The 57,671-nt window shown below is 74.8% G+C and carries 45 protein-coding genes (2 of these 45 only partly in view); 19 read left to right on the top strand and 26 right to left on the bottom strand.

The window, feature by feature from the left end; all coding sequences use genetic code 11:
* Nucleotides 1-917, bottom strand: partial view of an amidase domain-containing protein gene (locus tag ACZ514_RS03365; RefSeq protein ID WP_468162668.1) — the 5' portion only. The gene continues 229 nt to the left of window position 1, outside the view; the window shows 917 of its 1,146 coding nt (coding positions 1-917); its start codon is at nt 915-917; the stop codon falls past the left edge of the window.
* A gap of 268 nt (nt 918-1,185) precedes the next feature.
* Between ACZ514_RS03365 and ACZ514_RS03360 the strand changes: the two genes are divergently transcribed.
* Nucleotides 1,186-3,309, top strand: a complete 2,124-nt coding sequence (locus tag ACZ514_RS03360) for a transglycosylase domain-containing protein (protein WP_469123978.1) — start codon at nt 1,186-1,188, stop codon at nt 3,307-3,309.
* A 52-nt stretch (nt 3,310-3,361) separates the two neighbouring features.
* Here ACZ514_RS03360 and ACZ514_RS03355 read toward each other — a convergent pair whose 3' ends face one another.
* Nucleotides 3,362-4,681 carry a polysaccharide deacetylase family protein gene (locus ACZ514_RS03355; protein ID WP_469123977.1) on the bottom strand — a complete coding sequence of 440 codons (1,320 nt, stop codon included), beginning with the start codon at nt 4,679-4,681 and terminating at the stop codon, nt 3,362-3,364.
* Between the two features lie 273 nt (nt 4,682-4,954).
* On the opposite strand from ACZ514_RS03355, the gene ACZ514_RS03350 reads away from it, so the two are divergent.
* The gene (locus ACZ514_RS03350; RefSeq protein ID WP_469123976.1) at nt 4,955-5,464 is read left to right on the top strand and encodes a hypothetical protein; all 510 of its coding nucleotides are present in this window, start codon (nt 4,955-4,957) and stop codon (nt 5,462-5,464) included.
* Nucleotides 5,465-5,528: 64 nt separating this feature from the next.
* On the opposite strand, the gene ACZ514_RS03345 is transcribed toward ACZ514_RS03350, so the two are convergent.
* The 5 genes from ACZ514_RS03345 to ACZ514_RS03325 all read right to left on the bottom strand — a co-directional run bounded on the left by ACZ514_RS03345 (nt 5,529) and on the right by ACZ514_RS03325 (nt 13,599).
* Complete coding sequence (locus ACZ514_RS03345; RefSeq protein WP_468162676.1) at nt 5,529-7,007, bottom strand: ABC transporter substrate-binding protein; 1,479 nt, start codon at nt 7,005-7,007, stop codon at nt 5,529-5,531.
* Nucleotides 7,008-7,011: 4 nt separating this feature from the next.
* The gene (locus tag ACZ514_RS03340; RefSeq protein ID WP_469123975.1) at nt 7,012-9,012 is read right to left on the bottom strand and encodes a hypothetical protein; all 2,001 of its coding nucleotides are present in this window, start codon (nt 9,010-9,012) and stop codon (nt 7,012-7,014) included.
* 123 nt (nt 9,013-9,135) lie between these two features.
* Nucleotides 9,136-9,696 (bottom strand): SDR family NAD(P)-dependent oxidoreductase, encoded by a 561-nt coding sequence (locus ACZ514_RS03335; RefSeq protein ID WP_469123974.1) that lies wholly within the window; start codon nt 9,694-9,696, stop codon nt 9,136-9,138.
* A gap of 57 nt (nt 9,697-9,753) precedes the next feature.
* The gene (locus tag ACZ514_RS03330; protein ID WP_469123973.1) at nt 9,754-10,776 is read right to left on the bottom strand and encodes a DNA topoisomerase IB; all 1,023 of its coding nucleotides are present in this window, start codon (nt 10,774-10,776) and stop codon (nt 9,754-9,756) included.
* A gap of 1,554 nt (nt 10,777-12,330) precedes the next feature.
* Nucleotides 12,331-13,599: an MFS transporter gene (locus tag ACZ514_RS03325; RefSeq protein ID WP_469124190.1), complete on the bottom strand. Its 1,269-nt coding sequence runs from the start codon at nt 13,597-13,599 to the stop codon at nt 12,331-12,333.
* Nucleotides 13,600-14,334: 735 nt separating this feature from the next.
* Between ACZ514_RS03325 and ACZ514_RS03320 the strand changes: the two genes are divergently transcribed.
* The 11 genes from ACZ514_RS03320 to ACZ514_RS03270 all read left to right on the top strand — a co-directional run bounded on the left by ACZ514_RS03320 (nt 14,335) and on the right by ACZ514_RS03270 (nt 26,218).
* A complete protein-coding gene (locus tag ACZ514_RS03320) occupies nt 14,335-15,078 on the top strand; it encodes an SDR family oxidoreductase (RefSeq protein ID WP_468162686.1) in 744 nt (247 codons plus the stop codon).
* A 183-nt stretch (nt 15,079-15,261) separates the two neighbouring features.
* Entirely contained in the window at nt 15,262-16,224 is a 963-nt protein-coding gene (locus tag ACZ514_RS03315) for an NAD-dependent epimerase/dehydratase family protein (protein WP_468694860.1), read from the top strand.
* A gap of 99 nt (nt 16,225-16,323) precedes the next feature.
* Entirely contained in the window at nt 16,324-17,979 is a 1,656-nt protein-coding gene (locus tag ACZ514_RS03310) for a carbamoyltransferase family protein (protein WP_469123972.1), read from the top strand.
* Nucleotides 17,980-17,984: 5 nt separating this feature from the next.
* The gene (locus tag ACZ514_RS03305; RefSeq protein WP_468163325.1) at nt 17,985-19,076 is read left to right on the top strand and encodes a glycosyltransferase; all 1,092 of its coding nucleotides are present in this window, start codon (nt 17,985-17,987) and stop codon (nt 19,074-19,076) included.
* A complete protein-coding gene (locus ACZ514_RS03300) occupies nt 19,073-19,765 on the top strand; it encodes a D-glycero-alpha-D-manno-heptose-1,7-bisphosphate 7-phosphatase (protein ID WP_469123971.1) in 693 nt (230 codons plus the stop codon). The genes ACZ514_RS03305 and ACZ514_RS03300 overlap by 4 nt, the downstream gene beginning before the upstream one ends.
* Nucleotides 19,762-20,853, top strand: coding sequence for a glycosyltransferase family 9 protein (locus ACZ514_RS03295; protein WP_469123970.1), 1,092 nt, complete (start codon nt 19,762-19,764; stop codon nt 20,851-20,853). The genes ACZ514_RS03300 and ACZ514_RS03295 overlap by 4 nt, the downstream gene beginning before the upstream one ends.
* Nucleotides 20,850-21,812: a glycosyltransferase gene (locus ACZ514_RS03290; protein ID WP_468162697.1), complete on the top strand. Its 963-nt coding sequence runs from the start codon at nt 20,850-20,852 to the stop codon at nt 21,810-21,812. The genes ACZ514_RS03295 and ACZ514_RS03290 overlap by 4 nt, the downstream gene beginning before the upstream one ends.
* Nucleotides 21,809-23,059 carry a glycosyltransferase gene (locus tag ACZ514_RS03285; protein ID WP_468162699.1) on the top strand — a complete coding sequence of 417 codons (1,251 nt, stop codon included), beginning with the start codon at nt 21,809-21,811 and terminating at the stop codon, nt 23,057-23,059. Before ACZ514_RS03290 ends, ACZ514_RS03285 begins: the two co-directional genes overlap by 4 nt.
* A gap of 92 nt (nt 23,060-23,151) precedes the next feature.
* Nucleotides 23,152-23,805, top strand: a complete 654-nt coding sequence (locus tag ACZ514_RS03280; RefSeq protein ID WP_468162701.1) for a D-sedoheptulose-7-phosphate isomerase — start codon at nt 23,152-23,154, stop codon at nt 23,803-23,805.
* Nucleotides 23,802-25,214, top strand: coding sequence for a PfkB family carbohydrate kinase (locus tag ACZ514_RS03275; RefSeq protein WP_469123969.1), 1,413 nt, complete (start codon nt 23,802-23,804; stop codon nt 25,212-25,214). Before ACZ514_RS03280 ends, ACZ514_RS03275 begins: the two co-directional genes overlap by 4 nt.
* Nucleotides 25,214-26,218, top strand: coding sequence for a glycosyltransferase family 9 protein (locus ACZ514_RS03270; RefSeq protein WP_468694867.1), 1,005 nt, complete (start codon nt 25,214-25,216; stop codon nt 26,216-26,218). Before ACZ514_RS03275 ends, ACZ514_RS03270 begins: the two co-directional genes overlap by 1 nt.
* Nucleotides 26,219-26,245: 27 nt before the next feature.
* Here the strand turns inward: ACZ514_RS03270 and ACZ514_RS03265 are convergent, their stop codons facing one another.
* The 5 genes from ACZ514_RS03265 to ACZ514_RS03245 all read right to left on the bottom strand — a co-directional run bounded on the left by ACZ514_RS03265 (nt 26,246) and on the right by ACZ514_RS03245 (nt 35,007).
* Nucleotides 26,246-29,158, bottom strand: coding sequence for an NHLP bacteriocin export ABC transporter permease/ATPase subunit (locus ACZ514_RS03265; RefSeq protein WP_469123968.1), 2,913 nt, complete (start codon nt 29,156-29,158; stop codon nt 26,246-26,248).
* A 1-nt stretch (nt 29,159) separates the two neighbouring features.
* Nucleotides 29,160-31,412: an NHLP family bacteriocin export ABC transporter peptidase/permease/ATPase subunit gene (locus ACZ514_RS03260; RefSeq protein ID WP_469124189.1), complete on the bottom strand. Its 2,253-nt coding sequence runs from the start codon at nt 31,410-31,412 to the stop codon at nt 29,160-29,162.
* Entirely contained in the window at nt 31,397-32,203 is an 807-nt protein-coding gene (locus ACZ514_RS03255) for a biotin/lipoyl-containing protein (RefSeq protein ID WP_468162709.1), read from the bottom strand. Before ACZ514_RS03255 ends, ACZ514_RS03260 begins: the two co-directional genes overlap by 16 nt.
* Nucleotides 32,204-32,324: 121 nt before the next feature.
* Nucleotides 32,325-32,564, bottom strand: coding sequence for a hypothetical protein (locus ACZ514_RS03250; protein WP_468162711.1), 240 nt, complete (start codon nt 32,562-32,564; stop codon nt 32,325-32,327).
* Nucleotides 32,565-32,985: 421 nt separating this feature from the next.
* Nucleotides 32,986-35,007, bottom strand: a complete 2,022-nt coding sequence (locus tag ACZ514_RS03245) for a heavy metal translocating P-type ATPase (RefSeq protein ID WP_469123967.1) — start codon at nt 35,005-35,007, stop codon at nt 32,986-32,988.
* 96 nt (nt 35,008-35,103) lie between these two features.
* Here ACZ514_RS03245 and ACZ514_RS03240 point away from each other — a divergent pair, with 96 nt between their 5' ends.
* Nucleotides 35,104-35,499 (top strand): ArsR/SmtB family transcription factor, encoded by a 396-nt coding sequence (locus ACZ514_RS03240; RefSeq protein WP_467884759.1) that lies wholly within the window; start codon nt 35,104-35,106, stop codon nt 35,497-35,499.
* On the opposite strand, the gene ACZ514_RS03235 is transcribed toward ACZ514_RS03240, so the two are convergent.
* Genes ACZ514_RS03235 through ACZ514_RS03220 form a run of 4 tightly spaced genes read right to left on the bottom strand, consistent with a single transcriptional unit; the run spans nt 35,476 to nt 40,404 of the window.
* Nucleotides 35,476-36,990, bottom strand: a complete 1,515-nt coding sequence (locus ACZ514_RS03235) for an ABC transporter ATP-binding protein (RefSeq protein WP_469123966.1) — start codon at nt 36,988-36,990, stop codon at nt 35,476-35,478. The genes ACZ514_RS03240 and ACZ514_RS03235 overlap by 24 nt on opposite strands.
* Entirely contained in the window at nt 36,987-37,835 is an 849-nt protein-coding gene (locus ACZ514_RS03230) for an ABC transporter permease (protein ID WP_468162717.1), read from the bottom strand. The genes ACZ514_RS03235 and ACZ514_RS03230 overlap by 4 nt, the downstream gene beginning before the upstream one ends.
* Entirely contained in the window at nt 37,832-38,833 is a 1,002-nt protein-coding gene (locus ACZ514_RS03225) for an ABC transporter permease (protein ID WP_468162719.1), read from the bottom strand. The genes ACZ514_RS03230 and ACZ514_RS03225 overlap by 4 nt, the downstream gene beginning before the upstream one ends.
* 23 nt (nt 38,834-38,856) lie before the next feature.
* Nucleotides 38,857-40,404: an ABC transporter substrate-binding protein gene (locus ACZ514_RS03220; RefSeq protein WP_468162721.1), complete on the bottom strand. Its 1,548-nt coding sequence runs from the start codon at nt 40,402-40,404 to the stop codon at nt 38,857-38,859.
* Nucleotides 40,405-40,729: 325 nt separating this feature from the next.
* Here ACZ514_RS03220 and ACZ514_RS03215 point away from each other — a divergent pair, with 325 nt between their 5' ends.
* The 5 genes from ACZ514_RS03215 to ACZ514_RS03195 are packed head-to-tail and all read left to right on the top strand — an operon-like array spanning nt 40,730 to nt 46,646.
* Complete coding sequence (locus ACZ514_RS03215) at nt 40,730-41,725, top strand: TauD/TfdA family dioxygenase (RefSeq protein ID WP_469123965.1); 996 nt, start codon at nt 40,730-40,732, stop codon at nt 41,723-41,725.
* Between the two features lie 31 nt (nt 41,726-41,756).
* Nucleotides 41,757-42,782 (top strand): ornithine cyclodeaminase family protein, encoded by a 1,026-nt coding sequence (locus ACZ514_RS03210; protein ID WP_468162725.1) that lies wholly within the window; start codon nt 41,757-41,759, stop codon nt 42,780-42,782.
* On the top strand, nt 42,773-44,149 hold the full coding sequence (locus ACZ514_RS03205) for a type III PLP-dependent enzyme domain-containing protein (RefSeq protein ID WP_469123964.1): 1,377 nt from the start codon (nt 42,773-42,775) through the stop codon (nt 44,147-44,149). The genes ACZ514_RS03210 and ACZ514_RS03205 overlap by 10 nt, the downstream gene beginning before the upstream one ends.
* A gap of 40 nt (nt 44,150-44,189) precedes the next feature.
* Complete coding sequence (locus ACZ514_RS03200; protein WP_468162729.1) at nt 44,190-45,218, top strand: cysteine synthase family protein; 1,029 nt, start codon at nt 44,190-44,192, stop codon at nt 45,216-45,218.
* 9 nt (nt 45,219-45,227) lie between these two features.
* A complete protein-coding gene (locus ACZ514_RS03195) occupies nt 45,228-46,646 on the top strand; it encodes an MATE family efflux transporter (protein WP_469123963.1) in 1,419 nt (472 codons plus the stop codon).
* 16 nt (nt 46,647-46,662) lie between these two features.
* Here the strand turns inward: ACZ514_RS03195 and ACZ514_RS03190 are convergent, their stop codons facing one another.
* The 10 genes in view from ACZ514_RS03190 to ACZ514_RS03145 are tightly spaced (at most 35 nt apart) and all read right to left on the bottom strand, a layout consistent with a single transcriptional unit that may run on beyond the window.
* A complete protein-coding gene (locus ACZ514_RS03190) occupies nt 46,663-48,081 on the bottom strand; it encodes an ABC transporter ATP-binding protein (protein WP_469123962.1) in 1,419 nt (472 codons plus the stop codon).
* Nucleotides 48,078-48,893 carry an ABC transporter permease subunit gene (locus tag ACZ514_RS03185; protein ID WP_469123961.1) on the bottom strand — a complete coding sequence of 272 codons (816 nt, stop codon included), beginning with the start codon at nt 48,891-48,893 and terminating at the stop codon, nt 48,078-48,080. The genes ACZ514_RS03190 and ACZ514_RS03185 overlap by 4 nt, the downstream gene beginning before the upstream one ends.
* Complete coding sequence (locus ACZ514_RS03180) at nt 48,890-49,846, bottom strand: ABC transporter permease (RefSeq protein ID WP_469124188.1); 957 nt, start codon at nt 49,844-49,846, stop codon at nt 48,890-48,892. Before ACZ514_RS03180 ends, ACZ514_RS03185 begins: the two co-directional genes overlap by 4 nt.
* Nucleotides 49,834-51,408, bottom strand: coding sequence for an ABC transporter substrate-binding protein (locus ACZ514_RS03175; RefSeq protein ID WP_469123960.1), 1,575 nt, complete (start codon nt 51,406-51,408; stop codon nt 49,834-49,836). The genes ACZ514_RS03180 and ACZ514_RS03175 overlap by 13 nt, the downstream gene beginning before the upstream one ends.
* Nucleotides 51,405-52,238 (bottom strand): class I SAM-dependent DNA methyltransferase, encoded by an 834-nt coding sequence (locus ACZ514_RS03170; protein WP_468162738.1) that lies wholly within the window; start codon nt 52,236-52,238, stop codon nt 51,405-51,407. Before ACZ514_RS03170 ends, ACZ514_RS03175 begins: the two co-directional genes overlap by 4 nt.
* The gene (locus ACZ514_RS03165; RefSeq protein ID WP_469123959.1) at nt 52,235-53,554 is read right to left on the bottom strand and encodes an MFS transporter; all 1,320 of its coding nucleotides are present in this window, start codon (nt 53,552-53,554) and stop codon (nt 52,235-52,237) included. The genes ACZ514_RS03170 and ACZ514_RS03165 overlap by 4 nt, the downstream gene beginning before the upstream one ends.
* The gene (locus ACZ514_RS03160) at nt 53,551-54,615 is read right to left on the bottom strand and encodes a dipeptide epimerase (protein WP_468162740.1); all 1,065 of its coding nucleotides are present in this window, start codon (nt 54,613-54,615) and stop codon (nt 53,551-53,553) included. Before ACZ514_RS03160 ends, ACZ514_RS03165 begins: the two co-directional genes overlap by 4 nt.
* The gene (locus ACZ514_RS03155; RefSeq protein WP_469123958.1) at nt 54,612-55,739 is read right to left on the bottom strand and encodes a PLP-dependent cysteine synthase family protein; all 1,128 of its coding nucleotides are present in this window, start codon (nt 55,737-55,739) and stop codon (nt 54,612-54,614) included. The genes ACZ514_RS03160 and ACZ514_RS03155 overlap by 4 nt, the downstream gene beginning before the upstream one ends.
* On the bottom strand, nt 55,736-56,590 hold the full coding sequence (locus ACZ514_RS03150; protein ID WP_469124187.1) for a hypothetical protein: 855 nt from the start codon (nt 56,588-56,590) through the stop codon (nt 55,736-55,738). The genes ACZ514_RS03155 and ACZ514_RS03150 overlap by 4 nt, the downstream gene beginning before the upstream one ends.
* A gap of 35 nt (nt 56,591-56,625) precedes the next feature.
* Nucleotides 56,626-57,671, bottom strand: the 3' portion of a protein-coding gene (locus tag ACZ514_RS03145; RefSeq protein ID WP_469123957.1) for an ATP-grasp domain-containing protein. It continues 229 nt past the right edge of the window; only the last 1,046 of its 1,275 coding nucleotides appear in the window; its start codon lies off the right edge, out of view; its stop codon occupies nt 56,626-56,628.

Here is a 57,671-nt window from a genome sequence, read left to right as displayed (position 1 = left end):
GACAGCGTGAACCAGGCCCACTCGTTCACCCCGACCCAGGAGACGGACTGGCGGGTGCCGTCGTACCACCAGTTGCGGTAGTCCGAGGAGGAGCCCGGAACGGGCTTCCAGCCACCGGCCTTCAGCGACTGGCTGATGAAGTTGGTGCAGTCGCCGCCGGCGCCGCTGAACTTCCGGTACGCCGGGTTGTAGTTGCTCCAGTACTTCTCCGCGTACTTCGCCATGGCGCTGTAGTCGTAAGCGCCACCCGTCGTCTTCTTCGGGTTCGGCGTGGCCGGGTACTTCGTGGACGCGGGCGTGCCGTCCGGGTACTGGTTGCCGTCGTCGGTGACGACCGCGACCTTGGCCGCCACGGGCTCGTTGACCGCCACGGGAGCGTTCTGGCTGTCCTGGGACTTGATCGAGGTCAGCTCCCAGGAGCCGCCCTTCTTGCCCGTCAGGGTCAGCTCGTAGCGCGTCTTGAAGTCGGTGGTGTCCGGTTCGTCCCCACGCACCTTCTTGTAGGTGAGCGTGGTCTGCTCGGTGACCTGCACGGTCGCCTTGCCGCCGGTGAGGGTGGCGCGGTCCACCACGACGCTGGTGTCGGCGGCCGTGTAGGCCTCGCCGAGCTCCGCGAGGCGGGTCTTGCGGGACTTCAGCGACGCGATGTTCGCGTGCTCGTCCTTCTTCAGCCTGTCCGACAGCCGGGCCTTCTTCTTGGAGGAAGGCGCGGCGTCACGGTGCCGCACGTGACCGTCGACCAGGGCCTGCGTGCGCTGCGAGAGCACGTCGTCGGCAATGCGGGCGAAAGCGTCCGCGGTGGCGCGGTCGGCTTCCTCCGTCGTGCCCGCGCTCGCGGAGTAGGCGAACAGGCTGCCGGACGCCATGGCCACGGTCAGGGCGCCGATGGCGGCCAGCCTGAACCTCTTAGGTATCACTGTGCATCCCCTTGTCACCCGGTCCGCACGGACCGGGCGACGGAATCTTCGCACAACTGGGCGACGCCGTGGCCGTGTTCCGTTTCGTCCCGTCTCGACCGGCAATGATCACGCCAGACGCCGGCCGGCATGCTTCCGCTTCGCGGCGGGACGGCGCCCCGGCGGACCGTCCGCCTTCACCCCACCTCCCCGCCGGCTTCACAGGAGGTGCATCTAGGGTGTAGGCGGAAGCACAGTACGGGGGGCATTCGGAGTGGGCGGGCAGGACATGTCCTCAAGAGGGCGATCACGGGGCAGACGGGCGGCCCCGAAGGACGGCGCGGCGGCCGCTTCGGGCCGCCGCAGGAAGTCCGGGAGCCGCCGGGCGCGGCCCGGCTCCGGCCCGGGCGGCCGCCTCCCGGCGGCGCTCGCGCCGGTCCTCGCCGCGGCGCGCCCCGGACTGCGCCGCCTGCGGCCGGCGTACCCGCGGCCGGGGCGCGGCGACTGGCGCCGGTGGGTCCCCTCGGGTCGCCAGTGGGCCGGCGCCCTCCTGTACCTGCTGGTCGGCATGGCGGGTTTCGTCGGGATCGCCTACGCAACAACGGACATACCCGACGACCTCAACTCTTTCGCCACGCAACAGGACAATGTCTACTACTGGTCCGACGGCTCCACCATGGCCCGCACGGGCTGGGTCCAGCGGCAGGAGATGCCGCTGGCGAAGGTGCCCGAGAAGGTCCAGGGAGCCGTCCTCGCGGCCGAGAACGCCAGCTTCTACTCCGACCCCGGCGTCTCCCCGTCCGGCGTGCTGCGCGCGATGCGCGCGGCGGTGACCGGCGGTGAGACCCAGGGCGGGTCCACCATCACGCAGCAGTACGTGAAGAACGCGTACCTGAACCAGGACCGCACCCTGTCGCGCAAGTTCACCGAGCTGCTGCTCGCCGTGAAGCTGGACAGCCGCGTGGGCAAGAAGCAGATCCTGGAGGACTACCTCAACACCAGCTGGTTCGGCCGCGGCACCTACGGCATCCAGCGCGCGTCCCAGGCGTACTACGGCAAGGACGTCTCGCAGCTCAACGCCAGCGAAGGCGCCTTCCTGGCCTCCCTCCTCAAGGGCGCCGGCCTCTTCGACCCCTCGCTCGGCAAGGAGAACCACGCGCGGGCCGTCGAGCGCTGGAGCTGGATCCTGGACCGCATGGTCGAGACCGGCCACCTCTCCCCCGCCGAGCGCGCCACGTACACGAAGTTCCCGGAGCCCTCGGCCGCCTCCCTCGTCGGCATGCCCGGGGCCCAGAACGGCTACCTGGTGGAGATGGCCAAGGCGTACGCGATCAAGGCCGGCCACCTCAAGGAGTCCGACTTCGACCTCGGCGGCTACCAGATCTACACCACCTTCGACAAGGACCGCATGGCGGCCCTGACCGCCGCGGTCCAGCAGGCCCAGAAGGACATCGACCCCGAGCGGCGCCCCGACACCGACAAGTACGCGAAGATCGGCGCGGCCAGCGTGGCCCGTGACGGCCGGCTGCTCGCCGTGTACGGCGGCCCCGACTACCTGAAGCAGGGATTCAACGAGGCGAACGCCACGACGATCCCGGCGGGCACGGTGTTCACGCCCCTCGTCTACGCCGCCGCGCTGGAGGACGGGGTGCTGCGCACGCGCGGCCAGGCCCGTACCCCGGTCTCCCCCTCCAGCGTGTACGACGGCAACGACCAGGCGACGGTGCACACGCCCGAGGGGCCGTACTGGGACCGCAGCGGCAAGGTGGTCAAGGGGCACAACGAGGGCGACCGCAGCTGGGGGCAGATCACCCTCCAGCAGGCGGTGGCCCAGTCCGTCAACACCCCCATGCTCCAGCTCGGCCTCGACGTCGGGCTCGACCGGGTGGAGTCGTACGCCGAGCGTGCGGGGCTGCTCGTGTCGAGCCTCGGGCCGCGGATCCCCTCCTTCGCGCTCGGGGAGAACTCCACGCCCAGCGCGATCCGGATGGCCGGCGCCTACCAGACCTTCGCGGCGGACGGAATGCACACCGACCCCTACTCGGTGCGGTCGGCCACCCGCGCCGGCGCCGCCGTGCCGCTGGACCCGCCGAAGGCGGCCCGGGCGATGTCGCAGAAGACCGCGCGCACGGTGACGGAGGCCCTGCGGGCGGCCGTCAGCGAGGGCTCCGCCAAGGCCGCGGCCAAGGCCCAGCCGGGTGCGGCGGGCAAGACGGGCACGACCGCGGCGAACACGGCGGGCTGGTTCGTGGGCACCACCGCGCAGGAGACCACGGCGGTGGTGGTCTACCGGATGTCGCTGCTGGACCTGGTCCCGCTGCCGCTGACGGGGCTGGCCGGCGACGCCCCCACCACGCCCGGCAGCGCGCGGGCGGTCGGCCTGTGGGCCGACTACGCGAAGGCCGTGAAGTAGGCCGAGCCGGGACGCGGCCCGGGCCCGGCGGGCCCGGCCGCGCCGGCCGGGGTCACTTGACGAGCGTCTTCCAGTCCGGCGCCTGCGCCGGGTCGAGCATCCGCAGCTGGGCCAGGACCTTCGGATCCTGGACGTCCATCCAGTCCGCCACCTCCCGGAAGGACGCGCAGCGCACGTCCTGGCGGTTGCAGACCTCTCTCATCACGTCCTCGACGGCCTTCATGTAGATGCCGCCGTTCCAGTCCTCGAAGTGGTTGCCGATGAACATCGGCGCCCGGCTGCCGTTGTAGACGCGGTTGAAGCCGTTCATGTAGGAGCCGCGTACCTGCGCCTGCCAGCCGGAGAACTTCGCCGGGTCGCCCTGGGTGCTGTCGCCCGACTGGTTGTAGAGGAAGTTGAAGTCCATGGAGAGCACCTGCACCTCCTTGCCCTGCAGGGGGACGAGCTGGAGCGGGAAGTTCCAGATGCCGTCCATCTTGGCCGGCCACATCTGGAAGTCGCCGGAGGAGCTCGCGTCGTAGCGCCAGCCGTACTGCTTGATCGCCGTCACGAGGTTCTTCTGGCCCTCGAGGCAGGGCGCGCGGCCGCCGACGACCTCCCGGTCGGGGTCGAACGGCAGGGGTGCCTCACCGGTGAAGCCGGTGTTGGTCTTCCAGCCCTTCATGAAGGCGTACGTCTGGTCGATCTCGCTCTTCCACTCCTCGGTGCTCCAGTCGCCGCCGCCCTTGGGGCCGCAGAAGTGCCCGTTGAAGTGGGAGCCGATCTCGTGGCCGTCGGTCCAGGCGCCGCGCAGCTGCTGGAGCGTGGACCGCACGTGCGGGACGGTCGGGTAGGAGATGGCGGCCGCGCCCTGGCCGTGCTGGGGCGGGCGGTAGAGCGACTTCTTGTTCTCCGGCAGCAGGTAGATGCCCGTGAGGAAGAAGGTCATGTGGGCCTTGTTCTGCTTGGCCACCTGCCGGAAGTGCGAGAAGAGGTGGTCGTCGCCCTCCAGCGCGCCGTCCCAGGAGAAGACCACGAACTGCGGGGGCTTCTCGCCCGGCTTCAGCTTCTCGGGCTTGAGCTGTCCCGGCTGCGGTCCGGTGTAGGAGGTGGAGCCGTCGCCCAGTACCTCGACCTTGCCGTCCCAGTCGGGCTTAGGGCCCTTGCCGAAGCCGGGACCGCCGGTCACCGCGCCCGCACCCGCCGGGGCCGCCAGTCTGGCGTCGTGCTCCGCCTCGGAGCTTCCCGGGAGGCCGACCGCGAACGCGACGGCGGCCCCGCCCGCGACGAGCACGGCCCCGGCTATGCCCAGGCGCTTGCGGTTGCGCGTCTTGCGGCGGGCCTTGCGGGCCGTACGGGATTTCGCCCGGGCACCGGCGTCGGTCTCGGCCATCGCGGTCGTACCCCCCTGAATCTCCGCAGCCGGGCCGCGCGTGGATGCTTCATACGAATATAGAACTTCTCGGCACGGCTCTTGTACCACACCCCCCGTACCGCACGGTTTCACAGCGGGTCCACAGGCCGCGCCGCGGGGCGGGCGCCGGAGGGGCCGCGGCAGGCGCCTCGGGAGGACCCGCCGTTGCGGCGGTCACCCGGTTTGCCCCTTGCGGTGGGCATCCGGACACCGGGGTTTTGACTGGGAGCCCGGAAGACCCTTGGAGGCCCGGTGGCGGCGGTCGTGTGGAAGCGCGGTGCGGCGGGCGCGGTGGCACTGGCGGCGATGGTGCTCGGCGCCGCCGGCTGTTCGGACGGCGGCGGCATGCCGTCCGGTGCGGTGTCGAGCGCCGCCGAGGCGGTGAGATCGGCCGGCGAGTCCGTCTCGTCGGCGGCCGCCGAGGCGGCGAGGGCCGCCGAGTCCGCCGCCGCCGTGGCCAGGGACGAGCTCGCCGGGATCAAGGACGGGGTCGACGCCGAGGACCAGGTGTCCCTGGGGGCGGTGACGACGGACGCGGACGGGCGTACGTCGGTCCCCGTGACCGTGCGCAACACCGACGGGAGGCAGAAGTCCTTCGCGGTCCGGATCGAGTTCGAGGACGAGAGCGGCAAGGTCCTCGACACCGTCGTGGTCACGGTCGCGGACGTCGCGGGCGGGGGCACCGGCCGGGGCACGGCGCGCAGCACGCACGGGCTGTCCGGCACGGTGAAGGCCCGGACCGGCACGGCCCTGCGCTACTGACGCCGCCCGGCGGACGGCCGGCGGCGGGGCCGGGCCCGCCCGTTCCGGCCGGACGGGGCCCGCGTCACTGTTCCTGCGGCGGTTTGCCCTCCGCCGCGGACACCTCGACGAACTCGACCTGGCCCTTGCCGTTGAGGCGCAGGATCGGGACGGCCTTGTTGCGTGGGTTGCCGTTGTTCTGGAAGGAGATGAACCCGCTCGCGCCGGCCACCTGCTGGGTGCCGTCCATCTGGTGGAACATCCGGGCCACCGCGTCGCCGGCGACCTGCCCCTGCCAGCGGGCGGCCATCTGGATGCCGTGGGCCGCGGCGAGGACCGCGTCGTGACCCATCAGGGCCCCGCCGTCCTCGCGCGGGTCGTGCGGGAACCACTGGCTCAGCAGTCCGCCCGGCTGGAAGTTCTTCGCCGACGGCGCGGACACCGCCTGCGGCGCGGAGCGGTACATGTCGGGGTGGGAGAGGCCGGTGTAGAGCACCTGGATGCCGGTCTCGGCGGCGTGGGCGAGCTGCTCGGCGCTCAGGTTGGTCGTGTCGTCCCCGGCGAACACGGTGAACTGCTGGTCGGTGCAGCTGCGGTTGGAGAGCGCGTCGAGGAAGTGGGTGAGGTGCCGGCCGCGGCCCGCGAAGTACACGAGCTGGGGCCGCTGCTGGCACAACTGGCCCGGCATGTAGCGGAGTTCGTTCTGCCAGGCGCTGCTGACGGAGGAGTCGTAGGTCATGCGCTCGGAGACGAGCCGGTGCTTGTCGCCGTCATGGAAGGCCTTGGTGAAGGCGGTGCCCAGGGTCGAGGCGTAGAGGTTTCCCTCCGCCACGTCCTGCAGGACGACGGCGGTGGCGACCCCGTGCCGCTTGAGGTAGCCGGCGGCCGCGTACGCCTCGTCCTCGTTGGTGGGGGCGATCCGCACGAAGCCGTTGATGTCCTGGATGTTCGTCGCGGTCAGGGTGGCGCCGACCATGGCGATGCCGTGTTCGGAGAGGCGCTTTATGGCCGCGAGGTTCTCGTTGGTGCTGGGGCCGAGGCCCGCCACCGCGACGAGCCGGTCCGGGGAGTCCTTGCGGGCGATCAGCTCGTCGACGGTGTGCTTCCACTGCGTGGACCTGCTGCCCGGGTTGGCTATCAGCAGGCGGATCTTGGGCGTGGCGGCGAGGTCGCCCCGGTTGTGCCGGTACTGGGCGAGGTAGGCGCCCTGGAGTTCGTGGCGGACGCCCTCGGCGGAGTTGCTGTCCTCGGCGGTGGTGGTGAAGGAGGTGAGGTAGGCGACGCTGACGTACGGTTCGTCGCCGGCGTTGGCGAGGACCCTGCGGTTCTCCTCCTCGATCTTCTCGCTGACGGCGTCGAGGTGCGGGGCGAAGACGTAGGAGCCGTCGGTCACTCCGACGCACTCGTCCTGCGCGCCGCGTTCGACGACCCCGTCGGCGCATCGTGCCTGGCGGTCCTGGAGCCAGCCGAGGCCCAGCCAGAGCCCGGCGGTCAGCGCGATGACGGCCGCGAGGGCGAGGGCGACGCGGCGCACGACGTGCAGGGGCCATTCCAGTCTGGGCACGCGCTCAGCCCTCCCAGCCGGCGGTCTGGGGATCGCGCCAGTGGCGGTACCGTTCCGACTCGTTGAAGAGGGCCACGATGTCGTTCCTCCGCAGTTGGGACAGCTGGGTGTAGCCGTCGGCGATCATGTCGTTGAGCCGCATGGCGGGGTCGGCGAGCGGATCGCTCCACACCCAGCGGGTGGTCACCAGGGTGTGGATCACGGACTCGGTGTCCATCACCCGCCCGGGGCGGCGCGGGACGAGTCCCGCGAGGAGTTCCAGGGGTCCGCTGTCGGCGGGCAGGCGGTTCGGCGCGGCGGTGATCGCGTCGAACTCGGAGATCCACTGGGCGGCCGGTACGGCGGCGAAGCGGCGCGCCAGGTGGGCGGTGACCTCCTCGGTCCGCCCCCGGGCGAGCTGGTGGTACATCTCCTGCACCGGCTTGCCCTCGCCGTGGTAGTACTCCGCGAGGAGTTCGTGCACCGCGTCCCACCCCTCGGGGCGGGCGGCCAGCCGCCACAGCAGCAGCCGGCGCAGCCACGGGTGGAGTACGGGAACGACGGAGACGGGCCCGCTCAGCAGCCAGCGGGAGCGGATGTCGCCGAAGAGGGAGTCGTCGGGGCTGAGGAGCCGGGTGGCGACGGAGAAGTCCCGGGCGGCGGCGCATTCGGCGAGGGCCGCCCGCTGGGTCCTGTCGAAGTCGCGCAGGAGGTGGCCGAGGGCCGTGTCGGCGAGGGTGGCGGAGTCCTCCCCGGTGCGCAGCGGCCGGTCCGGCAGGGTGCGCAGCCAGCGGTCCTGCCCGGGACCCGGGTCCCTCGGGGGCCCCGCCTGGCGCAGTACGTCGAGCACCTGGTGGACGGCGCGCGGCAGTCCTCCGGTGAGACGGTGCACGAAGGGGGTGAGGCGGGTCAGCGCGGCCAGGTCGCCGTGCCCTCCGAGCTGGAGCTCGATCCGGATCCGCACCTCGTCGAGGTTGAGGTCGCGCAGGCGCAACGGGTACCACCAGGAGTCCTCGCTGTCGCGGGTCGGCCGGTGGGCGTTCCAGTCGGCCAGGGAGGCCCGGTCGGGTCCGCGCAGCTGCCAGGGCCAGGACTCCCCGGTGGCCGGGCCCCAGCGGGGCAGCCAGCGGTTGGAGCTGGCGACGACGGTCAGCGGGTCGCTCGTGCGGCCGGCGACGACCGTCTCGTCGTGGCGGGAACGCAGCAGCAGGTCGAGGAAACGGCGGCCGTACTCGGTGTGGGAGTTGTCCAGGAGCAGCAGGTAGGAGCGGGGCATGAAGTTGCGGGCCGTGTTGCGTCTGAGGTCCTCCAGGAAGGCGGAGAAGAGGATGAGGTCGAGCCGTTCCTGTTCGTCCTCGTCGCCCTCGTGCCGCCAGAGGTTGAGTTCCACGAGGGCTTCCATGGGGTCCGCGCTGCGGGTCATGGGGTGACGTCCGTACCAGTGGGCCCCGGCGGTGAGCCGGTTGCCCAGTCTGCCGCCGAACAGGCCGGGCACGGTGCGGCGGCCGCGCCGCAGGGCGTCCTGGAAGAGGGCGAGTGCGGCGTTGGAGGCGCCTTCGGGCATGCCGACCGCGCCCATGCCGACTTCGAAGAAGGCGGCCAGGTAGTCGCCGTGCCTGGCCTCGTTCTCCTCCTGGAACCGGTCGAGCCGGCGCTGCACCGCGCGCCGTCCCTCGGGAAGGCTGCGCATGCTCAGTTCCTGGTCGGAGGCGAGCAGGCCGAGGCTGAGCAGCGGGAAGTGGGAGCGGCCGTAGCGGGGCAGTTTGCGTTCGAGCTGGCGGGCCAGGAGGCCGAGGGCGTAGCGCGGCAGCAGGGACTGGGCCCCGCCGAAGTTGACGAAGGCGAAGGGGTAGTCGGGCCCGAAGTGCTCCATGAGCGCGCTGTGCGCCTCGCTGGCTCCGCTGCCGGCGGGGCCGAGGAGCACGGTCAGGGGCCGCTCGGCCGCCGGGCTCTCCTTCAGGCACGCGTCGACCAGGGACAGGATGCCGCTGCGGCCCCGCAGGCCCATGCCGGTACCCGGCTCCATCACTCGTGATCCCCCCCCAGGACGACGCTTCCGAGAAGTAGAGACTGCCATCCGGAGCGGGAGCCAGACAGGGGTTTCCGCTCCTGGATCGTTTCGGTCGCCGCGCGGGGGCCGCATCGCCCTTCAGCCGTCCGTGCCGGAGCGGGGTTCCGCCATGCCCCGGTGCACCTGCGCCTTCACGCTGTCGGGCAGGACGCGGTGGGCGAGTCCCTGGGCCCTGGTCTTCCAGGAGCCGGCGACGATCTTGTCCTTGCCGGCCGTCATCGCCTCGAAACCCTGCGCGGCCACCCGGGCCGGGTCGTCCTTCCGCGACCGGCCGACCCTCGTGTCCGGCATGCCGGCCCGTTCGAAGAACTCGGCGTCGGTCGGGCCGGGCATCAGCGCGGGGACGGTGACCCCCGTGTCCTCCAGTTCGTTCCGCAGCGCCTGGGCGAACGCCTGCGGGAACGACCTGCTCGCGTTGTACACGGCCTGGAAGGAGCCGGGCACGGTGGACGCGATCGACGACGTGACGAGCACGCGCCCCTCTCCGTCCTCCACCATGCCCGGCAGCAGCAGTTTCGCGAGGCGGACGGTGGAGGTGATGTTCAGGTCGCAGCCGTGTCCGGCGCATTGTCCGGCCAGTTGGAAACCGATGCCGCTCGACGCACCGGTGACGACTGCCAGGGGGTGGGTCGTCTCCATGTCCGGCGCCTACCCGGCCGCGGGCGTCCCACCGCCCCGTCACCCCGTCACCCCGTGTCAGGCGCGGTCCGTCCGCAGGAGGTCCAGGACCGCCTGTTCCACGGCGCCGTGGGTGGCGGGCCGGCCGAAGAGGCCGTCCTCGCCCAGCTCCCCGAGGGAGTCCGCGACGGTCCGGCCCTCTTCGTAGAGCTCGATGACACGCGGGTCGATGTAGGAGGCCCGGCACACGGCGGGCGTGTTCCCCAGGTATTCGCTCACCTCGCGCACGGCCCGCGCGACGACCTTGCCGCGCCGGGCGCGGGAGGCGTCCGAGGTGGCCTCGGAGACCGCCAGGGCGACCGCGGCCAGGACGGTGGCGTACCAGGTCCGGAAGTCCTTCGCGGTCACGTCCTCCCCTGCGCGTTCCCGCAGGTAGGCGTTGAGGTCCCCGGCGTGGACCTCGTGCCACGCGCCCCGTTCCCAGTACGCGAACAGCCGCGGGCCGGGGTCCTTGCGGCGGAGCAGTGCCCGGACCACCGCGTGGGCCTGGGCGTCGACCAGCGTACGGTCGACCGTACGGCCCGACTTGGCGGGGAAGCGCAGGCGGATCTCGCCGCCGCGGCAGGCGGCGTGCTCGCGCAGCAGGGTGGTGAGGCCGTAGCTGCCGTTCTCCCGGGCGTAGCGTTCGCCGCCGATCCGCAGGAAGCCGAGGTCGAGCAGGCGCGTCACGCAGGCCAAGACCCGCACCCGGGTCAGCCCGCGCCCCGCGAGGTCCCGCGTCACCTCTTCCCGGAGCCGTGGCAGGGCCCGGGCCACGCATTGGACGTGCTCGTGCTTGGCGGCGTCCTGCTGCTCACGGAAGCGCGGGTGGTAGAGGTACTGGCGCCGGCCCGCCGCGTCCGTCCCGACGGCCTGGATGTGCCCGTTGGCCCGCGGGCAGATCCAGACCTCCCGCCAGGCCGGGGGGATCACGAGCGCACGGACCCGCTCCACGTCCGCTTGCGGCAGGGGCCGGCCCTGGGCGTCCAGGTACCGGAAGCCGCGCCCGTGGCGAACCCGCCGCCATCCGGGAGCGTGGGGATCACTGGTCCGCAGCCTCACGACGGCCGTCGGTCCGCGTCGCGCCGGGTGCGCGGGGCGCGCGCCTGTCCCGAGCGGTCATCGGGCAGCGGCGGGAAGCGGTGCCCGCCGGCGTCGGGGCTCTTCATGCGGGCCGCCTACCCGGGCGCGCCGGGCGGCATGCGGGACTGCCCGGCGGGCGGCCCCGGGCAGGGGCACCCGCCCCCGGGCCGGGCCCGGCCGGGATACCGCTGCCCGGCCCGGTGCGGGCGGCCCCCGGGCCGGGCCCGGCCCGGATCCGGTTCACCCGGCCGGGTCACCGGCACCGGGCCCCCGCCGGGCGTCCGCCCGGACCCGGCGGTGCGACAAGGCGGGTGGCGGTCCGGGAGCGGTGCCGGGCGCGTTCGGCCGCGTACTGGTCGGCAGCCGTCCGAGGCGGGAGGCGGCTCACGGCGGTGCGGTACCGGGGCCCGCCGCGCCCCGGGAGGCCGTCCCCGGCAGGACCCGGACCGGAATGCCGTACCGCCAGGCCACGGACCCAGGGCGAGCCCGGCCGGGTGCCGCTGAGCCGTCCTGTGCGGGCGGCCCACGGGCCGGGCCCGGCCCGGGACGCGGCGACCCGGCCGGTACGGCCCGGCCCGGTCACCGGCACCGGCCCGCCGGCATGCGGGGCGCGCGGCGACGGGGCCGAGTCAGCCGGAGTAGGGGCAGCCGGGCTGGTGCGGCCGGCCCGCGCCCCGGGCCTGGCCTGGCCCGGGACCCTGCGCCCCGGCCGGCCCGATCACCGGCACCGGGCCGCCCGACGGGCGTCCGGACCCGGCGGTGCGACGGGGCCGGCTCCGCTCGACGTGCGGTGCCGGGTGCGGTCGGCCGCGTACGGGTCAGGGGCCGGCTGAGGCAGGGGCCGGCTCACGGCGGTGCGGTACCGGAGCCCGCCGCGACCCGGGCAGGCCGTACCCGGCAGGACCCCGGTCGGAACGCCGCACCCGACAGGACACGTGCTCAGGGCGGGCCCGGCCGGGATGCCGCTGAGCCGTCCGGTGCGGACGGCCCGCTCGCCGGGCCTGGCCCCGGACCCTGCGCCCCGGCCGGTGCGCACGGCCCGATCACCGGCACCGGGCCGCCCGACGGGCGTCCGGACCCGGCGGTGCGACGGGGCCGGCTCCGCTCGACGTGCGGTGCCGGGTGCGGTCGGCCGCGTACGGGTCGGGGGCCAGCTCACGGCAGTGCGGTACCGGGCCGGCCGCACCCGGCAGGGCCCGGGCGGAGCGCCGTACTGGCAGGAAACGGAACGGTAGGCCGGCCCCTGCCGGGAGCCGGCCGAAGGCCGTGCCCGGCCGCACCCGGACCGGCACGCCCCCTCCCCCGGCATTGCCGGGCCCGGCACGCCGATTCGGCCAACGCCGTTCCGGGCAGCGCCCAGGGCGGCCGGCAGTATCCGCCGGAACCCGGAACAGATCTGCGTGTCCCCGGGAGCCGTCCGGACGGGCGGGCCGTGCTGGCCAGGACCGGACCCGGGAGTCCGACGGGGCCGGAGGCACCCCGGCTGGGTCCGGGCCGGGAGGCCGCCCACGGAGGGCGCAGGGCGGGAGGCCGTCAGGCCGCCGTGCCGACCGCCACGGGAACGGCCTGGCGGGACACGGCGGGCTCCGCCATCACGACGGGCGGCGTGGTACGGCGGGGCCGGCGGCCCTTGAGCAGGTAGCCGCAGGCAACGGCGCCGGCCACGATCAGGCCGCCCGCGACCAGGGTGACCCGGACTCCCGCCAGCTCCATCAGCAGGCCGAGCGTGGGCGGCGCCGCGAGGCTCCACACCGTGCGGATGCTGGACCACGCGCCCAGGACCCGGCCCCGCATCCGGGCCGGGGGGTCGGTCTGCAGGACGGTGGACTGGGCCGTGTCGGCCACCGACTCCGCGACGGCCATCGGCAGGACGATCACCATCAGCGCGGCGAGGGACGGGGACACGCCCGCGAGGACCTGGAGCAGTCCTCCGGCAGCCGTCAGCGCCCCCACCAGGCGGACGCCGGGGCTGCGCAGCCGGGCTCCCAGTACGGCACCGAGCAGGCCGCCCACGGCCAGGACGGTGGAGACCTTGCTGAAGGAGCCGGCGCTGCCCGCGAGGGGGCCGGCGACGAGCACCACCAGGGTCAGCGAGTAGTTGCGGCCGAAGAGCGCGCTCACCGCGTTCATGGCGGCGAGCGCCACCAGCCGTGGACGGCTCATGAAGTAGGCCAGGCCCTGGCGGGCGCTCAGCGTCTCGGCCGCGGGGGCCGCCGCCGGCGGCGGGACGGCGGCGGAGACGGCCGGTGCCGCCGCCCGGACCGGCTTGAGGAACGGGATCACACCGGCCACGAACAGGAACGACAGGCCGTTCGCCACGTACGCCGAGGCCGTGCCCATGACGCCGACGGCGATGCCCGCGAGCGCGGCGCCCATGAGCCTTCCGGCACTGTGGACGAGCGAGCCCACCCCGATGGCCGAGGGGACGTCCCGCGTGTGCACGAGGTCATTGCCCAGGAGCGAGCAGGCCGGTCCGTCGACGGTGGCGATGAGACCCGTGACGGCCGCCAGGGCCATCAGCACGGGCAGGTTCAGCAGGTCCAGCCCGACCAGGACGGCGGTCACCAGGGCGACGGCGCCGAGGACGGCCTGGCTCACGGCCGCGGTCAGCTTGCGGGGCCAGCGGTCCACCGCGGCGCCGCCGAGCAGGCCGAAGAGCAGGCCGGGAGCGGCCTGTACCGAGATGGACAGTCCCGTGGCGGCGGCGGATCCGGTGATCTGGAGGACCAGCAGGTTCTGGACGGTCAGCTGCATCCAGGTGCCGGCGTTGGACACCAGGCTGGCCGCCGCCCACCACCGCATGCTGCGGTAGCGCAGGCTGCGCCAGGGGGAGCGGTCGACGGGGGCGTCGAGCCGGGCGGACGGCGAGTCCGCGGCGGAGGGCGCGACGGGAGAGGGGGAGGAGGGCAGGGCGGAGGATGTGGCAGACACAGGGGCGGCACTCGGGAACGGCCGCGGGGTGCGGCTGGCGGCAGGGGGCGGCGGGCGGCGGTTCCGCCCCGGCGGCGCACGGCCCGGGGGCTGCGGTGCGGCGGGGGCGACGAGCGCGCCGCAACCATGGTGGCAGACCTCGCCGGCCCGTCCCGGCCTCCGGCGTGCCGAGGACCGGCCGGCGCCCCCAGATCGCCCGTGGCCGGGGCGAGTTGGGCACGGGGTGGGGTTGCTCACACGGCCCCCGGTCCACGGCCCGCACGGCCCCCACCCCCCGGACGGCCCGCACGGCCCCCACCCCGCGGACGGCCCGCACGGCGCGGCCGTGGGCCCGTGCCCGGCCGTGGGGGACCCGGGGGTCGGGGCGCCCGGCGGCGATCACTGCCTGCGCCCCGGACCGGGCCCGGTGTGCGCCGTCCCTCCGGTCCGGCGGGCGCTCACCCGTCCGGGCGAACGCGGCCGGGCACGACTGTCCGCCGTCTCCGCGACACTTCGGCGCGGTCCGGCCCGTCCGCCCCGAGGGGCACTGCCACAGTGTGGCCGTGCCGTCTCCGGCGGGCCGTCCGGCCCGTCCACCCGTACGGCGGCGCGGAAGGAGAGTGGCACGTGACCGCAGCACAGGCAGATCTGGGCGGGAAGCTGGCGCTGGTGACCGGAGGGGCGCGCGGGCTGGGCGCGGCCATCTCGCGGCGGCTGGCCGCGGCGGGGGCGACCGTCCTGGTGGCGGACGTGCGCAAGGACCTCGCGCAGGAGTTGTGCGCGGACCTGCTGGTGGCCGGCGGCCAGGCGCGGTTCGTGGAGCTGGACGTGTGTGACCCCGGGGCGGTCGCGGCCGTGTTCCGGGACATCGAGGAGGACGGCCAGGCGGTCGACGTCCTCGTCAACAACGCCGCGGTGGACGTGTCCAAGGCCGTCGAGCAGCTGTCGGCGGAGGAGGTCACGCGCGTGGTGACGACCAACCTGCTGGGGCCGATGTACCTCTGTCTGGAGTCCTACCGGCGCATGGTCGCCCGGGGCGGCGGCCACATCGTGAACATCTTGTCGACGGCCGCCAACCGGACGTGGACCGAGGCCGGTCCGTACGCCGCCAGCAAGACGGGCCTGCGGGCCTTCACCCACACGCTCTTCAAGGAGGCGCAGCGGGACTGCGCGGGCATCGGCATCACCGGCGTCATCGCGGGCGGCATGGAGACCGGCTTCATCCTGGAGCGTTTCCCGGACGCCGACGTGTCGATGCTGCAGAGCCCGGACATCGTGGCCGACACGGTCATGTACGCGCTGTCCGTGCCCGTCGGCAGCGTGGTGCCCGAGCTCGTCGTCGTGCCGCGGTGCGAGCCGTCCTGGCCCTGATCCGGAGCCGGGGGGTTACGCGGCGTCATCACTCCAATGCGGCGTGGACGTGCCGACGGCCGGGTCCGCGTGCACGCTGGGATCCTCTGGCGGCCCTCCGGGGCCGGCCGACGCGTACGGGGCCGCTGCCGCCCCGCCGAGACCTCCGCGTCGCGCAACTCCCCGTTCCATCAGGAGATGACCATGGGTAGTCCCCCGGCCCGACGCTGGGCGCACGCCGTCGTCACGGGCGGCGCCGGTTTCGTCGGATCGCACCTCTGCTCCGCCCTCGTGGATTCCGGCACCGCGGTGACCTGCGTCGACGACTTCAGCACCGGCCGCCGGGCGAACGTGGAGCACCTCGTCGGGCGCTCGGGCTTCGTCCTGTGCGAGGCGAACGTGTCCGAGGGGTTCACGGTGGACCGTGAACCCGACCTCGTCCTGCACCTGGCCTCCCCGGCGTCCCCCGCCGACTACCTCCGGCTGCCGCTGCACACCCTGGACGCCGGCAGCCTCGGTGTCCGCAACGCGCTGGAGCTGGCGCACCGGAGCGAGGCGCGCTTCGTGCTCGCCTCGACGTCCGAGGTGTACGGCGATCCCCTGGAGCACCCGCAGAACGAGCGCTACTGGGGCAATGTGAACCCGGTCGGCCCCCGCAGCGTCTACGACGAGGCGAAACGGTTCGGGGAGGCCCTGGCCACGGCGCACGCGACGGCCCTGGGCACGGACGTGGCCATCGTCCGGCTGTTCAACACCTACGGCCCCCGGATGCGGGGGTACGACGGGCGCGCCGTCCCGACGTTCATCCGGCAGGCGCTGACCGGAGCGCCCCTCACCGTCACCGGTGACGGGCTCCAGACGCGCTCGCTGTGCTACGTCGACGACACCGTCGCCGGGATCCTCGCGATGGCGGCGCACGGCATGCGGGGACCGGTGAACATCGGCAACCCGGTCGAGATCACCATGCTCGAGCTGGCCCGGTACATCCGGCACCTGACCGGTTCCCCCTCGGAGATCGCCTTCATCGAGCGGCCCACCGACGATCCCGCCGTGCGCTGCCCGGACATCACCCTGGCGCGCGACAAGCTGCAGTGGGAGCCGGCGGTGGCGGCCGAAGAGGGGCTGCGCCGCACGATCGAATGGTTCCGCGCCCATCTCGACGACTGACCGGCGGGCGCTCCCGGTACCGCACGCCCCGTCCGGGCGGGCGGTGTCCGGCGCCCGTCCCGGTGCCCCGATCCCGCCGGCCGAAAGGCTCGTACCGCCATGCGTGTGCTCGGCATCAACGCGCTCTTCCACGACCCCTCCGCCGCCCTCGTCATCGACGGAACGACGGTGGCCGCCGCAGAGGAGGAACGTTTCTCCCGTCGTAAGCACGGCAAGCGGCCCGTGCCCTTCTCCGCCTGGGAGCTGCCCGAACGGGCAGCGTCCTGGTGCCTGCGGTACGCCGGGCTGCGTCCGCAGGACCTCGACGTGGTCGCCTACGCCTACGATCCGGGACTGGCCCTGCCGGCTTCGGACATGGGGCTGCACGACCCCTGGGACCACCTGCGTCAGACGTACGCGCGCGAGGCGCCCGGATTCCTGGCGACGGCCCTTCCCGGCCTCGACCCGGGCATCGTCCGCTTCGTACCGCACCACATGTCCCACGCCGCCTCCGGCGCCTTCGCCGCCGACGGGGCCGAGCGCAGCTCCGTCCTGGTCCTGGACGGACGCGGGGAACGCGGCTCCCACCTGGCGGCGACCCGCAGGGGCAGCCGGCTGGAACCGCTGCACGCGCAGGAACTGCCGCACTCCCTGGGGCTGGTGTACGAGGAACTGACCGACCACCTCGGCTTCCTGCGGTCCAGCGACGAGTTCAAGGTGATGGCCCTGGCGTCGCACGGCCGGCCCCGGATGCTGCCCGAGCTGCGCCGCTACGTCTTCCCCACCGGCGACGGCGGGTTCCACGCCTCGGGCGTGCCCTGGCACGAGCTGTGCCCGCCGCGCCACCCGGACGAACCGTGGACGCAGGAGCACGCCGATACGGCGGCCAGCGCCCAGGCCGTCCTGGAGGAGACCCTGCTCGACCTGACGCGGTGGCTGCACGGCCGCACGCACGACCAGGTGCTCACCCTGGCGGGCGGCGTCGCGCTGAACTGCGTCGCCAACGCCCGGATCGCCCGGGAGGGCCCCTTCTCCCGGGTCTGGGTCCAGCCCGCCGCCGGCGACGCCGGTACGGCCCTGGGGGCGGCCCTGCTGGTGGCCGCCACGGAGGGCGACGCCGTGGAACCCATGGCGGGCGCCGACCTGGGCCGCGACTGGTCCGACGCGGAACTCGGCGGATGGCTGAAGACGGCGGGCGTGCCCTTCGAGCGGCCGGCCGACATCGCGGCGACGGTGGCCGAGGCGCTGGCGGACAACGCCATCGTGGCCTGGTTCCAGGGCCGTTCGGAATTCGGGCCGCGGGCCCTGGGGCACCGCTCCCTGCTGGCCCACCCCGGCCACGCCGGGAACCTCGAACGACTGAACGACGTCAAGGGCCGCGAGCAGTTCCGTCCGGTGGCGCCCATGGTCCTGGAGGACCGCGCCGCCGAGATCTTCGACGGACCGCTGCCTAGCCCGTACATGCTGTTCGTCCACGACGTCGCCCCCGAGTGGCGCGAGCGGATCCCGGCGGTCGTCCACGTCGACGGCACGGCGCGCATCCAGACGGTCAGCGCGGCGCGCGAACCGCTGGTGGCCCGGATGCTGACGGAGTTCGAGCGGCGCACCGGACTGCCCGTGGTCGTCAACACCAGCCTCAACACGGCCGGGCGGCCGATGGTGGACGATCCCCGGGACGCCCTGGAGTGCTTCGGTTCCTCACCGGTCGACCTGCTCGCCATCGGACCGTACGCCGTCCGGCGCGGCGGCCTCTTCGCGGCGGGTGAGGGCGCGTGAGCGCGGTGACGGGGTACGCGTCGGTCCCGCCCTACGCGGTGGTGGTGCCCACGGTGGGACGGCCGAGCCTCGGCGTCTGCCTGGAGGCCCTGGCCGCGGCGACGGCGTCCGGGCCGCGCCCCGACCGGGTGGTGATCGTGCACGACCGGCCGGCCCCCGACGGAACCGTGCCGCCCGTGGAGGTGCCCGAAGGGCTGCGCGAGGTCACGGTCGTGGTGCCGGGGGCGGGGCGCGGGCCGGCCGCGGCCCGCAACGCCGGGATGCGGGAGGCCGGCCCCGCGCCCTGGATCGTCTTCCTGGACGACGACGTCGTACCCGGGCCGGCATGGGGCCGCGAGCTGGCCCGTGACCTGGCATCGGCGTCCCGCGACACCGCCGCGGTCACCGCCCGCATCGCCGTACCGCTGCCCGTACGCCGGCGCCCCACGGACTGGGAACGCAATACGGCGGGGCTGGCGACCGCACGCTGGATCACCGCCGACATGGCCTTCCGGCGTACCGCCCTCGAGGCGGCCGGCGGCTTCGACGAACGCTTCCGGCGCGCCTTCCGGGAGGACGCCGACCTGGCCCTGCGCCTGCTGGACGGCGGCTGGACGCTGGCGTCGGGCACCCGGCGGACCACCCACCCGGTACGGCCCGCCGACCGGTGGATCTCCGTACGCCTCCAGGAGGGCAACGCCGACGACGTGCTGATGACCCGGCTGCACGGGCGCGACTGGTGGCACCGCGCCGGGGCCCCGCGGGGCCGGCTCCCGCGCCACCTCGCGGTGAGCACGGCGGCCGGCCTCACCGTCGGCTGCGCGCTGTCCGGCAGGCACCGCGCCGCCGCCGTCTGCGGCGCGGCCTGGCTGGCCGGGACCGCGGAATTCGCGGCCGCGAGGATCGCCCCGGGTCCCCGTACCCGGTCCGAGGTCCTCACCATGGCCGTGACGAGCCTGCTCATCCCGCCCGCCGCGGCCTGGCACTGGCTGCGCGGCCACGTCGCGCACCGGGCCGTCCCGCGCGGGGCGCCCGCGCGCGGACCGGCGGCCACCGCGGTTCCGGTCGCGGTGGGCCCCGGGTCCGGTGAGGCGCCGCGCGCGCAGGTGGGCTCGTGACCGGCGGCGGCACGCGGGACGCCGCCGGCGGCCCCTGGCTGTGGGACGGTCCCGCCCCGGCGCCGTCCGGCGGGGCCCCGGGTACCGCCGCCGCGCGCCGGCGGGTCGCGGGCGCGGAGCGGCCGCTGCCCGACGCGGTCCTCTTCGACCGGGACGGGACGCTCGTCGTGGACGTGCCCTACAACGGCGACCCCGCGCGGGTGACCCCCATGCCGTCGGCCCGTGCCGCCGTGTCGGCGCTGCGGCGGCTGGGCGTGCCGCTGGGCGTGGTCAGCAACCAGTCGGGCGTGGCCCGCGGGCTGCTGACCCGGCACCAGGTGCAGGCGGTCCGGCGCCGCGTCGACGCGCTGTTCGGCCCGTTCGCGCTGTGGGCGGTCTGCCCGCACGGGCCCGACACCGGCTGCGGCTGCCGCAAGCCCGCTCCGGGCCTGGTCACCGCCGCCTGCGAGCGGCTGGGCGCCTCGCCCGGGCGCACCGTGGTGATCGGCGACATCGGCTCCGACCTGGAGGCGGCCCGTTCGGCCGGCGCCCGCGCCGTGCTCGTCCCCACCCCCGCCACCCGTCCCGAGGAGGTCGCGGGGGCCGACGCGTGCGCGGCCGACCTGATGGCCGCGGTCCGCATGGCACTCGGTCCCCTGCCCGTCGGGCCCTCCGCCGCCCACGGCCGGTCCCCGGGGCGGTCGCGGTGAGCGCCCCGCGCACCCTGGTGGTGCGGCTCGACAGCGCCGGCGACGTCCTGCTCAGCGGTCCGGCCGTACGGGCCGTGGCCGCCGGTTCCTCGTACACCGCGCTGCTGTGCGGCTCGTCCGGGATCGCGGCCGCCCGGCTGCTGCCGGGCGTGGACCGGATCCTGGTGCACGACGCCGCCTGGGTCGGGCTGCGGCCCGCCCGGACCTCCCGCGAAGAGTGCGACATGCTGGTGGACGCGCTGGCGGCGGAGCACTTCGACCGCGCCGTCATCCTGGTCTCCTACCACCAGAGCCCCCTGCCCGCCGCCCTGCTGCTCGCCATGGCGGGAGTGCCGTCCGTCGCGGCCGACTGCGAGGACTACCCCGGGTCCCTGCTCACCCTGCGCCACCACCGGCTGCCCGGACGGCACGAGACCGAGGCCGCCCTCGACCTGGTGCGGGACTTCGGCTTCGCCCTGCCGGCCGGTGACGACGGGGCGCTCCGGGTCGGCGCGCCGCCGGACACGACCCGGCTGACCGGTCCGGAGCCGTACGTGGTGCTGCATCCGGGAGCCGCCGTCGCGGCCCGTTCGTGGAGCCCCGACCGGGCGGCCCGGGCCTGTGCGGCCCTGCACGCCGCCGGGCACCGGGTGGTGATCACGGGCAGCGCCGCCGAGAAGGAGCTGACGTCCCGGGTCGCCGGCCGCCACGCGCTCGACCTGGGCGGGGTGACGACGGACCTGCACGAGCTGGCGGGCGTCCTGGCCGGGGCCCGCGCGGTGGTCACCGGGAACACCGGCCCCGCCCACCTCGCGGCCGCGGTGGGCACCCCGGTCGCGTGCCTGTTCGCGCCGGTGGTGCCCGCCGAGCGCTGGCGCCCGTACCGCGTGCCGCACGTCCTGCTCGGCGACCAGCACGCCGCCTGCGCCGGCAGCCGGGCCCGTGACTGCCCGGTCGCGGGCCACCCCTGCCTCGACTCGGTGACCGACGCCGACGTGCTCGCGGCCCTGGAGTCGCTGATCACCCCGGACCCGGCGGCCGGGCGGGCCGGGGGCGCACGGGCGCACCCTGCGGAACCCCGGGAGACCGAGCGAGGAGCGAACGTATGAACATCCTGCTGTGGCACGTGCACGGTTCCTGGACCACGGCGTTCGTCCAGGGCCCCCACTCCTACCTGGTCCCCGTCACGGCGGACCGCGGCCCGGACGGCCTCGGCCGGGCCCGGACCTTCGAGTGGCCGGAGTCGGTGCGCGAGGTCCCCGTGGACGAACTGCGGCGGACGCCGGTCGACCTCGTCGTCCTGCAACGGCCCCACGAGTGGGAACTCGCCGAGCGCTGGCTGGGCCGGCGGCCCGGCCGCGACGTGCCCGCGGTCTACCTGGAGCACAACGCGCCCGCCGGGGCGGTGCCGGACACCCGCCACCCGTTCGCGGACCGCCCCGACCTGACGCTGGTCCACGTCACGCACTTCAACCGCCTGTTCTGGGACAACGGCGGTACGCGCGCCGTGGTGATCGAGCACGGCGTCGTCGACCCCGGCCACCTGTACACCGGGCGGCTCCCCCGGGCGGCGGTGGTCGTCAACGACCCCGTCCGCCGCGGCCGGTTCACCGGTACCGACCTGCTGCCGGGTCTGGCCGAAGCGGCGCCGCTCGACGTCTTCGGCATGCGCACGGAGGGGCTGGCCGCGCACCTGGGCCTGCCCCCCGACCGCTGCCGCGCCCAGGACCTGCCGCAGCGCGACCTGCACGCCGCGATGGCGGAACGCCGCCTCTACCTGCACCCGGTGCGGTGGACCTCGCTGGGTCTGTCGCTCCTGGAGGCCATGCACCTGGGCATGCCCGTCGTGACCCTCGCCACCACCGAGGCGGTGGAAGCCGTGCCCGCCGGGGCGGGCGTCCTCTCGACCCGGCCCGAGGAACTGGCCCGGGCGGCCCGCCACTACGTCAACGAGCCGGAGGCGGCCGCCGAGGACGGCGCCCGGGCCCGGCAGGCGGCGCTCGAGCGGTACGGGCTCAAACGCTTCCTGGACGACTGGGAGCGCCTGTTCTCGGAGGTGCGGTCATGAGGGTGTCCAGCCGCTCCCGGGGAGCCCGCCCGCTGTCGATCGCCCTGGTCTCCGAGCACGCCAGCCCCCTGGCGGCCCTCGGAGGCGTGGACGCGGGCGGCCAGAACGTGCACGTCGCCGCCCTCGCCGGCGCACTGGCGGACCGCGGCCACCACGTCACCGTGTACACCCGCCGGGACGGCCGGGACCTGCCGGAGCGGACCCGCATGCGCCCGGGCGTGGAGGTCCACCACGTACCGGCCGGCCCCCCGGAGCCGATCCCCAAGGACGAACTCCTCCCCCACATGCGGGATTTCGGCTACCACCTCGTCAACGAGTGGCGGACGGGGGCGCCGGACCTCGTGCACGCCCACTTCTGGATGTCGGGCGTGGCGTCACTGCTCGCGGCGCAGGAACACCGGCTGCCCCTCCTGCACACCTACCACGCCCTGGGCAGCGTCAAGAAGCGCCACCAGGGAAGCTCCGACACCAGCCCGGCCGCCCGGATCGCCCTCGAGAAGGAGGTCGGCCTGCGGTGCGACCGGGTCATCGCCACCTGCCGGGACGAGGTCTCCGAGCTCGCCCTCATGGGGGTGGGCGCGGACAAGGCGGACGTCGTGCCCTGCGGGGTCGATCCGCAACGCTTCCGCCCGCCGCCTCCCGGCGCGGAGCAGCGCTCCGGGCACCGGTACCGGCTGCTGCACCTGGGCCGGCTGGTCCCCCGCAAGGGAGCGGCCCTGTCCATCGCCGCGCTCGCCCACCTGCCGGGCGCCGAGCTGCTCGTCGCCGGCGGGCCGCCCGCCGACGCGCTCGACCGCGACCCGGAGGTCCGCCGGCTCCGGGGCATCGCCCGGGGCGCCGGCGTGGCCGGCCGGGTGCGCTTCCTGGGCGCGGTGTCCGGCGACCGGGTCCCCGGGCTGATCGGCAGCTGCGACGTGGTGCTGTGCCCGGCCGACTACGAGCCGTTCGGCATCGTGCCGCTCGAGGCGATGGCGTGCGGCCGCCCGGTGGTCGCCAGCGCCGTCGGCGGCCAGTTGGACACCGTGGCCGACGGCGAGACGGGTCTGCTGGTCCCGCCCGGTGACGTCGCCGCGCTGGCCTCGGCCGTGGCCGTGCTGCTGGACGACCCGGCGAGGCGTCTGGCGTACGGGAAGGCCGGCCGCCGCAGGGTGCTGGACCGGTACGGGTGGGACCGCGTGGCTGCCGCCACGGAAGCCGTCTACCGGTCCGTCCTCACCGCCCGGTTCAGCGTCGCGGAGCCGGTGTGAAACGTCCACCGCCCCCGCCGCACGACTCCCCCGTTCCGAAGCCAGAAGGAGGTGCGGCCCGGCCGGCCCGCCGCGGCGGCCGGGTCAACGCCATGGATCCGAACCTTTCCCACGGAACCCCGGAAGCGCACCGGCACTGCCGGTCCCTGCAGGAGGCGCTCGACGCCCTGCGCCGCGACGGCCTCGACCGGATCGCCCAGTGGGGCACCCATCTGGCGGCCGTCCTGGGCGCCGGGGGCAGGCTGCTCGCCGCGGGCAACGGCGGCAGCGCGGCGCAGGCCCAGCACCTCACGGCCGAACTCGTCGGCCGGTACCGGCAGGAACGCCCCGCGTACTCCGCGATCGCCCTCCACGCCGAGACGTCCAGCGTCACCGCCATCGGCAACGACTACGGCTTCGAGCAGGTCTTCGCCCGCCAGGTCGCGGCACACGGCCGGGACGGTGACGTGCTGGTGCTGCTGTCCACCTCGGGCCGCAGCACGAACCTGCTGTCCGCCGCGATGACGGCCCGTGCGAGCGGCCTGCGCGTGTGGGCCCTGACCGGGGCCGCTCCGAACCCGCTCGCCGAAGCCGCGGACGACGCCCTGTGCATCGCCGCGGATTCGACGGCGACGGTGCAGGAGGCGCACCTGGTGGCGGTGCACCTGCTCTGCGAGTCCTTCGACGCGGCCGTCGCCCCGAGGCCGTCCCGCACGCTGAAGATCGCCGTGAAGCCTTCCGTGGCGGCGGCCGAGGGGGCCTCGTGAGCGAGCGGCACCAGCCGGTGGTCGTGGTGGGCGACGTCCTCCTCGACCGCGACATCGACGGGGTCGCCGGCCGTCTCGCCCCGGACGCCCCCGCACCGGTCGTCGACGTCACCTCCGACCGTTCGCGTCCGGGCGGGGCGGGGCTCGCCGCGCTGCTCGCGGCCCGCACCGGGCGGGAGGTCATTCTGATCACCGCCCTCGGTGACGACGCGGCCAGCCGGAAGGTCCGGGACGCCCTGGGCGGCCGGGTGCGGCTGGTGGAACTGCCCCTGCTCGGAACGCTGCCGGTGAAGGCGCGGGTGATGGCCGGCGGCAGGCCCCTCGTCCGCGTCGACCGGGGAGGCGGGACGGTGGGTCCGCCCCCGGAGGCGGCCCGGGAGGCGCTGGCGGCGGCGCGCGCCGTGCTGGTCGCGGACTACGGGCGCGGCACCGTCGAGGCGATGCGTCCGCTGCTGACCGGCGTCGTGCGCCGGGTGCCGGTGGTGTGGGACCCGCACCCGCGCGGGGGCCCGCCCGTGCCGGGCACCCGGCTCGTCACCCCGAACGCGGCCGAGGCCGCGGCCCTGGTCCCCGACGAGGGGGACTCGTGGGGTGCTCACGCGCGGCGCGGATCCGCGCTGGCGCGGCGCTGGGCGGCGGCCGGGGTCGTCGTCACCCTGGGCGACCGCGGCGCGCTGCTGGTCCGCGCCCACGCCGCGGCTCCGCTGCTCGTTCCGTCCCCGTACCGGGCGAAGGGCGACCCCTGCGGGGCCGGCGACTGCTTCGCCGCGCTGACCGCCTGCGCGCTGGCGGACGGAGCGCTGCCGGAGGAGGCGGTGGCGCGCGGGACGGCCGGCGCGGCCGCGTTCATCACCGCGGGCGGGGTCTCCTCGCACACCCTGTGGCAGGACCCGGGCACGGGCCCCGGCCGCGCCGACGACAGCAGCGGTGAGACCGACGCCTTCGCCCTCGCCGACGGCGTACGGGCGCGGGGAGGGACCGTCGTGGCGACGGGCGGTTGCTTCGACCTGCTGCACGCGGGCCACGTGGGGCTGCTGGACAGCGCCCGGAGCATCGGTGACTGCCTCATCGTGTGCGTGAACTCGGACGCGTCCCTGACACGGCTCAAGGGCCCGGGCCGTCCGCTCACCCCCCTGGAGGACCGGCTGCGGGTCCTGCTCGCGCTGGGCAGCGTCGACGCGGTCGTCCCCTTCGAGGAGGACACCCCGGAGGCCCTGCTGCGGTCGCTGCGCCCGGACGTGTGGGTGAAGGGCGGCGACTACTCCTGCGAGGACCTGCCGGAGGCGGGGGTGCTCGCGTCCTGGGGCGGTCAGGCCGTCGTCCTGCCGTATCTCGACGGCCGTTCCACCACCGGTCTGGCCCGGCGCGCCGCCCTCGCGTCCGCGGCGGTCCGCCCTCCGGCCGGCTGATGGGCGGCCAGCCATCCGGCTCCCGCCGGCCGGCCGTACTGGTCCTGCGCGCGCTGGGCCTGGGCGATCTGCTCGCCGCCGTACCGGCGCTCCGCGCGCTGCGGCGGGCCTGGCCCGCGCACGAACTGGTGCTGGCCGCTCCCGCACGCCTGCGCACCGCCGCACGGTTCACGGGCGCGGTGGACCGCCTCCTGCCCACCAGCGCCCCGGGCCGTGAGGTCCCGACGGCGCTGCCGTGGCAGGGGCCGCCGCCCGAGGTCGCGGTGGACCTGCATGGGAACGGGCCCCCGAGCCGCCTGCCGCTGCGGGCCCTCGGGCCCGGACGGCTCCTCGCGTTCCGGCATCCGGAACTCGCCGGACCGCCCGGACCGCCCTGGGACGACCAGGAGCACGAGCGGTCCCGCTGGTGCCGTCTGCTGGCCTGGTACGGGCTCGACGCCGATCCGGACGACCTGCGCATCACCGCGCCCGGGCGGCCCTCCCCCGCGCCGGGCGCCGTGCTGCTGCACCCGGGCGCCGACGCGGGTGCCCGGCGCTGGCCCGCCCGGCGGTTCGCCGAGGTGGGCCGCAGGCTCGCCCGGGCCGGGGCCGAGGTCCTGGTGACGGCGGGTCACGGGGAGGGGCGGCTGGCGCACGACGTGGCCGGACAGGCCGGGCTGCCTCCGGAGGCGGTGATCGGCGGTGAGAGGGACGTCCCCTTCACCGAACTCGCCGCGCTCGTCGCGCGGGCACGCTGCCTCGTGGCCGGGGACACCGGCCTGGCCCATCTCGCCTCGGCTCTGGGCACCCCGTCCGTGGTGCTGTTCGGGCCGGTCTCGCCCCGGCTGTGGGGTCCTCCGGCGCAGGGCCCGCACCGGGTTCTGTGGCGGCTCCACCCGGGCGAGGACCCCTTCCGCCCGGGCGATCCGCACGGAGCGGAACCGGACGTACGGCTGCTGCGCATCACGGTGGACGAGGTGCTGGCGGCGGTCGCGGCGCTGCCGGACCGCCCACGGGATCCGTGACGGGCGCGTCCCGTCGGGACCCGTGCCTCAGCGCAGCTGACGGCGTACCAGCTCGTGGAAGAGGCCGGCCGGGTCGGCGAGGAGGTCCGCGGGGCGTCCCTGCTGGACGATCCGCCCGTCCGCCATGGCGATCACCCGGTCGGCGTCCATGATCGTGGACAGCCGGTGGGCGATCACGACCCGGGTGGCGCGCAGGGTGCGGGTGGATTCGATGACCACGCGCTGCGCTTCGTTGTCCAGGGCGCTGGTGGCCTCGTCCAGGAACAGGACGCGCGGCTTGCGGATGAGGGCCTGGGCGATCATCAGCCGCTGCCGCTGGCCGCCCGAGAAGGTGCCGCCGCCCTCGGAGACCATGGTGTGCATGCCCATCGGCATGGCCTTGATGTCCTCGGCCAGCCCCGCCATGGCGGCGGCCTCCCAGGCCTCCTCGAGTGAGTACGTCCCGGCGCCGCGGATGCAGTCGAGGACCGAGCCGCTGAAGGGGTGGGCGTTCTGCAGGACCACGCCGCACTGGCGGCGGACGGCCGCCCGGTCCAGGGCCGCCAGGTCCTGGCCGTCGTAGAGCACGCTGCCCCCGGAGGGCTTGTCGAAGCCGATGAGGAGGCGCAGGAGGGTCGATTTGCCGCAGCCGCTCGCGCCGACGACGGCGACGAACTCGCCGGGTTCCACGCGGAGGCTGACGTCGTCGAGGACGAGGGGGCCGTCGTCGGTGTACCGGTACGACAGCTGCCGGGCCTCCACGGCGCCGCTCAGCACGCCCGGCGCCGTACTGGTCGCGCGGACCTCGGGGGTCTCCCGCAGCAGGGGCTTGACCTGCTCGTACATCGGCAGCACGGCGGCCGCGGACAGGAACGCGCCGGTCAGCTGGGTGACCGAGGACAGCAGCATCGTCACGGCGGTGCTGAAGGTGAGGAACTCGCCGGCCGACATGGTGCCGCGGGCCGGGCCGGCGAGCAGCGCGAACATCACCAGGGTGCACAGCGGCAGGTGGACCGCGCCCAGCACGGTGATGAGGTTCTGGATCCGGCCGGCGCGCTGCTGGAGCTCGCGGGTACGGGCGAACTCCCGGGCCCAGGCGGCGTAGGCGAAGCTCTCGGCGGCGGCGACGCGCAGTTTGGGCAGCCCGCGCAGGGTCTGGAAGGCCCGGTTGTTGAGCTCGTTGCCGAGCGTGACGAGGCGGCGCTGGTAGCGCAGCTGCCACAGGCCCAGGCCCAGCAGTACCGCGGCGATGACGAGCAGCATGGCGAGCGCCGCCAGCGCCAGCGGCACGCTGTAGACGAACAGCAGGACGAGGTTGACGGTGCCGACGGTGCCCGCCTGCACGCAGACCGGGCCGATGCCGGACAGGACGCGGCGGATGGCGCTGATGCCCATGGCGGCACTGGCCAGTTCGCCCGTGGAGCGGCCCGCGAAGAACGTGGTCGGCAGCCTCAGCAGCCGGTCCCACACCGCGGGCTGGAGCGTGGCCTCGATCCGGCCCTCCATGCGCAGCAGGGCGGTGTTCTGGAGGAGCATGAAGGCGGCCGAGACGACGGCGGCCGCGATGAGCGCGAGGGCCGTCTGCACGATGAGGCCCGTCTCGGCCTGGGGGACGTACTGGCCGAGCACCTTTCCGGTGGCGACGGGGACCAGCGCGCCGAGGAGCACCGCGACCAGCCCGCCCAGCAGGAGGCCGCGCAGTTCGCCGCGGGTGCCGTGGACGCTGAAGCGCAGCAGGGCCGGCAGGCCGGGCTTCCCCTCGGGCAGCGGCCGGTAGAACATGACGGCCCGGGGTTCGTAGGAGCCGGCGGTGGCCGCGCCGATCCGCTCGCGGCGGCCGGAGGCGGTGACCGCCTCGTACCGGCCGCGCCGCCACAGCAGGGCGACCGGGGTGCCGTCCTTCGCGCGCCGCCCCACCAGGGGGCCGCTGTTCTCCCGCCACCAGCGCCCGCCCAGCCGGACGGGGCGGGTGCGGATCCGGGCGGCCAGCGCGATGCGTTCGACGGGGTCCGTGTGTTCGCCGTCGGCGGCCGTGCCGGCCGGCCCGGACAGGGTGATGCGGGCCTCGGCGGCGACCAGCCGGCACACGCCGAGGGTCGCGTCGTCGCCCGCACCGCGGCCGGTGGTCCGGCCGGATCCGCCGATGGAGGACAGCAGCGCCCGGTCCGCCTGGACGCGGGCCGCCCGGCCGGCTTCGATGCCGGCCGCGGTGCGGCCCTCGTGGGCCCGCTCGAGCTGTTCGATCCAGTCGTCCAGGGCGTGCAGCAGCCGGTACTGCTGGTCGACCATGCCCTGCCACATCGCCCCGTCGAGGAGGAGGGTGCCGACGGGTTCCGCCTCGTACGCGGCGCCGTACTGCACGCTGCCCGGGGTGATCCGCATCCACAGGACCTCGTCGTCGTCTGCCGCGTGCCCGGTGGTGGCGCCGCCGTCGAGCGGTGCCTCGTAGAGGACGCGCAGGCCGCGGCCGACGCCGAGCGCGAAGGCGTTCTCCAGGGGGCTGAGCGGGCCGCCCGCGTCCGCGTTCCCGTGGGGCCCGTGGCCGGGGTCCCCGTATCCGTATCCGTATCCGTGCGCGTGCCACTCGTCGCCGTACGGAGGGCGGTACAGCTCCCGCAGTTCGATGCGGCGCAGCCGGCAGCCGTGCGGGGTGCGGCCGACCAGGGTGTGCCCGGTGCCCTCGGCGGGGCCCATCAGCAGCGCGCCCGGCTCCAGCCGGCCCAGGTGGTGCCAGGGCCCGGCCTGTGCGGTGTCGACGGCGAACAGGTCCAGCGCGCCGTGCACGACGAGCCACAGCACGAGCGGGCCCTCCAGGGAGAGGCTGCGCAGGCCGGGGCGGTCGACCGGCGTGCCCAGGCCGCCCAGCGCCGTGACGACCGGGTCGGTCTCCCCTGCGCTGTTCCCGCGCGGGTCCGTGCCCGGCCGTGCGGCCGGGGCTGCGGGGTGGTGGTGGGTCGTCACCTCAGTGCTCCTTGACCAGTTCGGCGTACGGGCCCCGCGCGGCGAGGAGGTGCTCGTGCCGCCCGCGTTCCACGACCGTGCCCGCGTCGAGCACGAGGATCTCGTCGCTGTCGCGTACCGTGCTCAGCCGGTGGGCGATGACCACGCAGGCGCAGCCGCGGCGCCGCAGGTTGTCGATGATGACCTGTTCGGTGGCCGCGTCCAGGGCGCTGGTCACCTCGTCGAGGACCAGGACGCTGGGGCGGCGGACCAGCGCCCGGGCGATCTCCAGGCGCTGGCGCTGGCCGCCGGAGAAGTTGCGGCCGTCCTGTGCGACGCGGCTGTGGATGCCGCCGGGGCGGCGGGCGACCACCTCGTGCACGGCGGCGTCCTGGAGGGCGGCGACGACGGCCTCGTCCGGGATGGAGGGGTCCCACAGGGTGACGTTGTCGCGGACGGTGCCCTCGAAGAGGAAGACGTCCTGGTCGACGAAGGAGACGGAGGTGGCCAGCGCGCCGCGGGGGATGTCGGCCAGCCGCATGCCGTCGATCCGGATGGTGCCCGACCAGGGGGTGTAGAGGCCGGATATGAGCCGGGACACGGTGGACTTGCCGCTGCCGGACCCGCCGACGAGGGCGATCTGCTGTCCCGGGCCGACCGTCAGCGAGAAGTCCTTGAGCAGGGGGGCGTCCAGGGCGCTGTAGCCGAAGGTGACGCCGTCGAGCTCGACGTGGCCCTTCAGCCGGCGCGTGCTCGCGGCGGGCTCCCGCCGGGAGTGCACCGGGTCGACGGGGAAGTTCTCGACGTCCTTGAGGCGGGCGACGTCGGCCGCGAAGTCCTGGACGCGTCCGGCGACCCCGTTCAGGCGGGCGAGGGGGGCGGTGAAGCTGGTCACCAGTGCCTGGAAGGCGACGAGCAGTCCGACGGACAGGTGTCCCTCGACCGCGCGCAGGCCGCCGAGCATCAGGATGAGCGCGCTGTTGAGCGCGGCCAGCGTGGGTGCGACGACCGCCAGCCAGGCGCTGGGCACGCCGAGCCGCTGCTGCACGTCGAGGGTGAGCGCGTGCTGTCCGGCCCAGCGGCGGAAGAAGCCGTCCTCGCCGCCGGTGGCCTTCATCGTCTCGATGAGCTGGAGACCGCCGTAGGAGGTGTTCGTCAGGCGGGCGCTCTCGGCGCGCAGCTTCTGGGTGCCGGTGGACCTGAGGCGGATCACGATCCGCATGGCCGCGACGTTGAGCAGTGCCACGGCCACGCCGAGGACGGTGAGCTGCGGGTCGTACGTCCACAGCAGTACCGCGTAGAGCACGACGACGACGGCGTCCACGCCGGCGGCGGCGAGGTCGCGGGCGAGGGTCTCGGCGACCGCGTCGTTGGACTGGAGGCGCTGGACGAGGTCGGCCGGGCTGCGCTGGGAGTAGAAGGCGACGGGGAGCCTGAGCAGGTGCCGCAGGAAGCGGGCGCTGCCCAGGGTGGAGGAGATGACGCGTCCGCGCAGCAGGTTGGCCTGTTGCAGGGCGGTGAGCGTCGCGGTGAGCACGAGGGCGACCGCCATGGACGCGAACAGCACGCCCAGCAGGGACGTCTGGTCACCGATGAGGAACATGTCGATGTACGTGCGGCTGAGCGCCGGTACCGCCGAGCCGACGACGACGAGCAGGAGGCTGGCGAGCACGGCGGCCGCCATGGTGCCGGACGTGCCGCGCAGGCGGGCCGGCACGGCGCCCAGGACGCCGGGCCTGCGGCCGGCGCGGCGGAATCCGTCACCGGGTTCGAAGGTGAGCACGACGCCGGTGAAGCTGCTGTCGAACTCGTCCAGGGGTACGAAGCGGCGGCCCTTGCCGGGGTCGTTGACGTGGACGCCCCTGCGGCCGAGGCGGCGGCCCATGCCGTCGTAGACGACGTAGTGGTTGAACTCCCAGAAGAGGACGGCCGGAGCGGGCACCTCGGCGAGCGCGGCCAGGTCCATCTGCATGCCCTTGGCCCGCAGGCCGTATCCCCGGGCGGCCTTGAGGAGGTTGCCGGCGCGGGAGCCGTCACGGGAGACGCCGCAGGAGATCCGCAGCTCTTCCAGCGGGACGAAGCGTCCGTAGTGTCCGAGCACCATGGCCAGGGCGGCGGCGCCGCACTCCACCGCTTCCATCTGGAGCACGGTCGGGGTGCGTACGGCGCGGGGCGTCCTGCCCCCGGGGGTGCGCGCGGGCCGGCGGCGTCCGGTGTTCCCGGCCGGCGGTCCGGGGCGGCGGCGACGGCGCGGGGCGCTCACGGCAGGAGCCAGTCGACGGGGCGCTGCGCGGCGAGGCGGACGGAGGCGGTGACCGGCGTCGCGGAGTCGACGGTGTAGGGGGGTCCGTCCGCGGAGGACCACGCGTATCCGGACCTGGTGGTGGCGGAGCGCTCCAGGTGGACGAGTACCGCGACCGGGTCGCCGAGCCGGTGGAACCGTTCGGCGAGTCGCGTGTCGCCGAGGAAGCCCTTGAGCTGGTTCTCGGTCTGGGGGACGCGGCCGACCGCCTTGACGTGGCCGCGCAGCACGCCGAACCTCTGGCGGGGGGCGGACTGGACGCTCAGGTCGACCGGGGCGCCGACCGGGATGGCCGGGCCGCTGGCGGCGGGCACGTACAGGACGGCCACCAGCGGGTCGTCGGGACCCCGCAGCCGTTCCAGGGTGGCCACCTCCGCGCCGGTCGCGACGACCGAGCCCGTCCTGGCCGCCATCGTCCTCACCCGGCCGCCGGCCACGGCGCGGACGGGGCGGTCGCCCTGGTCCGTGCGGACGGTGAGCAGGGGCGTTCCGGGGGACACGACGCGGCCCTCCTCGGCCAGGACTTCGGTCACCTGGCCCGGCACGGGGCTCTGCAGCGTGTAGCTGCCCTCGGCGTGGGTGAGGACGCCGGGTGCGCTCTGCTTCGCGGACACGGTGCCGGTGAGGGCCCAGAAGCTCGCGGCGGCCATGACGACGACGGTGACGGCCAGTACGAGGCGTCCCTGCGGGCGCGCGAAGCGTACGGGCAGGTCGAGTTCTTCGGGCGACTGCAGCTTGGAAAGCGCCTTTTGGCGGAACTGCACGGACTGTTCCTTCAACCGCATGCGAATGGAATGGAATGGAATGGAATGGGAGGGGGGATTACGGGCAGCCGTGAACCCCGGAGCCGTGGGGGGCGCTCCGGGGTCCGCGGCGGTATTCGCGTCAGAGACCGGCGATACCGGTGTGCACCGAAACGCCCGTGATACCCGAGACCAGACCGGGGGCGGCGCCGACGAGGCCCTGCGCGGCCTGGACGGTCTGGAGGGAGCCCACGGCGCCGAGGACGGTGCTGACGTCGCCGGTCACGGCGCCGGCCAGGCCACCGTTGATGCTGACGATGCCACCGGAGACGGCGTCCAGCTCGGCGTCGTCCATCTCACGGGTCTCAATGTCGTTACGCATGCGTGCGCACCTTTCCTTCATCGAAAAATGTTCCACGGTCACGGCGGTTCGACGGCCGGGAATTCCGGCCGCCGTTCTTTCGAACCGCCGCGGTGCGCAGATAGAAGCACGCGAACGGGTGACCGGCCTAATCGAGTTGACGCTTCATCACGACTCCTTCTTCACTCCCGGCCGTCGGCGTGCAGCTATGTTCACCCAATGGCCACAGCCTCTCCGTGAGATCGAGTAACAGATACGCGCCCTCCTCCCCGCCCTGGGACGATATGCGGACATACCACTAGCAAGCGCACCGGCTGGTCCGGTGGTCCGGACGGCGGCGGAAGGGGCCCGTCCGGCTTCGCGCACACCGTGTGGAGATTTTTGGAAGATGAGATTCCGGTCCGCGGCGCGCGACGCGTCCGCTCGGCGTCGGTGCGCCCGCTCAGCGGCGGTGCGTCCGCCCGGCGCCGGCCGCCGTCTCCGCCCGCCGCCAGGCGGCCTCGCGCAGCAGCCGCAGGCCGTTGAGGCCGACGATGACCGTGGACCCCTCGTGGCCGAGGACGCCGAGCGGGAGGGGGAGGTGTCCGACGAGGTCCCAGACCACGAGGGCGGAGATGAACACCGAGGCGATCACCAGGTTCTGCGTCACCAGGCGCCGGGCGGCGCGGGACAGGGCGACCACCGTGGGGACGGCGGCGAGTTCGTCCCGGGCGATGACGACGTCCGCCGCCTCCAGGGCGAGGTCGGAACCGACCCTGCCCATGGCGATCCCGGTGTGGGCGGCGGCGAGTGCCGGGGCGTCGTTGACCCCGTCGCCGATCACCAGGACCCTGCGGCCGGCTTCCTCCTGCCGCTTCACGGCGGCGACCTTGTCCTCGGGCAGCAGCCCGGCGCGTACGTCGGTGATGCCCACCTCCGCGGCGACCCGGCCGGCGGCGCGGGGATTGTCACCGGTCAGCAGTGTCGGGGCGCCGCCGGTGAGGGCGGCCAGGGCGGCGACGGTGGCGGCCGCGTCGGGGCGCAGCCGGTCGGTGACGCCGAGGAGCCCGACCGGCTCCCCGTCCCGCTGGACCAGCACCGCGGTACGGCCCGCGTCCTCCAGGCTCCCGGCCACCGCGAGGGCTTCCGCCGCCGCTCCCCGCCCGGCGGCATCGGCCAGCCGGAGGGGGGCGCCGACCGCGACCGCGCGTCCGCCGACGGTGGCCCGTACCCCGACGCCGGGAGCCGAGGTGAAGTCCTCGGCGGGCGGCGGGCGCAGGCCGCGCCGGCGGGCGGCGTCGACGACGGCACGGGCGAGGGGGTGCTCGCTGGGGTGCTCGGCCGCCGCCGCGAGCGCGAGCAGACCGTCCTCGTCGAGGCCGCTGCCGGGCAGCGGGCGGACGTCGGTGACCTGCGGGGTGCCTTCGGTCAGGGTGCCCGTCTTGTCCAGCGCCACCGCGTCGGCCTCGCCCAGCCGCTCCATCACCACGGCCGACTTCACCAGCACGCCGTGCCGTCCGGCGTTGGCGATCGCCGAGAGCAGCGGCGGCATGGTCGCCAGCACCACCGCGCACGGAGAGGCCACGATCATGAAGGTCATCGCCCGCAGCAGCGCGCCGGTCAGGTCGTCGCCGAGGGCGAGGGGCACGGCGAACACCGCGAGGGTGGCGAGCACGATGCCGATCGAGTACCGCTGCTCGACCTTCTCGATGAACAGCTGCGTCGGGGCCTTGGTTTCCGAAGCCTCCTCGACCATCGCGACGATGCGGGCGATGACCGAGTCGGAGGCCTCCCGCTCCACCCTGACCCGGAGCGCGCCCGTCCCGTTCAGGGTGCCGGCGAAGACCTCGTCACCCGCCTGCTTCGGCACCGGGAGCGACTCCCCGGTGATGGTGGCCTGGTCGACCTCGCCGGCCCCGGACAGGACCCGGCCGTCGGCGCCGACCCGCTCACCGGGGCGGATCAGAATGGTGTCGCCGACCGCCAGGTCCCCGGCGGTGACCGTCTGCGTCCCGCCCCCGTCGAGCAGCCGGGTCACGGTGGCCGGGGCGAGGTCGAGCAGGCCGCGCACCGAGTCCGCGGTGCGGGCGGTGGCCAGGGCCTCCAGGGCGCCGGAGGTGGCGAAGATGACGATCAGCAGCGCGCCGTCCATCACCTGCCCGATCGCCGCGGCCCCGATCGCCGCGACGATCATCAGCAGGTCCACGTCCAGGGTCTTCTCCCGCAGCGCCCGCAGGCCGGCCCAGGCCGGTTCCCAGCCACCCGTCACGTACGCGAGCGCGTAGAGCGGCCCCCAGAGCCAGGGCGGGGCTCCGGTCAGCTGGAGCGGGAGCGCGAGCAGGAACGCGGCGGTCGCGGCCGCGGCCCACCGGGCCTCGGCGAGGGCGAGGACCCGCGTACGGCGGGGCCGGGGCGCAGCCGGGCGGCTCGCGGGGGAAGGGGCGGAGGAGGAGCGCTCGGTGAGCGCGGAAGGCGAGGAAGGCATGGCGGGGAGACCCTTCGCGGGCACGGGAGGGGCGACACCGCCAGGATACAGGAACGAATGAACATCTCTTCATGTATCGCCGGTAGGATGGTGCCCATGGGCCACGGAGTCGATTCGAAGAGCACGGTCAGCACCCGCGAGCGGCTGGACGCCGTGGGCGCCTCCGATGTCGCCGCGACCCTCCAGGCACTGGCCACGCCCTCGCGGCTGCACATCCTCGCCCGGCTCCAGGAGGGCCCCTGCCCGGTCGGCGAACTCGCCGAGGCCGTCGGCATGGAACAGTCGGCCTGCTCCCACCAGTTGCGGCTGCTGCGCAACCTGGGCCTGGTGACGGGTGAGCGCCGGGGCCGCTCCATCGTCTACGAGCTGTACGACGGCCATGTCGCCGAACTGCTCGACCAGGCCCTCTTCCACGTCGAGCACCTGCGTCTGGGCCTGCGCGACGCCCCCGGCGAGGCGTACCCCGGATCAGCCGGCGGGCACGAGCGCTGAGGTCGGGCCGCGCCCGGTCAGGCGGCCCGCCTCCAGGACGTGCACGGTGTCCGTGTAGGCGCCGATCAGGTGGAGTTCGTGGGAGACCACGGCGACGCTCAGCGCGTGCTCGGCACGCAGGCGCGTCAGCAGCTCCATGACGGCGCGGGCCGTGCCGGGATCGAGGGCGGACGTGATCTCGTCGCACAGCAGGATGTCGGGTCCGGCGGCCAGGGCGCGGGCGATCGAGACCCGCTGGCGCTGACCGCCCGAGAGCTCGGCCGGATAGCGGCCGGCGAACCCGGCCGGCAGTTCCACCTGTTGGAGCAGTTCGGCGACCCGGCCGGGTACGGCCGCCCCGGACAGGCCGCCGTGCATGCGCAGGGGCCGGGACAGCGCCGCGCCGACGGTGCGCGCCGGGTTGAGGGCCGCGAGGGGGTTCTGCGGGACGAGCTGGATGCGCCGCTGGTCCTCCCGGGTGCGCTTGCGCGCCAGGGGGGCCAGGGGCCGGCCGTCCAGCTCCAGGGTGCCGGTGTCGGCGGGGTGCAGTCCGGCGAGCACCCGCAGCAGCGTGGTCTTGCCCGAGCCGGAGGGGCCGACGATGCCGGTGGCGGATCCGGGGGGTGCGGTGAAGTCCACCGCGTCGAGGACGCGCTGACGGGCGCCGCCGTGCCGGAAGGTGACGCCGACGGCGCGTGCGCTCAGCCCCCGCCCCTCCTTCCGGGCGGCGGCGGGAGGTCCGCAGGAGGGACGCGGCGGGGTGCGGGGGGTGGGAACGGCCGGGGGCCGGGCGGGCGTCAGCTGGACCGTGTGGTCGGCGCAGGCACTGACGAGTTCGGGGTCGTGGGTGGCCATGACGACGGCCAGCCCCCGGTCGGCGGCGAGGTCGCGGAGCAGCTCGGCGATCTCGTCGCGCAGGGCGGGGTCCAGTCCCGCGGTGGGCTCGTCGAGGAGGAGGATGTCGGGGGTCCGGGCCAGCGCGCGGGCGAGGGCGACGCGGCGCTGCTGGCCCCCGGAGATGGCGGTGGGCCGTCGGTCGGGCAGGCCGTCGCCGACCGGGAGCCGGCACTCGCGCAGCAGGCCGAGGACGGCGGCGCGGCCGCGGTCGGGGGCCGTCTCGGCGACGAGCCGGCGCACGGTCATCCGCGGGTTGAGGGCCGAGCCGGGGTCCTGTCCGACGTAGGCGACGCGTGAGCGGCGCAGTCGCCGCAGCTGTGCGGGGGCGAGGGCGACGGGGTCGTGTCCCAGGACGTCCAGCGTGCCGGCGGTGACGGCGGCGCCGGGCGGGAGGTGGCCGATGAGGGCGCGGAGCAGGGTGGTCTTGCCGGAGCCCGAGCTGCCGGTGAGGGCGGTGACCCGGCCGGCGTGGACGCGTACCGAGGCCGGCCGCAGCAGGACGCTCCCGTCCTCCATCGAGATTTCGAGACCTGTCGCGGTGGCCAGGGGCGGGGTGTCGGGGACGGCCCGGGCCGTGGGCCGGGGTGTTTCCGCCCGGGGTGCGGCTTCGCTCACGAGGTGGTCACCGCCTTGTGTACGGAGTGGGGTGCGAGGGAGGTGGAGGCGAGGTTGACGCTGATGGCGAGCACGGCGATGGCCAGGCTCGGGGCGAGGACCCCCCAGGGGCTGAGGAGGATGCCGGGGGCGTTCTCACGGACCATCAGCGCCCAGTCGGCGGCGGGCGGCTGCGGGCCGATCTGGAGGAAACCGGCCATGGAGATCACGTAGACGCCCTCGACGAACCGCAGGCCGAACAGGGCGAGGACGGTGGCGCGGAGGTTGGGCAGCAGCTCGCGCACGGCGATGTACGCGAGTCCCTCGCCACGGGTGACGGCGGCCTCGACGTACCCGGAGTCCGCCAGGGGCGCCGCGGCGCCGGCGACGATGCGCACCGCGTACGGGGTGCCGAGGACGACGGCGGCGATGACGACCGGGCCGCGGCCGCCCCCGGGCCAGGCCAGGGCGATGAGCATGATGCCGAGGACGGACGGGAGCAGGATGGACACGTCCGCGGTGCGTTCGACGGCCCGGCCGAGCGCCGGGCGCAGCACGGCGGCGCAGCCCAGCAGGGTGGCCAGCAGGGTGACGGTGACGGCCACGACCAGGGCGCCGGCGATGAGTGCGGTGCCGCCGTGCAGCACCCGGCTCAGGACGTCGCGGCCCAGCTGGTCCCCGCCGAGGAGGGCGTCCCGGCCGGGACTCGCGTAGGGGGCGGTGACGGGGGTGTCGACGGTGTGCGGGGCGAGGAGGGGCCCGCAGAGGGCGAGGAGGACGAGGAGCAGCGCGGGGACGGTGCCGCGCACGGCCCGGATCCGGCCGGTCGGGGGCCGCGTCCTCGTGGCGGCGTCGGTGGCGCTCATGCGCGGACTCCCAGGGTGCGGGCGCGGAGCAGGTCCGCGGCCAGCAGGACGAGGCTGATGACGGCACCGGCGCAGATGACCACCCCGGCGATGAGCGGGGTGTCGCGTGCGGCGACGGCGCCGGCCAGGACGGTTCCGATTCCGGGGTAGTTGAAGAGGGTCTCCACCACCACCGCTCCGCCCAGGAGCATGCCGGTGGAGGTGGCGATGCCCGTGGCGATGGCCGGTACCGCGCCCGGGAGGGCGTGGCGCAGCAGGACGTGGCGGGGCGGCAGCCCGTCGAGGACGGCGGCTTCGACATGGGGGGTCGCGGCCTGGTCGGCGAGGGCGCCGCGCACGATGCGGGTGTTCCAGCCGGTCTGGGGGATCACCAGGGCGATGACCGGCATGATCAGCATGGTCCAGGCGGCCGGAGCCCCGTCGGCTCCCGTGACGGTGACGGCGGGCAGCCACCCCGTCCACAGCGACAGGAGCAGCAGGAGCAGGACGGAGATGACGAATTCGGGTACGGCGAAGGAGGCGGTGGCCGTGTGTCCGATGATCCGGTCGGTCAGCCGGCCGGGGCGGGATGCCGCCCAGCAGCCGAGGGCCAGGGAGAGGACGACGGTCAGCAGGAACGCGGTCGCCCCCAGGAGCAGGGTGTTGGGGAGGGGGTCGGCCAGCAGCTCGGTGACCGGCCGGCCCCGCGCCGAGGTGCCGAGGTCGCCGGTGGGCAGGGCGGTCATCCATTCCCGGAAGCGTTCCCACAGCGGCCGGTCGAGTCCGAGCAGGTGCCGTCGTGCCGCCAGGCCGGCGGCGCTCTCGCCCCGCTCGGCGGCGGCGGTGGCCGCGTCGCCGGGCAGCGCTTCGACGGCGGCGAAGACCACGGCCAGCAGCACGACGAGCAGCAGGGCCCGCCGGGCCGCCGCCCCGGCCGCCCGGCTGACCAGTGCGGCGGCACGCCGGGGGACGGCACGCCGTGAGGCGGCGGCCGCCCCGGGGCGTGCGGGGGCGGCCACCTTCCCGTCCTGGGCCGGGCTGCTCAACGCAGCCACACGCCCTCGAGCTGGACCCGGCCGTATCCGGCGAGCCTGGGCAGGCCCTGGACCTTGGCGGCGGCCAGGTCGATGCCGTCGGCCATGCCCCACAGCAGGTAGCCGGACCTGTCGTACTCGATCCGCTGGAGTTCCTTCAGGGCGGCGGCGCGCGCGGTCTCGTCGGCGGTGCCGACGACCTTGAGGTAGGAGGCGTCGAACTCCTTGTCGGACCAGGCCGCCTCGTTGGTGGCGGCCTCGCTGACCATGGTCTTCGAGGCGAAGAAGACGACCGAGTCGTTGGTGCCCCAGTAGGTGGTGTAGAAGTCGCCGGTCTTCCAGGTCTTGTCCCAGAAGGCGCCGGATTCCTGCTTGACGACCTGGACCTTGACGCCCGCCTCCCTGGCCTGGTTGGCGAAGAGGGTCGCGGACTCGGCGAGTCCGGGAATGTCCTCGGTGGTGACGAGGTCGTAGGTCCTGGACAGGTCGAACCCCGCCTCCGCGAGGAGCTTCCCGGCCTTGCCGAGGTCCCGCGCGCGCTGCGGGATGTCCTGGGCGAAGTGCGGGTCCCCGGTGCCCATGATGTCGTTGGAGACGGTGCCGTAGCCGGAGAGGACCTGCTTGACCATGGCCTCGCGGTCGACGATCAGGCGCATGGCCGCGCGGACGCGGGGGTCGGCGAACGGGCTGCCCGCGGCGGTGCGCATGACGATCGGCATGGCCATGTCGTTCGGGCGGCGCAGGACCTGGACGTCCTTGCGCGCCTCGGCGGTGCGGGCGGCGACCGCGCCGACGTTGGAGGCGACGTCGATCTGCCCGGCGAGAAGGGCGTTGGCCATCGCCTGGGGGGTCTCGAACATGGTGACCTCGATGGCGTCGAGGTGGACGGTCCCGCCGTACCACGCGTCGTTGCGCACGAGGCGGGCGTTGCCGCCGCGGTACCAGTCCAGCTTGAACGGGCCGGTGCCGGGCGCCTTCTCCAGCGCGCCGTCGGCGGTGTCCTTCTTCAGGACGAAGGTCGTCAGGCGGGTCAGGAGCGGCAGTTCGGCGTTGGCGTGGTCCGAGACGAGGACGACGGTGTCGGTTCCCCCGGCCGTGATGTTCTCCGGCCTGATGCCGGGCAGGCGCGAAGCGCCGGAGGGGGTGTTGCGCAGGCGCCGCAGCGACCAGACGACGTCGTCGGCGGTCACCGGGGTGCCGTCGTGGAAGGCGGCACCCTTGGCGATCTTGAATGTCCAGGTCTTCAGGTCGGCCGACGGCTCCCACGAGGCGGCGAGCCGGGGGCGGGTGTTGGGCTTGGCTCCGGGGGTCGTGAGGGTGTCGTAGACCAGCGCGATGACGAGGTAGTCGCTCTCGTTGGCCTGGGAACCGTGCGGGTCGCGGGTGAGGGCGCCGGCGCGGCCGAGTGCGCCGACGCGGAGGGTGCCCCCGCTCTTCGGCCCGCCGGCGCCCGCCGCGGGGTCGTCCGCGGTGCCGGCGTCCCCGGAGGAGCAGGCGGCGAGGAGCGCCGTGGCGCCCAACGCTCCGCCGGACCACAGAACTTGACGCCTGTTCATCTTCACGTACGTCCTCGATCCACTGAGCGGACTGGGATGTTCTTAGGTTTGCCTACCCTCATGACAACCATGTCCGCAAGCCGTCGTTCACGAGGGGACGCATATCCGAATCCGGGTGAACGTCAACCCGTTAGTAAGGTTTGCCTTACCTTCATCTCCTGCTAGCGTTCGAATCGTTCGCCGGTTCCGCAGGTTCACGGCTGGCCCGCCAACTGCCGTTGAGCCCTTGCCAGTTGACAGTTCCCACCCCCCGGTCATGGAGAGACGAACCGCGCCAGGGAACCGGGTTCCCCCCTGCCATCCGAACGAAACGGATTCCTTCGCCATGAGCACGGCAGCCGCCCCAGTCCGCCAGCTCAACGCCCACACCGCGGGAGCACTCCGCGACGCCGCGGAGAAACTGCTCGCCACGTTCGGTACGTCCGCCACGAGCCCCGCCCTCCTGGCACGGGTCCGGGAGGTGGCCGGCCGCTTCGGTGACGCCCTGCGCCACCAGTGCCGCCCCGTCGACACCCCCGACGGCCTGTTCGTCCTGCGCGGCCTCGCCGTCGACGACGGGGCCATCGGCCCGACGCCCGCCGGCTGGGCCACCGCGCACGACAGCGGCGCGGTGTACGACATCACGCTCCTGCTGCTCGCCACCGTCATGGGCAACCCCCTCGCCTGGCGGGGCCAGCAGGACGGCCGCTTCGTCCACAACATCGTCCCGTCCCGGGGCCACGAGAGCGAACAGACGGGCGCCTCCAGCACGGTGCTCCTCAGCCCGCACACCGAGGACGCCTTCCACCCCGGCCGCGCCCACCTGCTGATGCTCGCCTGCATGCGCAACCCCGACGGCGTCGCCACCACCGCCGCCAGCATCCGCAGGACCCGCCTCGCGGACACCGACATCGCCCTGCTCACCCGGCCGGTCCTGCCGATCCTGCCCGACGACGCCTACCGGGCGGCCCAGGGCTACACCGGCGGGGCACCGCCCGCCGTACCGGCCCTCTACGCCGCCGAGGACGGGATGACCCTGCGCTTCGACCCCGCCTACACCCCCCTGCACGACGCGGACGCCGCGTACCGGTCCGCGTACGACCGGCTGTCGCGGGAACTGGCCCGCGTCTCGGTCGCCGTCAGCCTCGGCCCCGGCGAGGTCCTCGTCGTGGACAACGACCTCGTCGTCCACGGCCGCGTCCCCTTCCGCGCCCGGTACGACGGCACCGACCGCTGGCTCAAGCGCGCCTCCGTCCGGGTACCCGGACGCCGCACCCGCCCCGCCGCCGAAGCCGGCGAACACGGATACGGCCAGACCGCCCTCGAAGCACACGCGAGCTGAACGCCCGTCCCGCACCCGAGGAGTGACCACCATGACGCACACCCCGGCCGCACCCGCCGCCACCCCGGCGGCCGGCGACGGCACACACCTGCGCGTCCTGTCGACCACCGACCTGGCCGGGATCGACGTGTCCCTGGCCGACGTGGTCGCCACCGTCGAGGGCGCCTACCGCACCCTGCACGCCGGCCGGTCCGACAACCCCCGGAAGCTGACCGTCAAACCGCGGGACGGACACTCCGTCTCCTACGCGATGCTGGGCCGGGACGGCTCCCGCGAGGTCGTGGCGGTCAAGACCTCGTACAAGCACGGTCTGGACAAGGGCCGCGAGGACCAGCACTACTACACCGCGCTGACGCTCTACGACGACACCACCGGGCTCCCCGTGGCCATGATGGACTGTTCCCGCATCGGCTCGCTGCGCACCCCCGCCGTCTCCGCCCTGCTGGCCCGCGCGTGCGCGGCCCCCGGAGCCCGGTCCGCGCTGGTCGTCGGCACCGGCACCCAGGGCCGCCTCGCCCTGCCGTTCCTGCTGACGACGCTGCCGGAGCTGGACCGGCTGATGCTGTTCGGCACCCGGCCCGAGGGCATCGCCGCCGTCCGCGAGCGGCTGCGCGCCCACTTCCCCGACCGGGACGTGGACATCGTCACGGACCTGCGGGCGGCCGCCTCCGAAGCGGACGTCATCGTCGCGGCCGCCGGCGCCCACACCCCCGCCGCGATCGAGGCCGACTGGCTGGCGCCCGGCACGCTGTCCGTCCTCGTCGGGCACGGGCTCGCGCCCTCGACCCTGCACCGCGCGGACCGGGTCATCGCCACCAGCGAGGCGCAGATGCACGTCACCGGCACCGACATGGCCGACGCCGACGGCACGTTCCCCGCGGTCGACGCGGAGCTGGCGCCCGTACTGGCCGGGGAGGCGGCGGGCCGCCGGAGCGGCACCGAGCGCGTCTTCGCCTACAACAGCGGGCTGGTGGTCACCGACATCGCCCTCGGCCACCGCTTCGCCCAGCTGGCCATCGCCCGGGGCCTGGGCACCGAGGTGCCACTGTGGCAGTGAGCCCCGGCACCGGCCACTCCCCCGCCCTCCCTCCCCTCCCCGACCCCGCGACGGACGCGGTGCTGGCCAGCGGCCTCCTGCCCGAACTCGCCCACGCCTTCGGCGGCCCCTTCCACTTCCTGCTGCCCGAGGCGTTCGACAGCAACCTGCGGGCCCTGCGGGAGGCCCTCACCTCCGCGGGCGTGGACGGCTTCGTGTACTTCGCGAAGAAGGCCAACAAGGCCGCCGTGTTCGCCGAACGGGCGGCCGCGGGCGGCGCCGGCGTGGACGTGGCCTCCGCCGGCGAGCTGCGCGAAGCGCTCGGGCAGGGCGTCCGCGGCGAGCACCTCGTGGTCACCGGCCCGGCCAAGGACACCGTCCTGCTCCGCCTGGCCGTCCAGCAGGGCGCCCTGATCGCCGTCGACGCCCTGGACGAGCTCGACGCCCTCGTCACCCTCGCCTCGACCGGACCGGTACGTCCCGCCCGTGTGCTGCTGCGCTGTCTTCCGCCGGCCCAGCCGCACAGCCGCTTCGGAATGACCGGTGCCGAACTGGCCGCCGCGACGGACCGCTGCGTCCGGGCCGGCGACGCGGTCCGGATGGAGGGCTTCAGCTTCCACCTGTCCGGCTACGCCCTCCAGCCGCGCGCCGACCTCGCCGGCCACCTCGTCGACCTGTGCCTCAAGGCCCGCGCCCGGGGCCTGGACGCCGGCCGCGTCAGCATCGGCGGCGGCCTGCCCGTCAGCTACACCGACGCCGACAGCTGGCACGCGTTCCTCGCCCGGCACCACAGCCGCCACTACCACGCGGGCAGGACGTTCCGGACGGGCGACTTCTACCCCTACCACTCGCCGTACTCCGGCCCCGGCGCCCTGACCGCGCTGCTGGCGGCCCGCCCCGAAGGCCACCGCCGGCCGCTCGCCGGCCTCCTCGGGGACGCCGGTGTGGTCCTGCTCCTTGAGCCCGGCCGGGCCCTCCTCGACCGGGCGGGGGCCACCGTCTTCCGGATCCAGGGCGTCAAGGACCGTGAGGGGTACCGGATCCTCACCGTCGACGGCACCAGCCTGAGCCTGTCCGAACAGTGGTTCAACAGCGAGTACCTGCCCGACCCCCACCTCCTGTCCCAGGACACCACCGGGCCCGCCGGGGTGTACCCGGCGAGCGTCGGGGCGGCCACCTGCCTGGAGTCCGACATGCTCACCTGGCGCAAGGTCGGCTTCACCCGCCCGCCCCGCACGGGTGACCTGCTCGTGTACCCGAACACCGCCGGGTACCAGATGGACTCCAACGAGTCCCCGTTCCACGACCTCGCGCTGCCGCCCAAGATCGTCATCGACCGGACCGGCGCCCCCCGCCCCCGCTGGCGCCTCGACCGCCACTCCGCCTGAGCCGGAGCCCTCCGACCGTCCTCCCCCACAGGAGCTTCCGATGCCCGGAGCACTTCAGCGCCCCGCCGTGGTCTCCCGCGTGTCCGACCTCATCGGCCGCACCCCCCTGCTGGAACTCGCCGCCACGGGGACCGGCACCCGCCTGCTGCTGAAGCTGGAGATGTTCAACCCGACCGGCACCGCGAAGATCCGTATGGCCCGTGCGATGGTCGACGCGGCCGAGCGGGCCGGCGAACTGCGTCCCGGGGGCCGCGTCATCGAGTCCACCTCCGGCAACACCGGGCTGGGACTCGCCGTGATCGCCGCCGAACGCGGCTACGCCTTCACCGCCGTCGTCGACGACCACGCCTGCGCGGACAAGCTCCGCACCATGAAGGCCCTGGGCGCCGAACTCGTCCGCGTTCCCGACGCCGGAACCGGTGAGCTCGCCACCGCCGCCCGCGAGGAACTCGCCGAGGCACTGGCCCGCGGCCGGGACAACACGGTCTTCACCGAGCAGCACAACAACCCCGCCAACGGCGTCGGCTACTTCCCCGTGGCCCACGAGCTGCACGAGGCGCTCGACGGCGGGCTCGACGTCCTGATCGGCGCGGTCGGCACCGGCGGCGCCCTCTGCGGCACCGCCCGGGAGCTGCGCGGGCTGATGTCGGGCTTCACGGTCATCGGTGTCGAGCCCAAAGGGTCCATCGCCTTCGGCGGCCCGGCCCACGACTACCACCAGTCCGGCACCGGCACCCCCGAGGGCGCCGAGATCGGTGCCCTCGTCGACTTCGGCCTGATCGACGAGGGGGTCAAGGTGGGCGACGTCGAGGCCTTCGCGGCCTGCCGCGCGGTGGCCCGTACCGGTCTGCTCATCGGCGGCTCCGCCGGCGGCGTCGTGTACGAGGCGCTGACCCGTCTGACCGCCCTGCCCCCGGGCACCACCGTGGTCGCCCTCGTCAACGACGGCGGCGAGAAGTACATGGACACCGTCTTCGACGACGTGTGGATGCGGGAGCGCGGCCTCCTCGACCCCGGGGCGGAGCGCGAGATCGACGAACTCCTCACCAAACTCCGCGGGAAGCGGTGACCCTGAGCCATGCAGACCACCCTCCTCCGTGACGGCCGCGCACTGGCCTCCCTGGCCGTGCCCCTCGTCCTCACCCAGCTCGCGCAGGTCGCGCTGACGACCACCGACACCGTGATGATGGGGTTCCTCGGGACCGGCGAACTCGCCGCCGGCGGCCTGGCCCTCGTCATCTTCAACCAGCTCCGCACCATGGGCGTCGGCCTGGTCACCGCCGTGGGAAACCAGATAGCCGCCGCCGCGGCCAGAGCCGAGCGGGCCGGCGGGGTCGGCGGCGGCGGGGCGGACGGCGGGGGCCGGGCGAACGAGGAGGTCCGGGGCATCGTCCGGGCGAGCCTGGCCGTCGCCACGCTCGCGGGCACGGCCGGCGCCGTCCTCATGGTCCTCATGGGCCAGGCCCTGATCTGGCTCGGCCAGGACGCCGCGGTCGTCGAGCGCACCCGGACGATGCTCCTCGCCCTCGCCCCCGGCCTGCTGCCCTGCCTGTGGTTCCAGGCCGTCCGCCAGTTCACCGTCGGCATGCGCCGCCCGCAGGGCCTGCTCCGGATCACCCTCGCTTCCGTGGCCGTCAACGCGGGCCTCAACTGGGTCCTCGTCCACGGCACGTGGGGGCTGCCCCGGCTGGGTCTGACCGGCATCGGCGTCGCCACCTCGACGGTCCACCTCCTGTCGTTCGCCGCCCTCTACCTCTCCGCGCGGAAGGACCGCGAGCTGGCGCCGCTGCTCACGCTGAACGTCCTCAAGGCCGACCCGGCCACCGTCAGGCGCCTCGTCGCGCTGGGCGTCCCCATCGCCGCCACCTACGGCTCCGAAGCCGGGTTCTTCTCCGTGACCGCGCTGATGGCCGGCTCCTTCGGCCCCGACGCCCTCGCCGCGCACACCGCCGTCAACCAGCTCGTCTACATCGTCTTCCAGGTCGCCGTCGGGCTCTCGCACGCCGCCTCGATCCACGTCAGCCGTGAACTGGCCCTGGGCCGCACGGACCACGCCCGGCGCATCAAGAACACCGCGCTCGCCTGCGCCGCCGCCGTCATGGCCACCGTCGGCGTCGTCTACCTCACGCTCCCCCGCCTGGTCCTGGCCCCCTTCCTCGACTCCGGGCCCGGCTCCGGACAGGCCCTGACGATCGCCACCCAGCTGCTGATCGTCACCGCCTTCCTCCAGTTCTTCGACTGCGCCCAGAACATAGGGGTCGGACTCCTGCGGGGGCTCGACGACACCAGGAGCGGCTTCCGCATCACCGTCATCGGCTACTGGGCCGTCGGACTGCCCGCCTCCTGGCTCCTCGCCTACGCACTCGGCCTCGGCCTCCTCGGCATCTGGCTCGGCCTGCTCACCGGTCTGGCCACCACCGCCGTCCTGCTGCTGCGCCGTTACTCCGCCTCGCTCGCCCTGCGCGGCGGCCCCACGGCCATGACGGCCCCCGCGTAGCGGCCGCGGCGGGCGGCTACCGGGAGGGGAGCAGCCGGCCGGCGTCGAGGACCGCGGTCCGGTCGGCCAGGGCCTCGGCGGCCGCCCGGTCGTGGGTGATGAACACCAGGCTCAGCCCGTCCCGGTCCCGCAGCCCGGCGAGGTGGGCGAGGATGGCGTCGCGGGTCGCCGCGTCGAGTCCCGAGGTGATCTCGTCGCAGACCAGGACCGCGGGCTCGGCCAGCAGGGCCCGGGCCAGGGCCGCCCGTTGGAGTTCGCCGCCGGAGAGGGCGCCCGGGCGGCGCAGGGTCAGGTCCTCGGCCAGCCCCAGCGCCGCCAGGGTGCGTACGGCGGTCCGGCGGGCGGTGTCCCGGTCGGCGCCGCGCAGCCGGACGGCGGTGCGGCCGACCTGGTCGAGGACGGGCCGGTGTTCGTCGAAGGCCGCCTTGGGGTCCTGGAACACGTACTGCACGGCGGCCAGTTCGGCGCGGCCACGGGCGCGGAGACCGCGCCGCAGCGGGACCCCGTCGAGCAGGACCGCACCGTCGTACGCGGAGTGCAGGCCGGACAGGCAGCGGCCCAGGGTGGTCTTGCCGCTGCCGGACCGGCCGGTGACGGCGAGGCACTCCCCCGCCGCGACCGACAGCGTGACGCCGTGCAGGACGGCGACGGAGCCGCGCGCCGCGCGGTGGCGGGCGGTCACCTCCTGTACGGCGATCCTGGTGGCGGCGGGCCGGGCGGCGGACCCGGCGGCGGACCGCGGCCCGGGGAGCGCCGGCCGCGCGGGGGCGGGCAGCACCACGTCGGCGGGACCCCGGTCCACGACCCGGCCGGCCCGCAGGACGACCACGTCGTCGGCGAGCCGCCGTACGACGTCCGCGTCGTGGCTCAGCAGGACCACGGCGATGCCCTGCCGTGCGACACCGGCCAGCGCCTCGACGATGCCCTGTTTGGTGACCGGGTCCTGGCCGGTGGTGGGTTCGTCGGCGACGATCACCTCGGCTCCCAGGAGCAGTGCCTGGGCGATGACGACCCGCTGCTGCTGGCCGCCGGAGAGCTGGTGGGGGTAGCGGCGCAGCACCGCCTCCGGGTCGGGCAGCCGGGCCAGGCGCAGGGCGTGCTCGACGCGGTCCCGGACCTCGCGGCGGGTTCCGCCCCGCAGGGCGGCGATGTCCCGCAGGAGCGCTCCGGCCCGGCGGGCGGGGTTGAGGACGGCGGCGGGGTGCTGGGGCACGTAGCCGACGGCGCCGGGGCCGGGGGTGCTGATCCGGCCGTCGACCCGGGCGCCTGCGGGGAACTCGCCCAGGAGGGCGCGTCCGGTGGTGCTCTTGCCGCTGCCCGAGGGCCCGACGAGGGCGGTGATCCGCCCGGCGCGTGCCGTGAGGCTCACCCCGTCGACCAGCGTGCTGCCGGCCACTTCCACCCGCAGCTCCTCGAGTTCGGCTGCCGGGTTCATGCTCGGTCTCCCTTCCGGGCGGCCTTCGGCCCGGTGCGCAGTGCGGCGTCGAAGAGCAGGTTGGTGCCCATCGACAGGGCCGCGATGAGCAGCGCGGGGACCACCACGGCCCACGGCTGGAGGAACAGACCCGTGCGGTTGCGGTCGACCATCACGGCCCAGTCGGCGGCGTCCGGTTCGACGCCGATGCCGAGGAAGGCCGCCGTGGCGACCAGGTACAGGGCCCCGGTCAGGCGGGTCCCGGCGTCCGCGGCGAGGGTCCTGCGCATGCCGCGGAGCACGTAGCCGAACGCCGTGCGCCACCAGGACTCGCCCTGCATCCGCAGGGCCTCGACGGCGGGCCGGGCGCAGACCTCGGCCGCCGCCGCGCGCACCACGCGTGCGGCGTCCGGTACGGCGGCCAGGCCGACGAGGACGGCCAGGCCGGCCGGCCCGGGGGTGAGCGTCGCGGCCACCAGCAGCACCAGAAGGAGCGAGGGGACGGCGATCAGGACGTCGAGGGGCCGCATGAGGGTCTCCTCCAGCCAGGGGCGGCCGGTGAGCGCGGCCGTGAGTCCGAGCGGGACGGCCACCAGGTAGGCGAGTGCGGTGGCGGCGAGCGCCACGAGGACCACGGAGCGGCCGCCGAGCAGGACCTGGCGCCAGACGTCCCGGCCGGAGAAGTCGGTGCCCAGCCAGTGCCCGGCACCGGATGCGAAGGACACCGCGCGCGGACCTGCCGGCCCGGCGAACAGCGGTCCGAGGGCCGCCAGCAGCAGGGGGACGGCGATGAGCCCCACCGCGAGGGCGTATCCGGACGCGGGGCGCCTCACGCGACCACCTCCGCGCGGGGGGCGAGGCGGCGGGCGACCAGGTCGGCCCCCAGGTTGGCCAGGACGGTGACCACGCCGAAGACGACGGCCATGCCCTGGACGACGGGCACGTCCCGGGCGGCGACGGCGTCGATGAGCACGGTCCCCAGTCCCGGGATGACGAAGAGGGCCTCCACGACGATCACCCCGCTGAGCAGCCAGTCGCAGGTACGGGCCAGCTGCTGGGCGGCCGGGGCGAGGGCGTTGGGCAGGGCGTGCGTCCAGCGGACCCGGGCGCCGCCGACGCCGTAGCGCAGGGCCTGGGCGGCGTACGGCGAGGCCATCGCGTCGATCATCCCGGCGCGGACCAGGCGGCTGATGGTGCAGACGGGCCGGGAGACGAGCACCAGGACGGGCAGGACCAGCACGGCCGGCTCGGTGAGCGGGTCGGCGCCGACGGCCGTGGGCGGCAGCCAGCCCAGCCACAGCCCGAACAGGGTGGCGAGCAGCACCCCGAGGGCGAACTCGGGTACGGAGTGCACGGCCAGGGTGAACGCGCTGAGGGTCCGGTCCAGCGGGCCGCCCTCGCGCCGGGCGCACAGCACGCCGAGCCCCGCCGACAGGGGCAGCAGGACGGCGAGGGTGGCGCAGGCGAGGGTCACCGTGGGCCCGAGACCGCCGGTCAGGTAGCCGGTGACGGGCCGGCCGCTGACCAGGGAGGTGCCGAGGTCGCCCCGCAGGAGCCCGCCGGCCCAGTCCAGGAACCGTTCGGCGGCGGGCCGGTCCAGCTCCAGGGCCGCGCGGATCCGGGCGATGCGCTCGGGGTCGGGCTGGTCGCCGGCCAGGGCGACCGCCGTGTCACCGGGCAGGGCCTCGGTGAGGACGAAGACGAACAGGACGACGGCCGCCGTCTGCCCCGCACCGAGGAGCAGACGGCGGCCGGCCCAGTTCAGGTGCCGGGTCACGCGAGCCAGAGCTTGTCGAAGCGGGCCCAGTCGAGGGTGTTGGCGGGCGCCTTCCCCGAGACACCCCGCACGGAGGGTGCGGTGGCGACGATCCAGTCGGCGAAGCCCCAGATCAGGAAGCCGCCCTCGTCGTGCAGGCGGCGCTGCATCCGCTCGTACAGGGCGGTCCGTTCCTTCTCGTCGCGGGTGGACTGGGCCTGCTGGTACAGGTCGTCGAAGTCCTTCTGCCGCCACTTGGTGGCGTTGGTGGTGGAGCCGGTGAGCAGCCGCTGCGAGATGTGCGACTCGATGGGCATGGCGCCGGAGCGGTAGGAGGCGAAGGTGCCGTTGTCCAGGATGTCCTTCCAGTAGGTGTCCTTGTTGCCGACCTTGACGTCGACGGTGACCCCGGCCTTGGCGGCCTGCTCCCTGAAGATCCCGGCGGCCTCGACGAAGCCGGTGGCGGCGGGGGCGGTGTCCAGGGTGACCTTGAGGTTCTCGGCGCCCGCCTCCTTGAGCAGGGCGCGTGCCCGGTCGAGGTCCCGGGTGCGCTGCGGCAGGTCCGAGGCGTAGTACCGGTAGCCCTTGCCGAAGAGGTCGTTGCCGGCCTCGCCGGCGCCGGACAGGGCACCGTTGACGAGTTCCTCGCGGTCGGCGATGAGGAAGAACGCCTGGCGGACCCGCTTGTCGTCGAAGGGCGGCCGGTCGGTCTTCATGACGAACCCCTGCATGGAGCTGCCGGGCAGCCGGACGACCTCGATCTTCCCCTTGCCCTCGTGGGTGCGGGCGGTGGCCGGGCTCAGTTCGTGGGCGTACTGGACCTGGCCGCCGAGCAGGGCGCTGGTGCGGGCCGATTCCTCGGTGGCGACGACGAACTCGACCTGGTCGAGGTGGGGCGCGCCCTCCCAGTAGGCGTCGTTGCGCTTGACGACCAGGGACTTGCCGGGGGTGAAGGAGGCGAAGGTGAACGGCCCGGAGCCGACGGGCCTGTCGAAGGAGGTGGTGTCCTTGGGGACGATGTGGGCGCCGAACGCGGCGAGCACGTTGGGGAATTCGGCGTAGGGCCGCTTGAGCCTGAACTCGACGGTGTCCAAGCCGAGGGCGCGGCTGGCGGCCAGGTCGATGGGCTCCAGGGAGGCCTTGGCCCGGAAGGTGCCCTTGGGGTCGGCGATCCGCCGGTAGCTGTAGAGGACGTCCTCGGCGGTTACGGGCCGGCCGTCGTGGAAGGACGCCTTGCGCAGGGTGATCTTCCAGGTGTCGAGGGTGTCGTTGGGCTCCCAGCGCTCGGCGAGGCGTGGGACCGGCGCGAGGTCGGCGCCGAAGTCGGCGAGCTTGTCGTAGAGGGCCTTGGCGCGGGCGGCGTCGACGAACAGGTTGGCGGCGTGGGGGTCGAGGGTCTCGTTCGCCCCGCCGCCCGCGAAGGCGGCGCGCAGCGTGCCGCCGCGCTTGGGGCTGCCGGTGCCGGCGGACTTCCCGTTGTCGGCGGTCCTGCCGGTGTCGGCGGCGCAGCCGGCGGTGAGGGCGAGGGTGGTGGCGGTGGCGGTCGCGAGGAGGAATCCCCGGCGGGCGAGGCCGGTGCGGTGGTGGTTCACGGGGTGCTGTCTCCGTTGCTGTGCGGCGGGTTGGGCCGGGGGGCGAGCCGGGCGACGAGGTGCAGGCGGTCGGAGGTGACGGTGGTGTGCGGTACGTCCCCTTCGCGCCAGACCGGTTCGGTGCGGGGGCCGGGGCGGTCGTACAGGCCGAGGACCTCGAAGCCGGCGGTGGTGAGGAAGTACCGGAGTTCCTGGGGGAACAGCAGCCGCCAGGCGGAGTGCTGCTCCTGCCGGGCTCCCGGCGGGGTGTGGTCGTCGGCGGTCCAGGTGCGGCGGCGGCGCAGGAGTTGCGCGCCGTGGTCGATCCACAGGGTGGTGTGCGAGGTGTGGGTGGTGCCGCGCCGGGCGAAGGAGGCGGTGCGCGGCCCGTCGAGGAGTTCCGTGCTGCCGAGGAAGAAGGCGCCGTTGCGCATCTCCGCGACGAGCAGTCCGCCCGGGACGAGGTGGCGGCGGACGGCGGCGAGGCAGGAGGCGAGTTCTTCGTTGGTGTGGCAGTAGAGCAGGGCGCTGTCCAGGCAGAGGACGGCGTCGAAGGTGCGGCCGAGGTCGAAGTCGCGCATGTCGGCGAGGCGGTAGTCCGGGCCGGGGTGGCTGCGGCCGGCGTGGGCGAGCATGGCCCGCGCGGTGTCGATCCCGGTGACCCGGCGTCCGGCGTGGTGGTGGAGCCAGGCCGCGTCACGGCCGGTGCCGCAGCCGAGGTCCAGGACGCGGGGTCCCGCGCCGTGCCGGCGCAGGGTGTCCTCGGCCCAGCGTGCGGCGACCCGGTCGGGGTCGGGGAAGCGCTCTTCGTAGAGCTCGGGGTGGTCGGTGAGGAGGTTTCCGGTGCTCATCTGGTCTCGCTCAGGGGACTGGGGCCGCCGTGCGGGGCGGCGGGTGCCGCGCCCGGTGGCGTGCCCGGGACGTCTGCTTCCGGGGGGTGGGGGGCCGCGGGGCGGGGCAGGGCCCCGCGGCGCTGCAAGGCGGTGACGGCGGCCGCGGAGACCAGGCCGAGGGCCGTGCAGCAGGCGTACGGGAGCCAGGCCAGGCCGCCGCGGGTGGCCGCGTCCATGGCCCATCCGACGCCCGCGCCGACGGCCGCGGCGGCCACTCCGGAGACCGCGTAGAACAGGCCGTAGAAGGTGCCGGTGAGCTGCGCGCGGCCGAAGGCGGGGACGAGTTCCATGACGAACGGCTGGGCGGTCATCAGCCCGAGGGACAGCAGCAGCGCCCCCGCCAGGACCGGCAGCAGCAGCGCCGGATGGGTCCCGGTGGCCGCCGCCGTCAGCATCGGCGGTACGAAGCCCAGCCCGCCGAGGACCAGCCCGGAGGCGATCCACCGGCCCCGGCCGCCGCCCCGCGCGGTGAGCCGGCGGGTGAGGCGCAGTTGCAGCAGGAGGTGGGCGAGGGTCCCCACGGCGAAGACGAGCCCCACCGATCCCGCGCGGCCGGTGGCCTGCCGCGCGGCGTGCGGCAGCAGCAGGTAGAGCTGGCTCTCCATGCCGTACATCCCGACCATGGCGAGGGAGAAGGCCACGAAGCGGCGGTTGCCCGTGACCTCCCGCCAGTCGCCGAGGACGGAGCCGGCCGGTCGCGGCACGCGCCGGGCGGGCAGGACCGCGGCCTGCGCGAGGGTGAGCAGTCCGAACACCGCCGCCGCGGTGAGCGCCGCCGCCCGGAAGCCGCCGTACAGCAGCAGGCTGCCCAGCAGCGGCCCGATCAGCGCGCCCGCCGTGGCGAACACGTTGAACAGGGAGAACGCCTCGGCCTTGCGGTCGCCGGACTCCTGGGCGACGTAGGTCCGTACGGCGGGGTTGAACAGGGCGCCGGCCAGCCCGCTCAGCACCGATGCGGTGATCAGTACGGGCAGTGCGTCGCCGAGGGCGAACAGCGCGAAGCCGAGGGTGCGCAGGCCGCACCCCGCGATGATCACGCCGCGGGCGCCGAGGCGGTCGGCGGCGGAGCCCCCGATCAGGAACAGCCCCTGCTGGCTGAGGTTGCGCAGCCCGAGGACCAGGCCGGCCACGGCCGCCGACAGTCCGAGGTCGTCGGTGAGGTGGGTCGCCAGGTACGGGATGAGCAGGTAGAAGCCGATGTTGACGCCGAGCTGGTTGACGAGCAGGAGCCGCACGGCCGGCGGGAAGCCGCGCACCGCGGCGAGGGTTCTCATCGTCCCGCGCCCACGGATATGGAGGCGCGGGGCAGCACGCCCAGGCCGCCGCGCGGGGAGGCGGCCACGGTGCCGTCGGTGCCGCCGATGCCGGACCAGGGGTCGTCGGCGAGGAGCAGGTGCCCGTCGAGGTCGACCCAGCGGGCCCGGTCCACCAGGTGCACGGCGGGCGCGATGCCGAGCGAACTGGCGGTGAGGCAGCCGAGCATGAGGTCGGTGCCGCTGCCGTCCAGGGCGGCGTGGACGCGCAGCGCGTTCCGTACGCCCCCGCACTTGGCGAGCTTGACGTTGACCCCGTGGACCCGTCCGGCGAGGGCGGCGGCGTCCTCGTAGGTGACCGCGTCCTCGTCGGCGATCACGGGGATCGGGGAGGCGGTGGCGACCCGGGCCAGGGCGTCGGGCCGTCCGGCGGCGATGGGCTGTTCCACGGCGGTGACGCCGAGGGCCGCGAAGCGGGGCAGCAGGGCGTGGGCCTGGTCCTCGGTCCAGGCGCCGTTGGGGTCGAGCAGCAGGTCCGCGTCGGGTGCTCCGGCGCGGACGGCCTCGATCCGGGCCAGGTCCTCGGCGGGGTCAGGTGATCCGGCCTTGACCTTGAGGACGGTGAAGCCGCTCCCGGCGAGCCGGCCGGCCTGGGCGGCCGCGGTGACGGGCGCGACGATGCCGATGGTGCGTGCGGTGACCGCCGACGGCGGCAGGGGGCTGCCGAGGAGCTGGTGCGCGGGTTCGCCGGCCCGCTTGCCGACGAGGTCCAGTACGGCCGACTCGACGGCGGCGAGGACCCCCGCGGGCAGCTCCGCGCCCACGGGTCCCGCGGGGGCGAGTTCCGCCCAGGCGGTCTCGGGGTCCGGCAGGCGCTCCAGCGCCGGGCGCAGGGCGTTCAGGCGGCGCAGGACGCGGTCGGCGGGCAGTCCGAGGTAGACGCTGCTCACGGCCTCCCCCCAGCCGCGCAGCCCGCCGTGTTCCAGGCAGACCCAGACCGCGTCGCGGCGGGCCATCACGGAGCGGGAGATGCGCAGCGGTTCCGCCAGTTCGAGCGAGGTGGTGTGGCAGGTGAGTCTCATACGGCACCTCCGGGGGCCGGGACGCGGGGGGCGCGGGCTGCGCCGCCGGGGGCGGTGGCGGGATCGACGACGGTCCGGCAGCGGGTCCAGCCGAGGGCCTCGGCGGCCCGCGGGTGCGGGATCTCCAGCGGGCGGGTGGCGGGGGCGGTGGCGGTCAGCCCCTGGGCGCGGCAGAAGTCGTCGTCGTAGACGGTCCCGAGGTAGCGGTGCGGCCCGTCGGGGAAGACGGTGGCGACGACGGCGCCGGGCTCGGACCTGGCGGCCCAGGCGGACACCAGGGCGACGGCTCCGGTGCTCCAGCCGCCGCTGACGAAGCTGCCGCGCGCGAGCCGGCGGCAGGCGTCGACGGCCTCGGCGGCCCCCACCCAGTGCACCTCGTCGAACGCCCCGTGGCGGACGTTGGAGGGGTGGATGCTGCTGCCGAGTCCGCGCATCAGGCGGGGTCTGGCCGGCTGCCCGAAGATCGCGGAGCCGACGGAGTCGACGCCGATGACCTTCAGCCGGGGCCAGCGGCCGCGCAGCGGGCCGACCAGCCCGGCGCTGTGCCCGCCGGTGCCCACGCTGCACACCAGGACGTCGAGGTGGTCGAGCTGCGCGATGAGTTCGGCGGCCATGGAGCGGTATCCGGCGGGGTTGTCGGGGTTGTTGTACTGGTCGGGCCAGTACGCGCCTTCGGTACGGGCCAGGACCTCGCGCAGCCGGGTGATGCGGGCGGCCTGCCAGCCGCCACGGGGCGCGGGGCGGTCCACGAGTTCCAGGCGGGCACCGTAGGTGCGCAGCAACTGGCGCATGGACGGCTCGAGTTCGGTGTCGCCCACGAGGATGACGGGGTGGCCGAGGACCTGTCCGGCGAAGGCGAGCCCGATGCCCATGGTGCCGGAGGTGGACTCCACGACCGGTGCCCCGGGGCTCAGTTCGCCGCGCCTGCGGGCGCCGGTGAGCATGGACACCGCCGCGCGGGCCTTCATCCCGCCGGCGCCGAGGCATTCGAGTTTGGCCCAGAACCCGGGGTGGGGGTGGGGCAGGTCGGTGCGGACGCGGGCGACGGGGGTGCGCCCCAGCAGGGGCAGGAGGTCCGGGTTGGCGGCGGACCGGGACCGGTGCGCGGGCGGGGCGAGGGTCATGGACGGCCTCCGTAGCGGTGGATGACCCCGGGGCCGCCGTCGAGCCAGAAGAACGGGTACGGCTCGGCGGACACCGCGCTCACCCCGGCTCCGAGGAAGCGGGGCAGGACGGCGCTGCCGGTCTGGGCGAACATCACGAGTGGCTTCCCGGTCGTGGCGGTGTGCTCGAGCAGGGTCTGGAAGGAGCCGTTGCCGAGGGTCATGCCGGAGGCGAGGACGGCGCCGCAGCGTTCCAGGTGGGCGGCCGTGTCGGTGAGGACGGGCTCGCCCCATTCGGTGGTACCGCCCTTGAGGTCGCACGGCAGGTAGGCGAGGCCGCGGGCGCGCAGTTGTTCCAGGAGCGAGTTGACCACTCCGACCACCAGGACCGGCCGGTTCCCGCCGGACGGGGAGGGTGCGGCGGGCAGCAGGTCCACGACGGCGCGGGCGCGGGCCCGCGACCGGCTGAGCGAGCTGCCGGCCGGCAGGGGGTGCGGGCGGGCGCCGTTGTCCGGCGTGTGCGGGCGGACGTGGGCCAGGTAGGCGTCGAGCGCCGCGATCCGCACCGGCAGGAGCGGGTGGCCGAGGAGGTCGGCGACGGTGGCGCCCACGCAGTCGTCGAGGGCGCCCGGTGGCAGCGTTCCGGGCTCGACCGCGCAGGATCCGACGGCCGCGTCGAGCCGCAGGCTGAGCACCTCGTTGCGGTAACCGCCGCCGCGCCCTTCGTGCCGGACGGCCTGGGCGGTCGTGAAGGCGAGCGAGATCCGCTCGCCGGCGGGGTCGGGGCCGTACGCCCCGGCAAGGACCGCGTCGAGCAGCTGGCCGACGGTCCGGACGGCGGGGTCGGCCTGCGGGCGGCCGCCGGGCGGCATCGCCGAGGTCCGGAGTCCGGACGGGGAGGACGGGGTCACGCGGGCACCGCCGCGGAGGGCTCGTAACAGGGGCGCAGGCGGGCGAGGAGCCGCTCGGCCGCCGCGCGGGCGCCGCCCCCCGCGGTGTCGGCCGTCATGACGTGGCCGAGGTACTCGTTGTTGCTGGTGGCGGTCCGCACGGTGCGCCCCGGTTCGGCGAGGCTGAGCTCGAGCACCTCGGGCCGGGCCCGTACGGCTTGTGCGCCCTCGATGCCCGCGAGGACGCCGTCGGTGACGGGGAGCAGGAAGGAGATCGCGGCGCTGCGTACGCCGGTGGACCGGGGCGTGAGGTCGGGCGTGCGCCCCAGGGCGACGTCGACGCATGCGGCGGCCAGGTCGACGCCCGTGACGTGCCGGACGAGTTCGGTGATGCGGTTGCCGGCGGGGCGGGGGTTGACCTCGACCAGCCGGGGGCCGTCGGGCGTCAGTTTGATCTCGGTGTGGCAGACCACCTGGTCCAGGCCCAGGGCCTCGACCGCCGCCAGGGCGGTCCCGGCGGCCTCCGACGCCGTGGTCCCGTCGATGCCGGCGGGGAACATGTGGCCGGTCTCGACGAAGGCGGGCGCCCCGCCGACGCTCTTGTCGGTGATGCCCACGACGTGCGTGGTGCCGCCGTGGGACACGGTCTCGACGCTGACTTCGGGCCCGTGCAGCAGCTCCTCGAGCAGGATGACCGGCGCGCGGTCCTGGCCGCGCGCGTTGACCGGGAACTCTGCGAGGGCCTGGCAGGCCCGCTCCAGTTCGCGCTCGTCGCCGACCGCGCGGACCAGCATGCCCGCGCACAGGTCCACCGGTTTGACCACGAGCGGGTATCCGATCTCACGAGCGGCGGCGGCCGCCTCCCCGGCGTCCCGGCAGAGTGCGAACCGGGGCCCGGCCACCCCGGCGTCGGCGAGCACACGGCGCGTCAGGTCCTTGCGGCAGGCGGCCTCGACGGCCTCCGGGGAGGGCCCGGGCAGGCCGAGCCGGCGGGCGGTGTGCGCGACGGCGGGCAGGTAGTAGTCGCACGAGGAGACCACTCCGTCGAAGCCGAGGACGGCGT

Source organism: Streptomyces sp. NPDC034086 (assembly GCF_055575515.1).
The sequence above is the reverse complement of the archived record's forward strand: the minus strand, read 5'-3'. Positions and strand labels throughout refer to the sequence as shown.

Excerpts from the sequence above, each read along its gene's own strand:
- ACZ514_RS03150 (WP_469124187.1), bottom strand. The coding sequence starts at position 56,590 with ATGCCGCCCGGCGGCCGCCCGCAGGCCGACCCCGCCGTCCGGACCGTC.
- ACZ514_RS03270 (WP_468694867.1), top strand. The coding sequence starts at position 25,214 with ATGGGCGGCCAGCCATCCGGCTCCCGCCGGCCGGCCGTACTGGTCCTG.
- ACZ514_RS03360 (WP_469123978.1), top strand. The coding sequence starts at position 1,186 with ATGTCCTCAAGAGGGCGATCACGGGGCAGACGGGCGGCCCCGAAGGAC.
- ACZ514_RS03285 (WP_468162699.1), top strand. The coding sequence starts at position 21,809 with ATGAGGGTGTCCAGCCGCTCCCGGGGAGCCCGCCCGCTGTCGATCGCC.
- ACZ514_RS03245 (WP_469123967.1), bottom strand. The coding sequence starts at position 35,007 with ATGCCTTCCTCGCCTTCCGCGCTCACCGAGCGCTCCTCCTCCGCCCCT.
- ACZ514_RS03200 (WP_468162729.1), top strand. The coding sequence starts at position 44,190 with ATGCCCGGAGCACTTCAGCGCCCCGCCGTGGTCTCCCGCGTGTCCGAC.
- ACZ514_RS03230 (WP_468162717.1), bottom strand. The coding sequence starts at position 37,835 with ATGAGCGCCACCGACGCCGCCACGAGGACGCGGCCCCCGACCGGCCGG.
- ACZ514_RS03325 (WP_469124190.1), bottom strand. The coding sequence starts at position 13,599 with ATGCGGTGGTGGGCGGCGGCCAGCCTGGTGTCCAACGCCGGCACCTGG.
- ACZ514_RS03210 (WP_468162725.1), top strand. The coding sequence starts at position 41,757 with ATGACGCACACCCCGGCCGCACCCGCCGCCACCCCGGCGGCCGGCGAC.
- ACZ514_RS03315 (WP_468694860.1), top strand. The coding sequence starts at position 15,262 with ATGGGTAGTCCCCCGGCCCGACGCTGGGCGCACGCCGTCGTCACGGGC.
- ACZ514_RS03280 (WP_468162701.1), top strand. The coding sequence starts at position 23,152 with ATGGATCCGAACCTTTCCCACGGAACCCCGGAAGCGCACCGGCACTGC.
- ACZ514_RS03290 (WP_468162697.1), top strand. The coding sequence starts at position 20,850 with ATGAACATCCTGCTGTGGCACGTGCACGGTTCCTGGACCACGGCGTTC.
- ACZ514_RS03310 (WP_469123972.1), top strand. The coding sequence starts at position 16,324 with ATGCGTGTGCTCGGCATCAACGCGCTCTTCCACGACCCCTCCGCCGCC.
- ACZ514_RS03220 (WP_468162721.1), bottom strand. The coding sequence starts at position 40,404 with ATGAACAGGCGTCAAGTTCTGTGGTCCGGCGGAGCGTTGGGCGCCACG.
- ACZ514_RS03165 (WP_469123959.1), bottom strand. The coding sequence starts at position 53,554 with ATGAGAACCCTCGCCGCGGTGCGCGGCTTCCCGCCGGCCGTGCGGCTC.
- ACZ514_RS03240 (WP_467884759.1), top strand. The coding sequence starts at position 35,104 with ATGGGCCACGGAGTCGATTCGAAGAGCACGGTCAGCACCCGCGAGCGG.
- ACZ514_RS03250 (WP_468162711.1), bottom strand. The coding sequence starts at position 32,564 with ATGCGTAACGACATTGAGACCCGTGAGATGGACGACGCCGAGCTGGAC.
- ACZ514_RS03155 (WP_469123958.1), bottom strand. The coding sequence starts at position 55,739 with ATGACCCTCGCCCCGCCCGCGCACCGGTCCCGGTCCGCCGCCAACCCG.
- ACZ514_RS03160 (WP_468162740.1), bottom strand. The coding sequence starts at position 54,615 with ATGAGACTCACCTGCCACACCACCTCGCTCGAACTGGCGGAACCGCTG.
- ACZ514_RS03340 (WP_469123975.1), bottom strand. The coding sequence starts at position 9,012 with ATGGAGCCGGGTACCGGCATGGGCCTGCGGGGCCGCAGCGGCATCCTG.
- ACZ514_RS03355 (WP_469123977.1), bottom strand. The coding sequence starts at position 4,681 with ATGGCCGAGACCGACGCCGGTGCCCGGGCGAAATCCCGTACGGCCCGC.
- ACZ514_RS03170 (WP_468162738.1), bottom strand. The coding sequence starts at position 52,238 with ATGAGCACCGGAAACCTCCTCACCGACCACCCCGAGCTCTACGAAGAG.
- ACZ514_RS03190 (WP_469123962.1), bottom strand. The coding sequence starts at position 48,081 with ATGAACCCGGCAGCCGAACTCGAGGAGCTGCGGGTGGAAGTGGCCGGC.
- ACZ514_RS03335 (WP_469123974.1), bottom strand. The coding sequence starts at position 9,696 with ATGGAGACGACCCACCCCCTGGCAGTCGTCACCGGTGCGTCGAGCGGC.
- ACZ514_RS03195 (WP_469123963.1), top strand. The coding sequence starts at position 45,228 with ATGCAGACCACCCTCCTCCGTGACGGCCGCGCACTGGCCTCCCTGGCC.
- ACZ514_RS03215 (WP_469123965.1), top strand. The coding sequence starts at position 40,730 with ATGAGCACGGCAGCCGCCCCAGTCCGCCAGCTCAACGCCCACACCGCG.